General features: G+C 71.6%; 58 protein-coding genes (2 of these 58 only partly in view). 41 read left to right on the top strand and 17 right to left on the bottom strand.

The window, feature by feature from the left end:
* The 4 genes from AOM01_RS07495 to AOM01_RS07480 form a co-directional block, all read left to right on the top strand.
* Window positions 1-910, top strand: partial view of an ABC transporter substrate-binding protein gene (locus AOM01_RS07495; protein ID WP_439645108.1) — the 3' portion only. 428 nt of this gene lie to the left of the window's left edge; 910 of the gene's 1,338 nt are visible here — the last part of the coding sequence; its start codon lies beyond the left edge, outside the window; its stop codon occupies window positions 908-910.
* 80 nt (window positions 911-990) lie between these two features.
* A complete protein-coding gene (locus AOM01_RS07490; RefSeq protein ID WP_062291307.1) occupies window positions 991-1,998 on the top strand; it encodes a carbohydrate ABC transporter permease in 1,008 nt (335 codons plus the stop codon).
* A gap of 56 nt (window positions 1,999-2,054) precedes the next feature.
* Window positions 2,055-2,873, top strand: coding sequence for a carbohydrate ABC transporter permease (locus AOM01_RS07485; RefSeq protein WP_082110108.1), 819 nt, complete (start codon window positions 2,055-2,057; stop codon window positions 2,871-2,873).
* Between the two features lie 56 nt (window positions 2,874-2,929).
* Entirely contained in the window at window positions 2,930-3,970 is a 1,041-nt protein-coding gene (locus AOM01_RS07480) for a LacI family DNA-binding transcriptional regulator (RefSeq protein ID WP_062291302.1), read from the top strand.
* A 5-nt stretch (window positions 3,971-3,975) separates the two neighbouring features.
* Here the strand turns inward: AOM01_RS07480 and AOM01_RS14690 are convergent, their stop codons facing one another.
* Window positions 3,976-4,524, bottom strand: a complete 549-nt coding sequence (locus AOM01_RS14690) for a TetR/AcrR family transcriptional regulator (protein ID WP_062291298.1) — start codon at window positions 4,522-4,524, stop codon at window positions 3,976-3,978.
* A 205-nt stretch (window positions 4,525-4,729) separates the two neighbouring features.
* Between AOM01_RS14690 and AOM01_RS07470 the strand changes: the two genes are divergently transcribed.
* Together AOM01_RS07470 and AOM01_RS07465 are read left to right on the top strand one after the other, a co-directional pair.
* Window positions 4,730-5,800: an SDR family NAD(P)-dependent oxidoreductase gene (locus AOM01_RS07470; protein WP_062291295.1), complete on the top strand. Its 1,071-nt coding sequence runs from the start codon at window positions 4,730-4,732 to the stop codon at window positions 5,798-5,800.
* An 85-nt stretch (window positions 5,801-5,885) separates the two neighbouring features.
* Entirely contained in the window at window positions 5,886-6,479 is a 594-nt protein-coding gene (locus AOM01_RS07465; protein ID WP_062291292.1) for a gamma carbonic anhydrase family protein, read from the top strand.
* A gap of 6 nt (window positions 6,480-6,485) precedes the next feature.
* On the opposite strand, the gene AOM01_RS07460 is transcribed toward AOM01_RS07465, so the two are convergent.
* Window positions 6,486-7,190, bottom strand: coding sequence for a YoaK family protein (locus AOM01_RS07460; RefSeq protein ID WP_228374248.1), 705 nt, complete (start codon window positions 7,188-7,190; stop codon window positions 6,486-6,488).
* 115 nt (window positions 7,191-7,305) lie between these two features.
* Here AOM01_RS07460 and AOM01_RS07455 point away from each other — a divergent pair, with 115 nt between their 5' ends.
* The 8 genes from AOM01_RS07455 (at window position 7,306) to AOM01_RS07425 (ending at window position 14,598) form a co-directional block, all read left to right on the top strand.
* Window positions 7,306-8,394, top strand: a complete 1,089-nt coding sequence (locus AOM01_RS07455) for an acetamidase/formamidase family protein (protein ID WP_062291289.1) — start codon at window positions 7,306-7,308, stop codon at window positions 8,392-8,394.
* Window positions 8,391-9,971, top strand: a complete 1,581-nt coding sequence (locus tag AOM01_RS07450; RefSeq protein WP_228374247.1) for an AtzH-like domain-containing protein — start codon at window positions 8,391-8,393, stop codon at window positions 9,969-9,971. The genes AOM01_RS07455 and AOM01_RS07450 overlap by 4 nt, the downstream gene beginning before the upstream one ends.
* Before the next feature lie 27 nt (window positions 9,972-9,998).
* Window positions 9,999-11,234, top strand: coding sequence for a pyridoxal-phosphate-dependent aminotransferase family protein (locus AOM01_RS07445; protein WP_062291284.1), 1,236 nt, complete (start codon window positions 9,999-10,001; stop codon window positions 11,232-11,234).
* A complete protein-coding gene (locus AOM01_RS07440) occupies window positions 11,231-12,523 on the top strand; it encodes an allantoate amidohydrolase (RefSeq protein ID WP_062291281.1) in 1,293 nt (430 codons plus the stop codon). The genes AOM01_RS07445 and AOM01_RS07440 overlap by 4 nt, the downstream gene beginning before the upstream one ends.
* Window positions 12,523-13,191, top strand: coding sequence for a TetR/AcrR family transcriptional regulator (locus AOM01_RS07435; RefSeq protein WP_062291278.1), 669 nt, complete (start codon window positions 12,523-12,525; stop codon window positions 13,189-13,191). Before AOM01_RS07440 ends, AOM01_RS07435 begins: the two co-directional genes overlap by 1 nt.
* A gap of 43 nt (window positions 13,192-13,234) precedes the next feature.
* Window positions 13,235-13,366 (top strand): hypothetical protein, encoded by a 132-nt coding sequence (locus AOM01_RS14775; protein WP_267127725.1) that lies wholly within the window; start codon window positions 13,235-13,237, stop codon window positions 13,364-13,366.
* Window positions 13,367-13,419: 53 nt separating this feature from the next.
* Window positions 13,420-13,617 (top strand): hypothetical protein, encoded by a 198-nt coding sequence (locus AOM01_RS07430; RefSeq protein ID WP_062291275.1) that lies wholly within the window; start codon window positions 13,420-13,422, stop codon window positions 13,615-13,617.
* A 138-nt stretch (window positions 13,618-13,755) separates the two neighbouring features.
* Window positions 13,756-14,598, top strand: a complete 843-nt coding sequence (locus AOM01_RS07425; RefSeq protein ID WP_062291272.1) for a PhzF family phenazine biosynthesis protein — start codon at window positions 13,756-13,758, stop codon at window positions 14,596-14,598.
* Window position 14,599: 1 nt separating this feature from the next.
* On the opposite strand, the gene AOM01_RS07420 is transcribed toward AOM01_RS07425, so the two are convergent.
* Window positions 14,600-15,160, bottom strand: a complete 561-nt coding sequence (locus AOM01_RS07420) for a nucleotidyltransferase family protein (RefSeq protein ID WP_062291269.1) — start codon at window positions 15,158-15,160, stop codon at window positions 14,600-14,602.
* A gap of 23 nt (window positions 15,161-15,183) precedes the next feature.
* On the opposite strand from AOM01_RS07420, the gene uraD reads away from it, so the two are divergent.
* The 5 genes from uraD (at window position 15,184) to AOM01_RS07395 (ending at window position 17,460) form a co-directional block, all read left to right on the top strand.
* Window positions 15,184-15,657: a 2-oxo-4-hydroxy-4-carboxy-5-ureidoimidazoline decarboxylase gene (uraD, locus tag AOM01_RS07415; protein WP_062291266.1), complete on the top strand. Its 474-nt coding sequence runs from the start codon at window positions 15,184-15,186 to the stop codon at window positions 15,655-15,657.
* A complete protein-coding gene (gene uraH, locus AOM01_RS07410; RefSeq protein ID WP_062291263.1) occupies window positions 15,654-15,971 on the top strand; it encodes a hydroxyisourate hydrolase in 318 nt (105 codons plus the stop codon). The genes uraD and uraH overlap by 4 nt, the downstream gene beginning before the upstream one ends.
* A 41-nt stretch (window positions 15,972-16,012) precedes the next feature.
* Complete coding sequence (locus AOM01_RS07405) at window positions 16,013-16,672, top strand: DsbA family oxidoreductase (RefSeq protein ID WP_228374246.1); 660 nt, start codon at window positions 16,013-16,015, stop codon at window positions 16,670-16,672.
* A 102-nt stretch (window positions 16,673-16,774) separates the two neighbouring features.
* Complete coding sequence (locus tag AOM01_RS07400; RefSeq protein WP_062291260.1) at window positions 16,775-17,248, top strand: DUF2975 domain-containing protein; 474 nt, start codon at window positions 16,775-16,777, stop codon at window positions 17,246-17,248.
* On the top strand, window positions 17,248-17,460 hold the full coding sequence (locus AOM01_RS07395; RefSeq protein WP_062291257.1) for a helix-turn-helix domain-containing protein: 213 nt from the start codon (window positions 17,248-17,250) through the stop codon (window positions 17,458-17,460). The genes AOM01_RS07400 and AOM01_RS07395 overlap by 1 nt, the downstream gene beginning before the upstream one ends.
* 70 nt (window positions 17,461-17,530) lie before the next feature.
* Here AOM01_RS07395 and pgi read toward each other — a convergent pair whose 3' ends face one another.
* The gene (gene pgi / locus AOM01_RS07390) at window positions 17,531-19,210 is read right to left on the bottom strand and encodes a glucose-6-phosphate isomerase (RefSeq protein WP_062291254.1); all 1,680 of its coding nucleotides are present in this window, start codon (window positions 19,208-19,210) and stop codon (window positions 17,531-17,533) included.
* 125 nt (window positions 19,211-19,335) lie between these two features.
* Here pgi and AOM01_RS07385 point away from each other — a divergent pair, with 125 nt between their 5' ends.
* The gene (locus tag AOM01_RS07385; protein WP_062291252.1) at window positions 19,336-20,211 is read left to right on the top strand and encodes a CPBP family intramembrane glutamic endopeptidase; all 876 of its coding nucleotides are present in this window, start codon (window positions 19,336-19,338) and stop codon (window positions 20,209-20,211) included.
* A 54-nt stretch (window positions 20,212-20,265) separates the two neighbouring features.
* Here the strand turns inward: AOM01_RS07385 and AOM01_RS07380 are convergent, their stop codons facing one another.
* The 3 genes from AOM01_RS07380 to AOM01_RS07370 all read right to left on the bottom strand — a co-directional run bounded on the left by AOM01_RS07380 (window position 20,266) and on the right by AOM01_RS07370 (window position 22,374).
* Window positions 20,266-20,514 (bottom strand): hypothetical protein, encoded by a 249-nt coding sequence (locus tag AOM01_RS07380; RefSeq protein WP_062291249.1) that lies wholly within the window; start codon window positions 20,512-20,514, stop codon window positions 20,266-20,268.
* Window positions 20,511-20,789, bottom strand: coding sequence for a hypothetical protein (locus AOM01_RS07375; protein ID WP_062291246.1), 279 nt, complete (start codon window positions 20,787-20,789; stop codon window positions 20,511-20,513). The genes AOM01_RS07380 and AOM01_RS07375 overlap by 4 nt, the downstream gene beginning before the upstream one ends.
* Before the next feature lie 151 nt (window positions 20,790-20,940).
* A complete protein-coding gene (locus AOM01_RS07370) occupies window positions 20,941-22,374 on the bottom strand; it encodes an amidohydrolase family protein (RefSeq protein ID WP_062291243.1) in 1,434 nt (477 codons plus the stop codon).
* A gap of 301 nt (window positions 22,375-22,675) precedes the next feature.
* On the opposite strand from AOM01_RS07370, the gene nrdH reads away from it, so the two are divergent.
* The 6 genes from nrdH to AOM01_RS07340 all read left to right on the top strand — a co-directional run bounded on the left by nrdH (window position 22,676) and on the right by AOM01_RS07340 (window position 27,546).
* On the top strand, window positions 22,676-22,912 hold the full coding sequence (gene nrdH / locus AOM01_RS07365) for a glutaredoxin-like protein NrdH (RefSeq protein WP_062291240.1): 237 nt from the start codon (window positions 22,676-22,678) through the stop codon (window positions 22,910-22,912).
* Between the two features lie 12 nt (window positions 22,913-22,924).
* Window positions 22,925-23,326, top strand: a complete 402-nt coding sequence (gene nrdI / locus AOM01_RS07360; protein WP_062291237.1) for a class Ib ribonucleoside-diphosphate reductase assembly flavoprotein NrdI — start codon at window positions 22,925-22,927, stop codon at window positions 23,324-23,326.
* A gap of 20 nt (window positions 23,327-23,346) precedes the next feature.
* Window positions 23,347-25,452, top strand: a complete 2,106-nt coding sequence (nrdE, locus tag AOM01_RS07355; RefSeq protein WP_062291835.1) for a class 1b ribonucleoside-diphosphate reductase subunit alpha — start codon at window positions 23,347-23,349, stop codon at window positions 25,450-25,452.
* Window positions 25,453-25,496: 44 nt separating this feature from the next.
* Window positions 25,497-26,471, top strand: a complete 975-nt coding sequence (nrdF, locus tag AOM01_RS07350) for a class 1b ribonucleoside-diphosphate reductase subunit beta (protein ID WP_062291234.1) — start codon at window positions 25,497-25,499, stop codon at window positions 26,469-26,471.
* Window positions 26,472-26,654: 183 nt separating this feature from the next.
* On the top strand, window positions 26,655-27,200 hold the full coding sequence (locus tag AOM01_RS07345; RefSeq protein ID WP_156155886.1) for a hypothetical protein: 546 nt from the start codon (window positions 26,655-26,657) through the stop codon (window positions 27,198-27,200).
* A gap of 4 nt (window positions 27,201-27,204) precedes the next feature.
* Window positions 27,205-27,546: a hypothetical protein gene (locus AOM01_RS07340; RefSeq protein WP_062291229.1), complete on the top strand. Its 342-nt coding sequence runs from the start codon at window positions 27,205-27,207 to the stop codon at window positions 27,544-27,546.
* On the opposite strand, the gene AOM01_RS07335 is transcribed toward AOM01_RS07340, so the two are convergent.
* On the bottom strand, window positions 27,510-28,391 hold the full coding sequence (locus AOM01_RS07335) for a glycosyltransferase family 2 protein (protein WP_062291226.1): 882 nt from the start codon (window positions 28,389-28,391) through the stop codon (window positions 27,510-27,512). The genes AOM01_RS07340 and AOM01_RS07335 overlap by 37 nt on opposite strands.
* Before the next feature lie 46 nt (window positions 28,392-28,437).
* Here AOM01_RS07335 and AOM01_RS07330 point away from each other — a divergent pair, with 46 nt between their 5' ends.
* The gene (locus AOM01_RS07330; protein WP_062291223.1) at window positions 28,438-28,623 is read left to right on the top strand and encodes a KOW motif-containing protein; all 186 of its coding nucleotides are present in this window, start codon (window positions 28,438-28,440) and stop codon (window positions 28,621-28,623) included.
* A 4-nt stretch (window positions 28,624-28,627) separates the two neighbouring features.
* Here the strand turns inward: AOM01_RS07330 and pucL are convergent, their stop codons facing one another.
* Window positions 28,628-29,530: a factor-independent urate hydroxylase gene (gene pucL, locus AOM01_RS07325; protein WP_062291219.1), complete on the bottom strand. Its 903-nt coding sequence runs from the start codon at window positions 29,528-29,530 to the stop codon at window positions 28,628-28,630.
* A 68-nt stretch (window positions 29,531-29,598) separates the two neighbouring features.
* Complete coding sequence (gene allB, locus AOM01_RS07320) at window positions 29,599-30,912, bottom strand: allantoinase AllB (RefSeq protein WP_062291216.1); 1,314 nt, start codon at window positions 30,910-30,912, stop codon at window positions 29,599-29,601.
* A gap of 35 nt (window positions 30,913-30,947) precedes the next feature.
* Here allB and AOM01_RS07315 point away from each other — a divergent pair, with 35 nt between their 5' ends.
* Window positions 30,948-31,859: an XdhC family protein gene (locus AOM01_RS07315; RefSeq protein WP_062291214.1), complete on the top strand. Its 912-nt coding sequence runs from the start codon at window positions 30,948-30,950 to the stop codon at window positions 31,857-31,859.
* On the opposite strand, the gene AOM01_RS07310 is transcribed toward AOM01_RS07315, so the two are convergent.
* Both AOM01_RS07310 and AOM01_RS07305 read right to left on the bottom strand, forming a co-directional pair.
* A complete protein-coding gene (locus tag AOM01_RS07310; RefSeq protein WP_062291212.1) occupies window positions 31,843-34,512 on the bottom strand; it encodes a molybdopterin-dependent oxidoreductase in 2,670 nt (889 codons plus the stop codon). The two genes, AOM01_RS07315 and AOM01_RS07310, sit on opposite strands and share 17 nt — an antisense overlap.
* A complete protein-coding gene (locus tag AOM01_RS07305; RefSeq protein ID WP_062291208.1) occupies window positions 34,509-35,309 on the bottom strand; it encodes an FAD binding domain-containing protein in 801 nt (266 codons plus the stop codon). The genes AOM01_RS07310 and AOM01_RS07305 overlap by 4 nt, the downstream gene beginning before the upstream one ends.
* Window positions 35,310-35,549: 240 nt before the next feature.
* On the opposite strand from AOM01_RS07305, the gene AOM01_RS07300 reads away from it, so the two are divergent.
* Genes AOM01_RS07300 through AOM01_RS07280 form a run of 5 tightly spaced genes read left to right on the top strand, consistent with a single transcriptional unit; the run spans window position 35,550 to window position 39,719 of the window.
* The gene (locus AOM01_RS07300; protein ID WP_228374245.1) at window positions 35,550-36,635 is read left to right on the top strand and encodes an ABC transporter substrate-binding protein; all 1,086 of its coding nucleotides are present in this window, start codon (window positions 35,550-35,552) and stop codon (window positions 36,633-36,635) included.
* A gap of 15 nt (window positions 36,636-36,650) precedes the next feature.
* Window positions 36,651-37,475: an ABC transporter ATP-binding protein gene (locus AOM01_RS07295; RefSeq protein ID WP_062291205.1), complete on the top strand. Its 825-nt coding sequence runs from the start codon at window positions 36,651-36,653 to the stop codon at window positions 37,473-37,475.
* A complete protein-coding gene (locus AOM01_RS07290; RefSeq protein WP_062291201.1) occupies window positions 37,475-38,272 on the top strand; it encodes an ABC transporter permease in 798 nt (265 codons plus the stop codon). The genes AOM01_RS07295 and AOM01_RS07290 overlap by 1 nt, the downstream gene beginning before the upstream one ends.
* Window positions 38,269-39,144 (top strand): ABC transporter permease, encoded by an 876-nt coding sequence (locus AOM01_RS07285; protein WP_082110076.1) that lies wholly within the window; start codon window positions 38,269-38,271, stop codon window positions 39,142-39,144. Before AOM01_RS07290 ends, AOM01_RS07285 begins: the two co-directional genes overlap by 4 nt.
* Window positions 39,145-39,146: 2 nt before the next feature.
* Entirely contained in the window at window positions 39,147-39,719 is a 573-nt protein-coding gene (locus tag AOM01_RS07280; protein WP_169746533.1) for a helix-turn-helix domain-containing protein, read from the top strand.
* Window positions 39,720-39,738: 19 nt separating this feature from the next.
* On the opposite strand, the gene AOM01_RS07275 is transcribed toward AOM01_RS07280, so the two are convergent.
* On the bottom strand, window positions 39,739-41,097 hold the full coding sequence (locus AOM01_RS07275) for an 8-oxoguanine deaminase (protein WP_062291198.1): 1,359 nt from the start codon (window positions 41,095-41,097) through the stop codon (window positions 39,739-39,741).
* A gap of 33 nt (window positions 41,098-41,130) precedes the next feature.
* On the bottom strand, window positions 41,131-42,015 hold the full coding sequence (locus AOM01_RS07270; protein WP_062291195.1) for a M15 family metallopeptidase: 885 nt from the start codon (window positions 42,013-42,015) through the stop codon (window positions 41,131-41,133).
* A gap of 90 nt (window positions 42,016-42,105) precedes the next feature.
* Between AOM01_RS07270 and ligA the strand changes: the two genes are divergently transcribed.
* From ligA to AOM01_RS07235, 7 genes are all read left to right on the top strand, one after another.
* Window positions 42,106-44,199, top strand: coding sequence for an NAD-dependent DNA ligase LigA (gene ligA, locus AOM01_RS07265; RefSeq protein ID WP_062291192.1), 2,094 nt, complete (start codon window positions 42,106-42,108; stop codon window positions 44,197-44,199).
* Window positions 44,200-44,260: 61 nt separating this feature from the next.
* On the top strand, window positions 44,261-44,491 hold the full coding sequence (locus AOM01_RS07260) for a DUF6479 family protein (protein ID WP_156155885.1): 231 nt from the start codon (window positions 44,261-44,263) through the stop codon (window positions 44,489-44,491).
* The gene (locus tag AOM01_RS07255; RefSeq protein WP_228374244.1) at window positions 44,488-45,054 is read left to right on the top strand and encodes a GNAT family N-acetyltransferase; all 567 of its coding nucleotides are present in this window, start codon (window positions 44,488-44,490) and stop codon (window positions 45,052-45,054) included. The genes AOM01_RS07260 and AOM01_RS07255 overlap by 4 nt, the downstream gene beginning before the upstream one ends.
* 30 nt (window positions 45,055-45,084) lie before the next feature.
* Window positions 45,085-45,384: an Asp-tRNA(Asn)/Glu-tRNA(Gln) amidotransferase subunit GatC gene (gene gatC, locus AOM01_RS07250; protein ID WP_062291186.1), complete on the top strand. Its 300-nt coding sequence runs from the start codon at window positions 45,085-45,087 to the stop codon at window positions 45,382-45,384.
* The gene (gene gatA / locus AOM01_RS07245; RefSeq protein ID WP_228374243.1) at window positions 45,384-46,913 is read left to right on the top strand and encodes an Asp-tRNA(Asn)/Glu-tRNA(Gln) amidotransferase subunit GatA; all 1,530 of its coding nucleotides are present in this window, start codon (window positions 45,384-45,386) and stop codon (window positions 46,911-46,913) included. The genes gatC and gatA overlap by 1 nt, the downstream gene beginning before the upstream one ends.
* A 5-nt stretch (window positions 46,914-46,918) precedes the next feature.
* Window positions 46,919-48,427: an Asp-tRNA(Asn)/Glu-tRNA(Gln) amidotransferase subunit GatB gene (gene gatB, locus AOM01_RS07240; RefSeq protein ID WP_062291824.1), complete on the top strand. Its 1,509-nt coding sequence runs from the start codon at window positions 46,919-46,921 to the stop codon at window positions 48,425-48,427.
* Window positions 48,428-48,452: 25 nt separating this feature from the next.
* A complete protein-coding gene (locus tag AOM01_RS07235) occupies window positions 48,453-49,109 on the top strand; it encodes a polysaccharide deacetylase family protein (protein WP_062291183.1) in 657 nt (218 codons plus the stop codon).
* Between the two features lie 118 nt (window positions 49,110-49,227).
* On the opposite strand, the gene AOM01_RS07230 is transcribed toward AOM01_RS07235, so the two are convergent.
* On the bottom strand, window positions 49,228-50,994 hold the full coding sequence (locus tag AOM01_RS07230; RefSeq protein WP_169746532.1) for an HNH endonuclease: 1,767 nt from the start codon (window positions 50,992-50,994) through the stop codon (window positions 49,228-49,230).
* Here AOM01_RS07230 and AOM01_RS07225 point away from each other — a divergent pair.
* Complete coding sequence (locus tag AOM01_RS07225) at window positions 50,887-52,947, top strand: heavy metal translocating P-type ATPase (protein WP_062291177.1); 2,061 nt, start codon at window positions 50,887-50,889, stop codon at window positions 52,945-52,947. The genes AOM01_RS07230 and AOM01_RS07225 overlap by 108 nt on opposite strands.
* Before the next feature lie 17 nt (window positions 52,948-52,964).
* On the opposite strand, the gene AOM01_RS07220 is transcribed toward AOM01_RS07225, so the two are convergent.
* On the bottom strand, window positions 52,965-54,308 hold the full coding sequence (locus AOM01_RS07220) for a M20/M25/M40 family metallo-hydrolase (RefSeq protein ID WP_062291174.1): 1,344 nt from the start codon (window positions 54,306-54,308) through the stop codon (window positions 52,965-52,967).
* 26 nt (window positions 54,309-54,334) lie between these two features.
* Window position 54,335, bottom strand: partial view of an anaerobic C4-dicarboxylate transporter family protein gene (locus AOM01_RS07215; RefSeq protein WP_062291170.1) — a 1-nt sliver only. 1,346 nt of this gene lie beyond the right edge of the window; only 1 of the gene's 1,347 nt is visible here; its start codon lies off the right edge, out of view; its stop codon straddles the right edge of the window (only 1 of its three bases is visible, at window position 54,335).

Raw genomic sequence — 54,335 nt, 5'->3', positions numbered from 1 at the left:
CGGCAACTGGCTCGACTGGAAGGTCCAGGCCGCCACCGACGCCGACGGCCGCCTCATCGCGTACGGCACCGACATCGGCCCCGAGGCGATCTGCTACAACGTCGACGCCTTTGAGGCCGCCGGCCTCCCGACCGACCCGGCCGAGGTCGCCTCCGCGATCGACGGCGACTGGAGCAAGTTCTTCGACCTCGGCCAGCAGTACACCGACGCCACCGGTAAGGGCTTCTACGAGGAGAACGCCGCCGTGCTGCAGGGCATGATCGGCCAGCTCGAGGCTCCCTACGAGGACCCGGCCACCGACGAGATCGTCGCGCTGGACAACCCCGACGTGAAGGCGGTCTACGACCAGCTCACCGCCGCGTCGGAGTCGGGCCTCTCGGCCGGCCTCCAGCAGTGGGGCGACGACTGGGCGGCCGGCATGGCCAACGGCGACTACGCCGTGACGCTGTGCCCCGCGTGGTTCCTCGGCGTCATCGAGGGCAACGCCCCCGACGGCAACTGGGACATCGCCAACGCGTTCCCGAACGGCGGCGGCAACTGGGGCGGCTCGTACCTGACCGTCCCGGCCTCCGGTGCCAACGTCGAGGCGGCGACCGAGTTCGCCGCGTGGCTCACGGCCCCCGAGCAGCAGGCCAAGGCGTTCGAGAACGTCGGCGCCTTCCCGAGCTCGCCCGACGCCGCGGCCTCCGACGCCGTGCAGAGCTACACCCGTGCGTTCTTCAACGACGCGCCGGCCGGTGAGATCTACGCCGAGCGTGCCGCCGCGGTCGCGGTGTCGCCCTACAAGGGTTCGCACTACTTCCAGGTGAACGACGCCATGGTCAACGCGCTGCGCCGCGTCGACGAGGGCACCATGAACGCCGCGGACTCGTGGGCCCAGTTCGAGGCCGACGTGCAGGCGATCGGCTAACACGCTGAACGGTGCGGGCCGCTCCCTCGGGGGCGGCCCGCACCCGTCACCCGCATCGTCATCACCAGAGGATCCACCGCATGACCACCACGCAGCCTCAGACCGAGGCCCCGATCGCCCCCCAGCCGCCGCGCGGGCGCGCCCCTCTCACATGGCGTCAGCGCCTCGGGCGCTGGGACGTCAAGCTCTCGCCGTACCTCTACATCGCCCCCTTCTGGATCGTGTTCGCCATCGTCGGACTGTTCCCGATCGTGTACACGGCGTTCATCTCCTTCCAGGACTGGGACCTGGTGCGCAACACCGGCACCATGACCGGCTTCGACAACTTCGCCTTCGTGCTGCAGGACCGCGAGTTCTGGCTGTCGCTGCGCAACACGTTCTCGATCTTCGTGCTGTCCTCGGTGCCGCAGATCATCATCGCCACCTTCATCGCCGCGATGCTGGACAAGAACATCCGTGCCAAGACGTTCTGGCGGATGGGCGTGCTGCTGCCCTACGTGGTCGCGCCCGTCGCGGTCGCGCTTATCTTCTCCAACATGTTCGGCGACAAGTACGGCCTCATCAACGGCGTGCTGGGCGACCTGGGCATCGCGCCGATCGCGTGGCACGTGGACGTCGTCCCGAGCCACTTCGCGATCGCGACCATGGTCAACTTCCGCTGGACGGGCTACAACGCCCTCATCCTCCTCGCGGCCATGCAGGCCATCCCGCGCGACCTCTACGAGGCCGCCGCGATCGACGGCGCCGGCACGCTGCGACGGTTCTTCTCCGTCACGCTCCCGCAGATCCGCCCCACCATGATCTTCGTCATCATCACGTCGACCATCGGCGGCCTGCAGATCTTCGACGAGCCGCGCATGTACGACACGAACGGCCAGGGTGGCTCGAACCATCAGTGGGAGACCATCACGCTGTACCTCTACAACATGGGCTGGGTCGACTTCGACTTCGGCCGTGCCGCCGCGGTCGCGTGGATCCTGTTCATCATCATCGTCGCCTTCGGCCTGCTCAACTTCGTGGTGACGCAGCGCTTCATCGCGGGCGACACCGCCGCGAAGGCGAAGAAGGTCAAGAAGGTGAAGAAGTGACCACCATCACCAACCCCCTCACCCGCAAGAAGACGGGGGCCGCCGCCGTCTCCACCATGCGACCCGGCTGGTTCGTCTACGCATCGCTCGCGGTGTTCCTCATCGCGTCGATCTTCCCGTTCTACTGGTCGTTCCTCATCGCCTCCGGCGACCGCTTCACCATCAACGACCCCCACATGTCGTGGTTCCCCGGCGGCAACTTCCTCGCCAACGCGGCCACGGTGATCAACAACCCGGCGGTCAACTTCTGGAAGGCGCTGAGCAACTCGATCATCGTCTCCACCACCATGGCCGTCTCGACCGTGGTGCTGTCGACGCTCGCCGGCTACGCGTTCGCGAAGCTCCGCTTCAAGGGCTCCGGCCCGCTGCTCGTCGCGGTGGTCGCGACCATGGCGGTCCCCGTGCAGCTCGGGATCGTGCCGCTGTACATCCTCATGCAGCGCTTCGGCTGGACCGGCTCGATCGGTGCGGTCATCATCCCCGGCCTCGTCACGGCGTTCGGCGTGTTCTGGATGACGCAGTACATCTCGCAGTCGCTGCCGACCGAGCTCATCGAGGCGGCGCGCGTCGACGGCTGCTCGATGATCCGCACGTTCTGGCACGTGGGCCTCCCGGCCGCGCGCCCGGCCGCCGCGATGCTGTTCCTGTTCACCTTCGTGACCAGCTGGAACAACTTCATGTGGCCGTACATCGTGCTCGACTCGCAGAACCCGACGCTCCCGGTGTCGCTGTCGATCCTCCAGGCGAACTACTTCGTCGACTACTCGCTCGTGCTTGCGGGTGTGCTGCTGGCAACGGTGCCGCTGCTGCTCCTGTTCATGTTCGCCGGACGGCAGCTGGTCTCCGGCATCATGGCGGGGGCGGTGAAGGGCTAAGCGGCGATGCCGCGCGCCGTTGGCGGGCATGGGCCCCTCTCCGCAAGGATGGTCCCATGCCCGTCGATGAGGATCCCAGCGTGACCGCCCCGGGGCGGCACCCGGCACCCACGCTCGAGCTCGTCGCCGCGCGTGCAGGTGTCTCGCGCGCGACCGTGTCGCGCGTGGTGAACGGCTCGACGTCGGTGTCGACGCCCATCGCGGAGGCGGTGCGCCGCGCCGTCGAGGAGCTCGGCTACGTCCCCAACCGCGCCGCGCGATCGCTCGCCAGCCACCAGTCGCAGGCGATCGCCCTGGTCGCGCCCGAGGACGTCACGCGTTTCTTCGGCGACCTGTTCTTCGCGGACATCGTGGCGGGCATCGACGCCCGGCTCGAGGACAGCGACTACGTGCTCAACCTCATGGTCGCGAACAACGACCCGTCGGGGAAGACCATGCGCTACCTCGGCGGCGGCGCCGTGGACGGCGCGCTCGTGGTGTCGCACCACACGTCGGACCGGTTCCTCAAGCGCATCACCGAGACGCTGCCCGTGGTCTTCGGTGGCCGCTCGGCGGTCCCCGGACTCGACGCGTACGTGGTGGACGTCGACAACGTGACAGGCGCCGAGACCGCGACGCGTCACCTGATCGAGCGCGGCTGCCGCCGCATCGCCACGATCGCGGGCCCGCTCAACATGCGCGGCTCGCTCGACCGTCTCGAGGGCTGGCGCCGCGCGCTCGACGCGGCCGGCGTCGAGGCCGGGCCGGTGGTCGACGGCGACTTCACCATGCTCGGCGGGGCGGCCGCGATGAGAGAGATCCTCGACTCGCGCCACCAGGTGGACGGCGTGTTCGTCGCCTCCGACCTCATGGCCTCCGGCGCGGTGCCGGTGCTGCGCGACCGTGGCATCGCGATCCCGGATGACGTCGCGATCGTCGGCTTCGACGACAGCGCCGCAGCCCTCGCGACGGGGGTGCCGCTCACCACCGTGCGCCAGCCGATGAGGGAGATGGGCTGGCAGATGGCCGACATGCTGATCAGGCTGCTCGCGGGGGAGACCACCGTGCCGCGCGAGCTGATCCTGCCGACCGAGCTGGTGGTGCGCGCGTCCGCGTAGGGCCGTCAGGCCGGGCCGAGCCCGCGCGTGAGCAGCGCCCATGCCGCCTCGACGCGCGCATGGCGCGTGTCCGCGGGCACGCGCGCGACCAGCGCGGCGATCATGCCGATCGCGAGGACCACGTCCTCGACCGTGGTCGCGGGCGCCAGGGTGCCGTCCTCGTGCGCCGTGGCGACCTTCGGCGCGAGGGTCGCCGCGACGCGGTCCTCGAGGGTGCGCAGCGCCGGGTCCTCCTCGCGCGCGAAGTAGGTGATGACGGCGGCGTTGCCCTCGAGCTGGCGCGTGACCAGGTGGATCAGGTCGCGCAGCGTGGTGCCCGGCCGCGCGGAGAGCGCCTCGATCTCCGCCAGGTTCTCGTCGAACACCGCGAACGCGAGGGACTCCCGCGAGGGGAAGTGGCGGTACAGGCTCGCCTGACCGACGCCCGCGCGCCGCGCCACCGCCGAGATGGGGCCCTCGACGCCCTGCTCGGCGAACACCTCGCGCGCCGCCGCCACGAGCGCCGCGCGGTTCTCGGCCGCGGCACCCGGTCCGCGATTCGACTTGGTCGCCATGGACAGAATGTATAGGCTGAGGCAACCGGACACTGTTGTCCGGTGCGAGCCGAGGAGCGACACATGGATGCGGCGCAAGCGAGCGTTCACGGGCCGCTGACGCCCGCATCGTCCCTCCGTCCCGGCCGCCCGCTACCCCGGACCACCGCCGCCCCGGCCCCGCCGCCCGCGCGCGCGTGAACCGCCCCTGAGGAAAGGAACCCCCATGTCCACCCCTGTCCCCACAGGTGACTCCAAGGTCGCCGACTGGCTCGCTCACCCCGTCGCAGGCGACGTGATGCGCGAGATGCTCGCCCAGGGCGGCCAGAACGAGCGCTCGCTCGCTCCCGTCAAGCGGTTCTCCATGAACAAGCTCATCAAGATCAGCGGTGGCCGCTTCCCGCAGGAGATGCTCGACGGCATGATCGCCGAGACCGAGCGTCGCATGGCCGGCGGCGCGGCACCCGCGCCGGCGGCGTCGCCGGTGGACGATGCGCCGGCCGGGTCCCCGTCGCCCGCACCGGTGGAGGCCCCCGAGTGGGTCGAGAAGATCACCGAGGGCCGCTTCACCGGCAAGACCGTGGTGGTGACCGGCGCGGGCTCCGGCATCGGGCGTGCGACCGCGTCGCGCGTCGCGCGCGAGGGGGGCCGCGTGATCGCCCTCGACATCTCGGAGGGGCGTCTCGCGGAGTTCGCGGCCGAGCACGACGGCCTCGACATCACCGTGGTGACGGCGGACGTCACGAAGGCCGAGGACATCGACCGGGTGCTCGACGCCGCCGGCGATCGCATCGACGCCCTGGCGAACATCGCCGGGATCATGGACAACATGTCCGGCATCGCGGCGGTGACGGACGAGATCTGGTCCCGGGTGTTCGCGGTCAACGTCGAGGGCGTGATGCGCCTGTCGCGCGCCGTCATCACCCGGATGCTCGAGGCCGGACAGGGCTCGATCGTCAACGTGGCATCCGAGGCGGGCCTGCGCGGATCGGCCGCGGGCGTCGCATACACCGCGTCGAAGCACGCGGTGGTCGGCCTGACCAAGTCGACGGCGTTCATCTACGGGCCCAGCGGGATCCGCGTCAACGCGGTCGCGCCCGGGCCGGTGATCACCAACATCGAGGCGCGTTTCGACGACGAGCTCGCGCAGGAGCGCATCATGGCGGCGATGACCGTGCTGCCCACGCCGGTCACACCCGACCAGTTGGCGGCGTCGATCTGCTTCCTGCTGTCCGACGACGGCGTCAACCTCAACGGCGTGATCATGCCGTCGGACGGCGGCTGGTCCGCCGTCTGATCGCGCCGCGACGCGTCACGAGGGTCCCGGGGTGTCCGCCCCGGGACCCTCGTGCGTTCCGGAGGCCCTTCCTACGATGGGGTGCATGATCGTCACGCATCGAGGGAAGTCGCCCCGCATCGACCCGACCGCGACGGTCGCGCCCACCGCGGTGGTATGCGGCGACGTGGTGCTCGGACCGGGGGTGCGGGTGCTGCACGGCGCGGTGCTCACCGCGGAGGACGGCCGGATCGTGGTGGGCGAGGACACGGTCGTGATGGAGAACGCGCTGGTGAAGGCCCGCGCGGGCCACGACGTGAGGATCGGCGATGCCGTGGTGCTCGGGCCGCACGTCCACGTCAACGGTGCGGTGGTGGGCGACGAGTGCTTCATCGCCACCGGCGCCGCGCTGTTCCCCGGAGCCGTGCTCGCGCACGGGTGCGAGGTACGGATCCGCGGCGTGGTGCAGGTCAACACCCACCTGCCGGAGGGCGCGATGGTGCCGATCGGCTGGATCGCCGCAGGCAACCCGGCGAGCACGCTCCCGCCGGACCGTCACGAGGAGGTGTGGGCGATCCAGCAGCAGCTCGACTTCCCCGGCACCGTGTACGGGGTCGACCGCAGCACCACCATGCGCGAGCTGCTGCGTCGCCAGAGCGAGTTCTACGGCGCGCACGCCGACGACGAGATCATCGGCTGACGCGGGTCAGTCCTGGTCGTAGGGGAGGCGTGCGAGACGGCTCGGGTGGGACACGTGCCCCAGCCATGCGACGGTCAGCGTGATGATCGCGGACAGCGCCATGCCCGCGCCGATGTGGAGCTTGAGCAGCAGCGCCCCGACCAGCGCGCCAAGCCCGATCAGCACGATCGCGCCGGCACGCCGCTTCCACGGCTGGCCACCGCCCTTGCCCAGCACCGAGTCCGACGCGAGTCCCGTGATGGTCGACGTCACCACCACGGTGGTGACGTCCTTGACGGCGATGTGCCGCGCGGCGGCCGCCTGGCAGCCCATCGCCGCGCCGAGCGCGAGCGTGATCGCGTACTGCAGCGCCTCGCCCGGCTCGCCGACCACGGAGGCGGGGACGGCCGCGAGCGTGATCACCAGGCCGACCGCGCCGAACAGCACCGAGTGGCGCGGGGTCCACCCGTCCGCCGCGCCGCGCAGCACGCGCCCGCCCACGGCCGCGCCGCCCATGAAGCCGGCGAGCGCGATGAGCGGACCCACGACCGGCAGCCCGGTGTCGCCCGCGAGACCCATGCCGAGGATCACCACGTTGCCCGTCATGTTGCCGGTGAAGACGCGGTCGAGGCCCAGGTAGCCGACGGCGTCGATGATGCCCGTCGAGAACGTCAGCGCGAGCATGAAGCCCAGGTGGGAGCTGGCGGGGTTGCGACGCATGCGGTCGAGCACGGGACCTCCGGAACGGGTGGGGCCCCGGTCAGGCTCCGAGGCCACGCCCCGGGGCGGCTGTAGTCTCGGCCCAAGACTAGGGCACGCCGTGGGGGACCCACGGGGAGGAGGCCGCGTGGGCGACTACCAGGGCACACTGCAGCCCGGCGCGCGGGTGGACGATGCGGTGTACCTGCCCGCGCAGCCGTCGGCGGTGCGTTGGGGACGCCTTCCCAAGCGCGGCGATGCGCCCGTCCTGACGGTCGACCCGGGGACGGAGCTCACCGTCGACACGGTCAGCCACGAGGGCCTGCTGCCCGACCAGGGTGCCGACCCCGTCGCGTTCTTCGGGTCTCACGGGGTGGCACGCGAGGACGTGCTCGAGGACGCGATCGCGATCGCGGCGACCCGCACGCGCGGCGCCGAGGACGGTCCCCATGTGGTCACCGGCCCCATCGAGGTGCGTGGCGCGCGTCCCGGCGACCTCCTCAGCGTCACCCTGCTCGACGCCACCCCGCGAGTCGACTACGGCGTCATCTCGAACCGTCACGGCAGGGGCGCTCTCCCGGGCGAGCTGCCCGCCGGCCCGGGTGACGTCTCGGTGTTCACGCCCGTCTCCCCTGACGCGAGCGGCGAGTGGCGCGGCCGCCTGCCCCTGACGGAGGGCGGCGAGCGCGCAGTGTCCTTCCCGCTCGCGCCGTTCCTGGGGATCATCGGCGTCGCGACGGACACAGACACCGCGGCCCACTCGGTGCCGCCGGGCCCGCACGGCGGCAACATCGACATCCGCCACCTCACGCCCGGCGCGACCCTCCACCTGCCCGTCCAGGTGCCGGGCGCGCTCGCCTACGTGGGCGACCCGCACTTCGCGCAGGGCAATGGCGAGGTCGCGCTCACCGCGCTCGAGGCGTCGCTGCGCGTGCGCGTCCGGCTCGACCTGCGCGACGCGGCGGAGGCGGCCCGCGAGTTCGGCGAGCTCGCCTCGCCGCTGGCCGAGGACGCGACCCACCTCATGCCCACGGGGCTCGACGCGGACCTCGACGAGGCCATGCGCGCGTGCGTCCGGCAGGCGCTCGCCCTGCTGGGTGCCCGCTACGGCATGGAACGCCACCTCGCGTACGCCTACCTGTCCGCCGCCACCGACTTCGAGATCTCGCAGGTGGTGGACCTGGTCACGGGCGTGCACGCCCGCATCCGCAAGTCCGATTTCGAGGGGGTCCGGTGAGGGTTCGCGTGGAGGGCGGCGCGCCCGCGCCCGAGGGCCTGGTCGAGGCCGTGCTCGCGTACGAGGCGGTCCTCGCCGCCGACGACGTCGCGGCGCTTGCCGACGCGTTCGAGCGAACCCCCGACGCGCTGCGCGGCGACCGCGCCGGGCTGCTCGTGGGTCACGGCGCCATCGCAGGCTTCCGCGCGCGCCGCGGCGGGGCGGGCTCGCGAACGGTCGCCGAGCTCCGCATCCACCTCGCGGGGGACGATGCGGCGCACGTCGCCACCGTCAACGTGCCGGCGGGCGGCGGGCGCGGCCTGGTGACACAGCTGTGGCGTCGGGGCGACGACGGCGCGTGGCGCATCGCGGCCGCTCATGTCACCGCCCCCGCCCCCGCGCTCGACGCGCGGGTGTGGCGCGTGGCCGGTGCCCCGCTGGTGGCGGGATCCGGCGACGGCCCGCTCGCGGGCGAGACGGTGGCGGTGAAGGACCTGTTCGCGGTCGCGGGGCAGCGCATCGGGGTGGGCGTGCGTGCGTTCCTCGCGGACGCCGCGGTCGAGCAGGAGACCGCGCCCGCCGTGCAGGCGCTCCTCGACGCCGGCGCGGACGTGGTGGGCATCACGCAGACCGACCAGTTCGCGTACTCGATCGCCGGCCTCAACCCCGACTACGGCACGCCCCCCAACCCCGCCGTGCCCGGCGCGATCCCCGGCGGCTCGAGCTCGGGCCCGGCCGCCGCGGTCGCGCTCGGGCAGGCGAGCATCGGGCTCGGCACCGACACCGCCGGCTCGATCCGAGTCCCCGCGTCCTACCAGGGGCTCTGGGGTCTGCGCCCCACGCACGGTGCGGTCAGCCTCGCTCACGTGTGGCCGCTCGCGCCCCGCTACGACACCGCCGGGTGGATCACCAGGGACGGCGGGACGATGCGCCGGGTCGCCTCGGTCGGGCTGGCGGACGCGGGGCAGGGGGTCACCCCGGGGGCCTACGTGGCCGCGCCGGCCGTGATGATGTCCTGCACCCGCGGCGTGCGCGACGCGTTCGACGGCGCGCTCGCCGCGCTTGCCGCGGCGGGGGTGCGCGCGACGCCGGTCGAGGTGCCCGTGCTCGACGACCTGCTCGCCACCTTCCGCGTCACGCAGCAGGCCGAGGCCTGGCGCAGCGACGGCGCGTGGGTCGAGTCCCACCCGGGGGTCCTCGCGCCCGACGTCCAGGAGCGGTTCGACCTCGCCCGCGACGTCACCACGGACCAGGAGGCGGCCGCGCTCGCGGATCTCGACCGCCTCGTCACCGAGCTGGACCACGCGCTCGGCGACGCGATCCTGCTGGTCCCGGCCGCCGCATCGTCCGCACCCCGCCTCGACGCGAGCGAGAGCGAGCTCGAGGAGCGCCGCCGCGCGACGCTGTCCATCACCGCGATCGCCGGGCTCACCGGGAGGCCCGCCCTGTCCGCGCCGCTGCTCGACACGCCCGACGGGCCCGTCGGCATGTGCCTCGTGGGGCCGCGGGGATCGGACCTCGCGCTGGTCGACGCGGGGCTTGCTCTGGAGGCAGCGCTGCGCAATCGCGGCGAAACATCGCTCGGGCACACTGTGTAAGCCACATCAACATTCCGTGGAGGCCCCATGTCCCTGCCAGGCCCGATCGACCCGCCCGCGCGCCTGCTCATGGGGCCCGGCCCCATCACGGCGCACCCGCGCGTGCTGCAGGCGATGTCGGCGCAGCTGGTGGGGCAGTACGACCCGTTCATGACGCACGCCATGGGCGAGGTGCAGGAGCTGTACCGCGGGGTGTTCGAGACCGCGAACGCGCAGACGCTGCTCATCGACTCCACCGCACGGGGCGCGATCGAGGCGGCGCTCGTGTCGCTGCTCGAGCCGGGCGACCGGGTGCTGGTGCCCGTGATGGGGCGGTTCGGCCATCTGCTGGTGGAGATCGCCGGACGGTGCGGCGCGGAGGTGCACACGGTCGAGGCGCCGTGGGGCGAGGTGGTCCCGCTCGAGGCGATCGCCGCCGCGATGGAGACCGCCCGCCCCAAGGTGCTCGCGATGGTGCACGGCGACACGTCCACCACCATGCGGCAGCCCTTCGACGGGCTGCGCGAGCTGTGCGACCGCTTCGACTGCCTGCTCTACGCGGACGTCACCGCGACGCTCGGCGGCAACCCGTTCCCCACCGACGCCTGGGGCGTGGACGCCGCGACGGCGGGGCTGCAGAAGTGCCTGGGCGGGCCGTCGGGCTCGGCTCCCGCGACCTTCTCACCGCGCGCGGTCGAGGTGATCGAGTCGCGGCGCAGCATCGAGGCCGGCATCCGTGAGGCCGGCGATCCCACGGCGGCCCACCCGATCCGCTCGAACTACTTCGACCTTGCGATGATCTTCGACTACTGGTCGCCGCGCCGCCTCAACCACCACACCGAGGCGACCACCATGCTCTACGGCGCACGGGAGTGTGCGCGCGTGATCCTTGAGGAGGGCCTGGGCTCCTACCAGGAGCGTCACGCCCGCCACGGCGCCGCGATGGCGGCAGGGCTCGCCGGGCTGGGCCTCGCGCGCTACGGCGACCAGGAGCACCGCATGGCCAACGTGGTCGCGGTGGAGATTCCCGAGGGGGTCGACGGCGAGGCGGTCCGGCGGCAGCTGCTCGCCGACTTCGGCATCGAGATCGGGACGTCGTTCGGGCCGCTCGCCGGGCGGGTGTGGCGCGTGGGCATCATGGGCTGGAACGCGCGCACCGACGCGGTGCTCGCGACCCTCGCCGCGCTCGAGGCGGTGCTGCGCCGCCACGGCGTCCGGGTGCCGCCGGGCGGGGGAGTGGACGCGGCCTACGCCGCCTACGCCGCCGACGGGACGACCGCATGAGCCGCCGGTCGCGCCAGCAGGGTCCGTCCGAGGCCGCGCTCGCGGACGCGCGCGAGGCGCTGCGGCGCTGCGACGTGCTCGCGGGGATCTCCTCGATGGAGGACGGCATCGAGCGCGTCTACCTGTCCGGCGAGCACGCCCGCGCCAACGCCGAGGTCGCCCGATGGATCGAGGCGGCCGGGATGCGTGCGTGGGAGGACGCGGCCGGGAACGCCCGCGGCTCCTACCCGGGGGAGATGCCCGACGCTCCGGTGCTGCTGCTCGGATCGCACCTCGACACCGTGCCGGACGCGGGCCGCTACGACGGGATCCTCGGCGTCATGATCGCGATCGCGGTGGTCTCGCGGCTGAGCGACCACGGCGTGCGGCTGCCCTTCGGGATCGAGGTGCTCGGCTTCGCGGACGAGGAGGGCGTGCGGTTCGGTCGCACGCTGCTCGGATCCTGCGCGGTCGCGGGAACCTGGGAGGAGGGGTGGCTCGACCTGGTCGACCCCGACGGGGTGACGCTGCGCGACGCGCTGGACGCATTCGGCCTCGACCCCGACGCGGTCGCGGACGCGGCGCTCGACCCGGCGGGCGTGGTCGGGTACCTCGAGGCGCACATCGAGCAGGGGCCGCTGCTGCTCGACGCCGGCCGCCCCCTCGGCGTGGTGTCGGGCATCATGGGCGCCAAGCGCTTCGACCTCGCGATGGACGGGCAGGCCGGCCACGCGGGCGGCGTGCCGATGCTGCACCGCCGTGACGCGCTGCTGGGCGCCGCGGAGACGGCGCTGGCGGTCGAGCAGGTCGCCCTCACCGAGGGCGTCGTGGGCACGGTGGGCGAGATGCGCGTGACCCCGGGCGCCGCGAACGTCATCCCCGGCCGCGCGGAGTTCTCGCTCGACGTGCGCGCCGCGTCCGACGCGCAGCGCGACCGCGCCTACGAGCTGATGCGCGCGCAGGCCATGGAGGCCGCGGGGCGGCGGCGGCTCCAGTTCACGGAGAACCTGCGCCATGTCGCGCGCGCCACCTCCTCGGAGCGACGGCTCAGCGAGGCGATCGAGGAGGCGATCGTGTCCGCGACGGGCGACCGCGAGCCCATGGAGGTGCAGTCCAAGGCGGGCCACGACGCGATGGCGATCGCGTCCCTCACGCCGTACGCGATGCTGTTCATCCGCAACGGCAACGGCGGCGTCAGCCACCACCCCGACGAGGTGGTCGAGCTTGAGGACGTGGCGCTCGCGATCGACGCGTTCGAGGCCGCCGTGCTCTCTATCGCGCACCGCAGGGGAGCGGCTACGGTGGCGTGATGACCGACCCGGCTCCCGCGCGTCGTCCTCGCGCGGAGCGGGGCGACTACCGCGTCAACCACCTCCGCCTGCTGGAGGCCGCGTTCGCGGTCTTCGACGACGCCGGCATCGACGCGCCGCTGAGCGCGGTCGCGCAGGTCGCCGAGGTGGGTGAGGCGACGCTGTACCGCCACTTCGCGAACCGTGACGATCTGGTGGTCGAGCTCTACGACGTCGCCGCTGGCAGGGTCGAGGACGCGGTGCGGGAGACGCTCGAATCCGAGCATCGCGACGTCGCGGCGCGACTCGACGCCTTCTTCGCCACCATGGTCGGGGCGATCGCCGCGCACCGGTCGTACCCGCAGCTCGCGATCCGCGGTTCGCGGCTGCGTCCGGGGCGGGGCGTCGACCCGCGCACGCTGGTGCTGCTGCGAGAGCTCGTCGCGGAGGCCCAGGAGTCCGGCCTGCTCGAGCGCGACGTGCTCGCGTCGGACCTTACGACGCTCGCGTTGACCACGGGCACGCTGGCGGCGGACGCGACGCCCGCCACCGACTTCGTGTGGAGGCGTCACCTGGCGCTCGGACGCCGCGGCCTGGTCCCCGGCGACGGGATCGGTCGCAACCGCGAGCTCGAGAGCATCGAAGTGCCGGCGCACCGCTTCGGAACGCGGGATTCCTCGCTTCCCTGAGATTGACCTGAGAGTTAGACTCTCTATTACTCCAGCGAGAGTCATGCTCTCGGATCACGGCCTCCATTGGGCGGAGGCCGCCGCCGACGCCGACCGTCGTGCCGACGCCACCACGCGCGCGAGCGCGGTCCCCGATCACGCCCGTCAGGGCGAGTCCCCCCAGGAGCGGCCATGAACCGCATCTCCGCGCGCTACCGCGCGCGCATCTTCCGAGCCGGGTAGACGGCCATGGTCGCCCTCGGCTGGCGCCCACCCGCGTCGCACCGCCACCCCGCGTGGCGTCGCGGCGTCCTGGTGGCGCTCGTGATCCTCGTCGCCCTCGCCGCGTTCGTCGCGTGGCGCGTGGGCGAGGCGCGCCTGCTCGACGATGCGCTCGTCCCTATCCCCGTCGCCGACCTGCCCCTCCACGGCGGCGCAGGCGGGTAGCCCGCGGAACGGGGAGCATCGCCGCGCTCTCGCACACGACGGCGGTCGTCAGGGGGCCGCACCGGCCCCGACTGGCACCGTCGCACGGGCGCCACCGGGGGCCCGCGCGGCCCCATGCGCCCGCGCTAGCGTCGAGGCATGACATCCCGCCCGTTCCGCCAGGTCGATGTGTTCGGCTCCGCCCCGTACACCGGGAACCCCGTCGCGGTGGTCCTCGACGCGGAGGGCCTCACGGACGCCGAGATGACCCGCATCTCGGAGTGGACCAACCTCTCCGAGTGCACCTTCGTGCTGCCGCCCACCACCCCCGACGCCGACTACCGCGTGCGGATCTTCTCGCTGTCCACCGAGCTGCCGTTCGCCGGACACCCCACGCTCGGCACCGCCCGCGCGTGGCTCGACGCCGGCGGCACGCCGCGCGACCCCGGCCGGATCGTGCAGGAGTGCGGCGCGGGGCTGGTGCCCCTGCGTCGCGAGGACGACACGCTCGCGTTCGCCGCGCCCCCGCTCGTCCGGTCCGGTCCGGTGGACGATGCGACGGTCGCCCAGGCCTGCGCGGTCCTGGGCATCTCGCCAGGGGAGGTGATCGACGCGGCCTGGGTGGACAACGGCCCGGGCTGGGTGGGGCTGCTGCTGGACTCGCCCGAGGCGGTCGCCGCCCTGAGCCCCGCCGCGGCACCCCCGGGACGGTGGGACATCGGCGTCGCCGCTCTCCACCCCGCCGGCTCCGACCTCGCGCTCGAGGTGCGCGCGTTCTTCTGTCACGACGGCGGAGCGTTGCGGGAAGACCCGGTCACGGGCTCGCTCAACGCCTCGCTCGCGCAGTGGCTCACCTCGACCGGTCGCCTTGAGGCGCCGTACCGGGCGCGCCAGGGCACCGCGCTTGGCCGCGACGGGCGCATCCTCGTGACCGCGTCCGACGGGGAGCTGTGGATCGGCGGCGCCACCCACGTGGCCATCGCCGGCACCGTCGAGGCCTGACTCAGCGCTCGTCCACGTCCTCCGCCGCGCCCAGCCCGGTGCAGTCGATCTCCTCCGCGTGGTGCGCGTCGAGGTAGTGGCCCGCGCCGCGCCCGCCGCCGACGGTCGCGAGGAGGCGGCCGAGGTGCGCGCCGCCGATCAGCACGGGGTGTCCCGGCAGGCCGCCGTCGACGGCCCGCGCCAGCACCGACGGGTCGCCGGTCCAGCGCGCGGCCACGCGCTGGACCGCCTCGGGCTGCAGTCCTGGCAGGTCGACCAACGTGATGAGGAGCGCGTCGGCATGCACCGCCTGCGCCGCGAGGACCGCCGCGCGCACGCTGGCCCCGATCCCCTCCGCCCACGCGTCCGCGATGACCGGATGCGCGCCCTGCGGCAGCAGGTGCCGCGCGTCCTCGGCCCCGGCGCCCAGGATCGCGACCACCGGGTCGCAGCCCGCCCCCGCGAGAAGCCCGCAGGCGCGGGGGAGCCATGCCCCTGCATCGTCCCGTGCCAGGGCCTTCGGTCCGCCGAAGCGCGTGCCGGCCCCCGCCGCGAGCACCACGCCGACCAGCCTGTCTGCCATGCTGTTCATCCTAGGGAGGAACCATGATCGAGCCCCGGCGAGAGGACCTTCTCGCATGCCTCAACGTGGCCCGCTGGGCCGAATCCGTCGCGTCCCGCGCGTACCCGTCGCTGCTCGAGCTCGAGCGCGCCGCGGTGTCCGCGGGCACGCCGCTCACGCCCGGCGAGATCGAGGAGGCGCTTGAAGCGCACCCCCGGATCGGCGAGCACCGGCAGGGGGACGATGCGGAGGCCCGGTTCTCGCGCGACGAGCAGTCCGCCTCGGCGTCGGGGGACGCGGCGCTGGCCGCGCGCCTGGCGGCGCTCAACGCGGCGTACGAGGAGCGCTTCGGGCGCGTGTTCCTCATCCGCGCGGCGGGGCGCTCGCGCGAGGAGATCGTGGGGGAGATCGAGCGTAGGCTCGAGAACGACGAGGTTGCCGAGCTCGCCGAGGTGGCGGACCAGCTGCGCGGGATCGCGCTGCTGAGGCTGCGCGCGACCTACGGGGAGGCGGCATGAGCCACGTCACCACGCACGTGCTGGACTCCGTGCACGGGAGGCCCGCGGCCGGCGTGCACGTGCGGCTGCTGCACGGCACGGAGGAGCTCGGGACCGGTGTGACGGACGCCGACGGGCGCGTCGCGGTCGGGCCAGATCGGCTGCAGCCGGGCACGTACCAGCTGGTGTTCGCCACGGGGGAGTGGTTCGCGGACCGCGGGATCGCGACGTTCTACCCCGAGGTGCGGATCGCTTTCGGCATCGACGGGGACCCGCACTACCACGTGCCGCTCCTGCTCAGCCCGTTCGGGTACTCGACCTACCGGGGTAGTTGACGTGTCAGGAATCAGCGCGAGGTCCTGTACGTTGTGGCGGCATGACTATCGAGATCGACATCTGGTCCGACATCGCCTGCCCGTGGTGCTACCTGGGCAAGAAGCGCCTCGAGGAGGCCGTGGCCGCCTCGGGTGAGGACGTGGCCATCCGCTACCGCAGCTTCCAGTTGGACCCGAGCGCCCAGAAGGGCGCGAACCGCCCGCACTCGGAGGCGCTCGCGGAGAAGTTCAACACCACGCCCGACCGGATCGCCGAGATGAACGTGCGGCTCGAGACGCTGGGCGCGGAGGCGGGCATCGAGTACCGCTTCGACCAGTACATGACGGCGAACACCCGCGACGCCCACCGCCTGCTGCACCTCGCGCACGCGCTCGACCTCGGGCCGGTCCTCAAGGACCGCCTGATGAAGGCGCAGTTCACCGAGGGTGCGCTCATGGACGACGCGGAGACGCTGGTGCGTCTCGCGGTCGAGTCCGGGCTGCCCGAGGCGGATGTGCGCCGCGTGCTGTCCTCCGACGAGTTCGAGGACGCCGTGGCGGCCGACGTCGCGCAGGCCGCGGCCTACGGCGCCAACGGGGTGCCGTTCTTCGTGTTCGACAACAGGTTCGCGATCTCGGGCGCTCAGCCCACCGAGACCTTCGCGATGGCGCTCGCCAAGGCGCGCGAGGCTCGGGACGCCGACGCCGCACCCGTCGCCTGACCCCTCGGCCTCGGGCTCAACCCACGGCCCCGGACCCCGTCTCGAGACGGGATCCGGCGCTTCTTTGTTGACATTCGCCAGAAATCTCTCGATTATCGAGACATGACCAGCGCCGTGATCACGTGGCTCCGCTTCCTGCTCGTGCTCGTGTTCGCGGGTGCCTTCCTCGGCCAGCTCCTGGTGCCCGTGGTCGCGCGAGAGCAGGGCGACGTCTTCCCCGAGGTCGAGCACCTGGTGGTGCCGTACTCGATCGCCGGGATCGCCGCGATCGCGTGCCTGCAGGCCGGGATCGTCTGCGTCTGGGCGCTGCTGACCCTGATCGGCGACGCGCGGATCTTCACCCCGCGTGCGCTGCGCTGGGTCGACGCGATGGCGGCGTGCGGGGGAGCGGCTGCGGGGATCTGCGCGCTCACCGCGGGGCACCTGCTCATGACCGAGGGGGGCGGCCCGGGCATCGTGCTCGCCGGGTTCGCCGCCATGGTGATCGGCGGCACGTTCGTCCTGCTCACCGTCGCGATGCGCGGCCTCCTCGCCGCCGCCATCGCGGACCGGGCGGAGCTCGCGGAGGTGATCTGATGCCGATCGTCGTCGATCTCGACGTGATGCTCGCCCGGCGCAAGATGCCCGTGGGCACGTTCGCGAGCCGGGTGGGCCTGTCGCCCGCCAACGTCGCGGTGCTCAAGAACGGCCGCGCCAAGGCGATCCGCTTCACCACGCTTGAGCGGATCTGCGAGGTGCTCGACTGCCAGCCCGGCGACATCCTGCGGTGGGAGCCCGAAGACGCCTGAGACGCGAACGGGGTCGGGCCCGTGAGGGCCCGACCCCGCTCAGCGCGAAAGCGCGAGGATGGTGCGTGTACTACGCGCGATTCGCCCGGTAGTAGGCGATGAGCGCCTGGGTGGACGCGTCCTGCGCGGCGAGCGCCGCATCGTCCCCCTCGATCGCGGGAGCGATCTCCAGGGCGAGCTTCTTGCCCAGCTCGACGCCCCACTGGTCGAAGCTGTTGATGCCCCACACGATGCCCTGGGTGAAGGTGATGTGCTCGTAGAGCGCGATGAGCTGACCCACCACCGCCGGCGTGAGCGACGGGGCGAAGATCGACGTCGTCGGCTTGTTGCCGGCGAACGTGCGCGCGGCCACGAGGGCGCCGGTGGTGCCCTCGGCCTCGACCTCCTCGGCGGTCTTGCCGAACGCGAGCGCCTTGGTCTGCGCGAGGAAGTTCGCGAGGAACAGCGCGTGGACGTCCTGGCCGCCGTCCTCGAGCGGGTACGCCGGGTTGACCACCGCGATGAAGTCCGCGGGGATCAGGCGCGTGCCCTGGTGGATCAGCTGGTAGAACGCGTGCTGGCCGTTGGTGCCGGGCTCGCCCCAGAAGATCTCGCCGGTGTCGGTGGTGACGGGCGTGCCGTCCCAGCGCACCGACTTGCCGTTGGACTCCATGGTGAGCTGCTGGAGGTACGCGGGGAAGCGGTGCAGCTGCTGCGCGTAGGGCAGCACGGCGTGCGACTGCGAGCCGAGGAAGTTGCAGTACCAGACGTTGAGCAGGCCCATGAGGACGGGCACGTTCTTCTCGAGCGGCGTCTCGGCGACGTGGCGGTCGACGGCATGGAAGCCGGCGAGCAGCTCGCGGAAGGCGTCGGGGCCCAGCGCGATCGCGAGCGACAGGCCGATCGCCGAGTCGACCGAGTAGCGGCCCCCCACCCAGTCCCAGAACCCGAACGCGTTGGCGGGGTCGATGCCGAACGCCGCGACCTTGTCGAGCGCCGTGGACACGGCGACGAAGTGGTGGGCGACGGCGTTGGTGCGCTGCGCGTCGTCGGCCGTGATGACGCCGGCCTTCTCGAGCTCGGTCCACAGCCAGTCGCGGGCGAGGCGCGCGTTGGTGAGCGTCTCGAGGGTGGTGAAGGTCTTCGACGCCACGATGAACAGGGTGGTCTCGGGGTCGAGGCCCTTGACCTTCTGGCCCATGTCCGTCGGGTCGATGTTGGAGACGAACCGCGCCTCGATGCCGGCCGTCGCGTACGGCTCGAGCGCCTCGTAGACCATGACGGGGCCCAGGTCCGAGCCGCCGATGCCGATGTTGACGATGTGCGTCACCGCCTTGCCGGTGATGCCCTTCCAGCCGCCGGAGCGGACGCGCTCGGCGAACTCGTCGATGCGCGCGAGGACCTCCTGGACGTCGCCGTCCACGTCCTGGCCGTCGACCACGAGCGCCGGCTGCGTGCCGGACGGGCGGCGCAGCGCGGTGTGGAGCACGGCGCGGTCCTCGGTGGTGTTGATGTGGTCACCGGCGAGCATCGCGGCGTAGCGGTCCGCGACGCCGGTCTCCTCGGCGAGCTTCACCAGCGACGCGAGGATCTCGTCGGTCACGAGGTTCTTGGACAGGTCGACGTGCAGGTCGGCCAGCGGGAGGGAGTAGCGCTCCACGCGGCCCGCGTCGGCGGCGAACCAGCCGCGGAGGTCGGGGGTGAAGGAGTCCTGAAGGGCGGCCAGCTCGGCCCAGGCGGAGGTGGCGGTGGGATCGATGGGTGCAGTCACGGTTGCCAGGCTAGTCCCGTGGGAGACGATGCGCCCAGGACCTGGGTGCGCCTGCTCGCCCTCGGGGCGGGGTTCCGATAGTTTCCAGGTGCAACGTCGCACCATCCTTCGGATCGGAGTCCCCCATGACCGAGATGCATGCCTCGACCCGCCACGGCTTCTGGGATCGCGGAGGATTCTGGAAGGCGGTGCTGATCGGCGTCGGCTACGTCGCCATCAACACGGCGATCGGCTACCTGGTCGCGACGGTCCTCGGCGACCTCATCGATGCCGACAACCTGCTCTCGGATCCCCTGTCGATCTTCCTCGGCGCCTGCCTGTCGATCCTGGTCAACGGCATCATCCTGGCGGTCCTTGCCGCGCGGCTCGGGTGGTGGCGGCAGATGCTGCGCCAGCCCACGAACCTCAGCCGCAGCTGGTGGATGTGGGTGCCGGTGCTCGGCGTGCTCGTGTGGAACATCATGCGGTTCGTGGCGGCGGACTACGCCGGCTTCGCGGTGGGATCCGTGGTGATGATCCTGGTGCTGGGGCTCCTGGTCGGCTTCGCGGAGGAGCTCGCGACGCGCGGATTCGCGGTCAACCTGCTGCGCCGGGCCGGCTACCGCGAGATCTGGGTCGCCGTGCTGTCCTCGCTGGTGTTCGCCTCGATGCACCTGGGCAACGCGTTCTCGATGGACATCCCGACGGTGCTGGTCACCGTGGTGTACACGTTCTTCTTCGGGATCGCGATGTACTTCACGCTGCGCGTCACGCGGAGCCTGGTCTGGCCGATGCTCCTGCACGCCACCACCGACCCGTCGGGCATGCTGCTCTCGGGCGGCATCGACGTGCAGACGGATGCCGCCGCGAGCGGGGGCCTCGCGTCGATCGCGGCCCTCGCGAACTACGTGGTGATGATCCTCGGCATCCTGCTGGTCTGGTTCATCCGTGGGCGGGTCGACCGGTTCAAGGAGTACGGCCTGGGCGAGCCCGCCTCGGAGCCGTCGGGGACGCCGGCCTGACGGGTTCCACCGTGCCGACGCAGGGCGGTCGCCGCGCGTCCGGCCCGTCGTGTGTCAGGAAGCGTGTCCCGGGTCGTGCGGGTCGCGCCGCGGCCGGGGCCGGCGCCACAGCAGCGCTGCCGCCACGGTGCCGGACGCCACGATCGCGACCGTGATGAGGATCAGCACGATGTACCGGGGCTCGGCCGCGGCGGGGTCGTAGGGGAGGCTGTCGGACCACGCGAGCGACACCTTGACGAAGACGAGCGCGAGGATCCACCCGGCGAGGCCGGTGGCGAGCGCCCACGCGCGGCGCCTGGTCACGCGTGCCCGAGCTCGGAGTCGATCCGGTCGCGCCAGTCGTCGCCCGCGAGTCCCGCGCGGTCGAGCAGGTCGGGCCAGTCCTCGCGCGCGTGGTCGAGCGCGTCCTCGAGGAGCGTGAGGCTGCCCCGCGCCGCGAGCAGGATGGCCGCCTGGATGCGCTCCGGGTCGGCAGCGTGGGGGGTGCGGAGCCGCTCGAGCGCGCTCACCACGCGCGGCGCCGCGCGTCCGAAGTCCTCGGCCGCGCGCTCCGCGATGCGATCTCCCACCACTGCCATGGCGGCGATCCTCCCATGCGGCGCCGCACCGGGCGTCACGCGAGCGGGGACGTCGGTGATCTCCCCATGACGCACGCGGATCTCGCGAGACCGTCATCGACTTCCCCGTGGCGCGCAGGGGCGCTGATGGACAACGCGGAAGGGCGCGGGCTTACAGTTCCGGCGCGACCGCCCGGCGGCCCTGCACGTAGACCCCTGCGATCGCGGGCTGGCGCAGCCCCACCATGAGGGTGAACAGCTCCTCGAGCGTCGCCTGCGTCTCGTCGTCCGAGCGGATGCCCCTCGACAGCATCCCCTCGAGCGGCTCCCAGCGCGACGTCTCGATCAGCAGGAAGTCGGCGTCCTTGCCCGGTTCGAGGTTGCCGAACGCGTGCTCCATGTCGAGCGCCCGCGCGCCCGCGAGCGTGGCGGCGAACAGCAGCTCCGCCGGGTGCAGCGCGGTCCCCGCGTCGCCCTCCTCGGAGATGTGCACCTTGTAGGCGTCCCCGGCCACGCGCGAGATGAGCCACTCGTCGCCCGCCCCGATGTCGGACCCCAGCGCCACGTTGACGCCCGTCGCGACGGTCGCCCGCCACGGCATCGTGCCCGAGCCCAGGAACAGCTGCGAGGTGGGGCAGTGCGCGATCGACGTGCCGGTCTCCGCCATGCGCGCCAGCTCGCGCGGCTGGCAGTGCACCGCGTGCGCGAGCGACGAGCGGCGGCCCAGCAGCGACCTCCCGCCCGAGCGGGAGCCCGGCAGGAACCGTCCGTCGTACGTGTCGAGGTACGCCTCGACCCCGTACGAGCCGAGCACGGCGGCGATCTCGCCGTCGCCCTTGCGATTGTTCTCGTTGAGGTGGCTGTGGAAGTAGACGCCGTGGAGCTGCGCCTCCTCGTACAGCTCGCCCATCGCCGCGAGCGTGCGCCCCGTCACCGACAGCGAGAAGCGCGGCACCACCGCGACCTGGACGTGCGCGGTACGCGGGTCGCCGGTGTCGACGGCGTGCCAGCGGTCGATCTCGTCCTGGATCAGCTCGATGGCGCGGTCCTCGGTGGTGAGGAGGGCCGCGGCGGCGTCGGGGCCCACGGTCTGGACGCCGCGCCCCGAGACGATGCGCAGTCCGGCGGCGAGGGTCTCGCGGTACAGGGCGTCCTGGGCCACGGGGAACGCGGAGCCGAACACCATCGCGGCGGTGGTCCCCGCCGCGATGCGGCGGCGCGTGAAGTAGCGCGCGGCGCGGTCGGCGAAGTCGGCGTCGCGGAACTGCGTCTCGGTGGGGAAGATGCAGTGGTCGAGCCACTCGAGCAGCTGCCCGCCGCCGTGGGCCGCCGTCGCGTACGACTGCGGGAAGTGGACGTGCGAGTCGACGAACCCGGGCAGCAGGTAGTCGGCGCGCGTCACGGGCGCGCCTGCGAAGGCCGCGGGCAGGTCCGCCCACGGCCCCGTCCACGCGATCATCCCCTCGCCGTCGACCACCAGCGCCCCGTCGGGGATCGACACCAGGTGCGAGGCGACGTCCGTCTGCGCGGGCGCGCCAGCGATGTGGAACAGATGAGCGCGATACACGCGGACGCCGGTGTCCCGTGCGGTGTCTGCCGATGGCATGCCTGAAATCCTCCCCCGTGCGCGGTCGCGGCGCGCATCGTCACCGTAGTCGGCCCCCGTTTCGGGGGCGTTTCGGGTATCCCCAGGCCGCCCTCGGTGACCCCAGGCGTGTCGCGCGGCGTGTCGCGCGGCGTGTCGCGCATCGTCCCTCCGACTTACCCACAGGGAAGTCCCTCCACTGTGTGTAAATTGTGTGTAAATCTGTGGATGAAACACACCATCTAGTGGTGGCATCCGGACGCACCCCCCATATATAGTGGCGCTTGCTGTCCAACGTTTCGTCTCTCGAAAGGACGTCCCCATGACGATCTCGGTCTACTCGAAGCCCGCCTGCGTGCAGTGCACGGCCACCAAGAAGGCGCTCGAGCGCGCCGACCTCGAGTTCCAGATCTTCGACGTCACCGAGGACCAGGACGCGTACGACACCGTCATGAAGCTCGGCTACCTGCAGGCCCCCGTGGTCATCGCCGGCGACGAGCACTGGTCCGGCTTCCAGCCCGACCGCATCGCCGCCCTCGCCGAGCGGGCCGCCTCCTAACCGAGCCGCCGCATGGCCTCCCTGGTGTACTTCAGCTCGGCCTCGGGCAACACGCATCGCTTCGTCGAGAAGCTGGGCGTGACCGCGGACCGGATCCCGCTGTACCCCACGGAGGCGCCGCTCAAGGTCGACGAGCCCTACGTGCTCGTGCTCCCCACGTACGGCGGGGGCACCGAGGGCGGGGCCGTCCCCAAGCAGGTCATCAAGTTCCTGAACGACGAGCACAACCGCTCGTTCATCCGGGGCGTGATCAGCGCGGGTAACACCAACTTCGGTTCGGCCTACTGCATCGCCGGCGACATCGTCGCCCAGAAGTGCAAGGTGCCGCACCTGTACAAGTTCGAACTCTTCGGAACCCAGGACGACGTGGACGCCGTCCGCCATGGATTGGATGTGCTGTGGAAGCAACAGTGATCGACGCCCCCCGCACGGGCATGGACTACCACTCGCTCAACGCGATGCTCAACCTCTACGACGCCGAGGGGAAGATCCAGTTCGACAAGGACCGTGAGGCGGCGCGCGAGTACTTCCTCCAGCACGTCAACCAGAACACGGTCTTCTTCCACTCGCTCAAGGAGCGCCTCGACTACCTGGTCGAGAAGAAGTACTACGAGCCGGAGGTCCTCGCGCAGTACTCGCAGGAGTTCCTGCAGGAGATCACGGACTTCGCGTACTCGAAGAAGTTCCGCTTCCCGACCTTCCTGGGCGCGTTCAAGTACTACACGAGCTACACGCTGAAGACGTTCGACGGCCAGCGCTACCTCGAGCGCTACGAGGACCGCGTGGTCATGGTCGCGCTGACCCTCGCGGCGGGCGACCAGGAGCTCGCGATGAGCCTCGTGGACGAGATCGTGTCGGGCCGCTTCCAGCCCGCGACCCCCACGTTCCTCAATGCCGGCAAGGCGCAGCGCGGCGAGTTCGTCTCCTGCTTCCTGCTGCGCATCGAGGACAACATGGAGTCGATCGGCCGCTCGATCAACTCCGCGCTGCAGCTGTCGAAGCGCGGCGGCGGCGTCGCGCTGTCGCTGTCGAACATCCGCGAGGCCGGCGCGCCCATCAAGCACATCGAGAACCAGTCCTCGGGCATCATCCCCGTGATGAAGCTCCTCGAGGACTCCTTCACCTACGCGAACCAGCTGGGCGCGCGTCAGGGCGCGGGCGCGGTGTACCTCAACGCGCACCACCCCGACATCATGAAGTTCCTCGACACCAAGCGCGAGAACGCGGACGAGAAGATCCGCATCAAGACCCTCTCGCTGGGCATCGTGGTGCCGGACATCACGTTCGAGCTCGCGCGCAACAACGAGGACATGTACCTCTTCAGCCCCTACGACGTCGAGCGCGTCTACGGCGTCCCCTTCGGCGACATCTCGATTTCCGAGAAGTACGCCGAGATGGTGGACGACTCGCGGATCCGCAAGACCAAGATCTCGGCCCGCTCGTTCTTCCAGACGGTCGCGGAGCTGCAGTTCGAGTCGGGCTACCCGTACATCGTGTTCGAGGACACGGTGAACAAGGCGAACCCCGTCAAGGGCCGCATCAACATGTCGAACCTCTGCTCGGAGATCCTCCAGGTCAACACCCCGTCGACCTTCAACGAGGACCTCACCTACGCGGAGACCGGCAAGGACATCTCCTGCAACCTGGGCTCGATGAACATCGCGACCGCGATGGACGGCGGCGACCTCGGCAAGACGGTGGAGATCGCGGTCCGCGGCCTCACCGCCGTGTCGACCCAGTCGGCCATCGACGCGGTGCCGTCGATCCGTTACGGCAACGACCGCGCCCACGCGATCGGCCTGGGCCAGATGAACCTCCACGGCTACCTGGGCCGCGAGCGGATCCACTACGGCTCCGAGGAGGGTGTGGACTTCACCAACATCTACTTCTACACGGTGCTGTTCCACGCCATCGCGGCGTCGAACGCGATCGCCACGGAGCAGGGCGCGACGTTCGAGGGCTTCGAGGACTCGAAGTACGCGTCCGGCGAGTTCTTCGACAAGTACACCGAGCAGGAGTGGGTCCCCGCGACCGCCCGCGTCGCCGAGGTCTTCGAGAAGGCCGGCATCGCGATCCCGACGCAGGACGACTGGCGCGAGCTCAAGGCGAAGGTGCAGAAGGACGGCATCTTCAACCAGAACCTCCAGGCGGTGCCGCCGACCGGCTCGATCTCGTACATCAACAACTCGACGTCCTCGATCCACCCGATCGCGTCGCGCATCGAGATCCGCAAGGAGGGCAAGCTGGGCCGCGTCTACTACCCGGCGCCCTTCATGGACAACGACAACCTCGAGTACTTCGCGGACGCCTACGAGATCGGCCCCGAGAAGATCATCGACACGTACGCCGCGGCCACGCAGCACGTGGACCAGGGCCTGTCGCTCACGCTGTTCTTCCCCGACACCGCCACCACGCGCGACATCAACAAGGCGCAGATCTACGCGTGGCGCAAGGGCATCAAGACCATCTACTACATCCGCATCCGCCAGATGGCGCTCGAGGGCACCGAGGTCGAGGGCTGCGTCAGCTGCATGCTGTAGCGTCCCGCGCATCGTCCTTCAAGCCACGTTCAAAAGGAACAGACATGACCGAGAAGCTGACCCTCGTCAGCCACGTCGACGCCATCAACTGGAACCGCATCCAGGATGACAAGGACGTCGAGGTGTGGAACCGCCTCACCGCCAACTTCTGGCTGCCGGAGAAGGTGCCGCTGTCCGGCGACATCCAGTCCTGGGCGACGCTCACGCCCGAGGAGCAGACGCTGACGATGCGCGTGTTCACGGGCCTCACGCTCCTGGACACCATCCAGGGCACCGTGGGCGCCGTGTCGCTCATCCCCGATGCGCTGACGCCGCACGAGGAGGCCGTCTACACCAACATCGCGTTCATGGAGTCGGTGCACGCCAAGAGCTACTCGTCGATCTTCTCGACGCTGTGCTCGACGCCGGAGATCGACGCCGCGTTCCGCTGGTCCACCGAGAACCAGAACCTGCAGCGCAAGGCGCAGATCGTCCTCGACTACTACCACGGCGAGGACCCGCTCAAGCGGAAGGTCGCCTCGACGCTGCTCGAGAGCTTCCTGTTCTACTCGGGCTTCTACCTGCCCATGTACTGGTCCTCGCGAGCCAAGCTCACGAACACGGCCGACATGATCCGCCTCATCATCCGCGACGAGGCCGTGCACGGCTACTACATCGGCTACAAGTTCCAGAAGGGGCTCGAGCTCGAGTCGGAGGCGCGCCGCGAGGAGCTGAAGGACTACACCTTCAGCCTCCTGTACGACCTCTACGAGAACGAGGTGCAGTACACGCACGACCTCTACGACGGCCTCGGCATGGCGGAGGACGTCAAGAAGTTCCTGCACTACAACGCCAACAAGGCCCTCATGAACCTGGGCTACGAGGCGCTGTTCCCGTCCACCGTGTGCGACGTGTCCCCGGCGATCCTCTCGGCGCTGTCGCCCAACGCGGACGAGAACCACGACTTCTTCTCGGGGTCGGGCTCGTCGTACGTGATCGGCAAGCACGAGGAGACCACGGACGACGACTGGGACTTCTGAGTCCCGTCCGTACGCTCGCGAGAGGCCTCGCACCCGATCCGGGTGCGAGGCCTCTTCGCTGAGGGACGATGCGCCGGCCGGGTTATCCACAGATCCGCCGGCGCCGTTGTCGCGTCCTCTGCCCGTCCGTAGACATGTCGCAAGGGTGCGCGACGGTCGCGGCTCCGCCGGCGGAGGGGGTCGATGACGATGCGCAGGCGTGGTGTGTGGGTGGCGATCGCGACGGGGGTCGCGCTGCTGAGTCCGATCGCGGTGGCTCACGAGGCGTCGGCGGTGGCTGATGGAAGCGTGGTCGCCTCGCTCGGGGCGGATCTCCCGTGGCAGACCTGGGGCGCCTGCGGCATGAGCACCGCGAAGAACAAGACCATCGCGACCTTCAAGCGTTACGGGACGGTGCAGACCCGCCTCTGGTGCGGGGAGCGTCGCTGGGGGTTCCGCCACATCGAGATGCGCCACGCCGTCGACTTCGAGAACGTCGCGGCGGGGACCAACCTCGCGGGAAACTGGCGGTACATGGCGGACTATGCGATCCGCAACGTGCTCGCGAATCCGGCGGTCAAGTTCTACCGGCTCAACAACAAGTACTGCTATTCGCGCTCGCTGCCGGTCCGCGACGCACGCACCGGGCAGTACCTCAAGTGGCGCACCTTCCAGATCGTCGTCGATGTCAGCCAGAACAAGATCATCACGGCGACCCCCGCGGGCGGGCACTGCCGCCCGCTAGGTTGAGGCCATGACCACCGTCGACGAGCTCGTCGCCTACTGGAACCGCTACTACGGGGGCATGCCGGCGGTGCGCACGCCGGAGGGCTTCCAGGTCACCAGGCTTCCCGAGCAGGTGCTCGAGGGCGTGCCTCTCGTGGCGCAGGTGGTGGTGGACGACGCGAAGCTCGGAGAGGTCGCCGCGCCGATCGCGGCAGACCGGTTCCTGGATGGCGACGTGCTCGGGATGCTGGGGATCTACATCTCGGAGGTTCTCGAAGGCGCCATCGGCGAGGGGCACGCACGGTTCGGATGGGTCGCGGACGACAAGGGCACCTACTGGTTCGACCCGATTCCCGACCCCGACGCGTGACCTTTCGCGCGCGCTGACGCGACGCGCACCGCGGCCGCCATCCCGCCGTCGCCGTAGGTGACCTCGCGGAGCGGCTCCTCCGGATGCCTGATGAGAAGATCCTCCACGCGCGCGCCGAGCCCGATCGCACGTCCCTCGAGCGCGAGCAGAGCCTCGCGCAGGTGCGCGTCGAAGAGCGGCAGGTGCTTGTCGATGAGAGCGCCGTACAGGTCGAGCCGCTGGGTCATCGATCGGACATTCGCCGAGACGGGGGAGGTGCGGTACTCGATCAGCGGCTCCGGCACGATCCCGATCGAACCGCCGCCGGCCAGCAGCGACAGGAAGAGGTCCCAGTCCTCGAAACCCGAACGCATCGCCTCGTCGTAGCCGCCAGACACCTCCCAGGCGGAGCGGCGCAGCAGCGTGGTCGCGGGGCACGCGTTGCGCGCGAGGAAGTCCACCGCACGACCGCCGCCGGGCCGCACCTCCGCCTCGAGCACGCCGTGCGTGCGCATCCAGCTCGAGGCGGCGACCATCTCGGGGTCGCCGTCGAGCAGCGCGAGCGTGCGCGCGAGGAAGGCGGGAGCGAGCCGGTCGTCGCCGTCGAGCACCACCACGAACGGCTCGGCGACCGCGCGGATCCCGGCGTTCCGCGCCGCGCTCACGCCCGCGTTCGCCTGGCGGAGCACCTCGGTGGCGCTCGCCGCGAGCCGCTCGAGCACGGTGAGCGATGCGGGATCGCTCGAGCCGTCGTCCACGACCACCACGCGCGCGGGCCGCACGGTCTGCGCCCACGCGGACGCGACGGCCTCGGCGACCAGCTCTCCCTGGTCGAAGGCGGTGATGACGACGCTGACCTCGGACACGCCGCCAGGCTAGTGGAGCGGCTGGCGCCGGGGTGAGACTGGGGTCATGGCCGACGCGGAGATCAGGGACGGCGACCGCTGTGAGGTGGTCGCGGGGACGCACGCCGGCAAGTCGGGCGTGGTGGCCGACCTCAAGACGAGCAAGACCGGCGCCGTGACCATCACCGTGGTCCAGGACACGGGCGAGCGCTTCAAGACGCTCGCCAGGAACGTCCGCCTCGTCGAGGGCTGACCGCCTACACGAGCCCCGAGTACTGGTGCCAGGCGGGACCGGCGGCCGGCGCATCGTCCCTGGTCACCGACGCCTGGATGAGGCCGTACGGGCGGTCGTCCGCGTGGAAGACCTCGTTGTCGTTCGCGATGCCGAAGCGCGCGAGGTCGTACGCGAAGTGGTGCTTGTTCGGGGCCGAGAGGCGCACCTCGACCAGCTCGGGCACGGCCTCGAGGGCGGCCTTGCCCATCTCGTAGAGCGTCTGCTGCAGCGCGAGCGAGTGGAAGCCCGCGAAGGTCTCGACCAACGCTGCCTTGATCTCCGCGTAGGTCTCGTCGAAGTCGAACGTCTCGGCGTCCACCTCGCCGAACCGCCACTTCGCGACCAGCGACGTCGCCATGATGCGGTCGGAGGTCGGCTCGAGCACCGTGTACTCGTCCTTGAGGAAGCCGTGGAACTCGGAGCCCGAGGACTTCAGCACCACCAGGTCCTTGAGGCCCCCCGTGATCCACGTCGCGCCGTCCTCGACGGTCACCGCGACGGTGCGGACCTCCTGGCCGGAGCGGACCCAGGCGAAGTCGTGCTCGGCGCCGCCCACGGACACGCGCTCCCACGCGAACTCCTCGAGCTCGACGCGGGCCTGGTCCACGGGCTCGACGTCCGCCACGAAGTGGGTGGCGAGCGCGAGCGCGTACCGCTCGAGCGACTCGAGCCCCACCGTCTTGGCGAACGCGTACGAGGTCTGCTTCTGGGTGTCCGTCGGCAGCACCGCGCCCTGGTCGCCGGTGAGGTGCGCGTCCTCGAAGCGCCCGCGCAGGCACGTGGAGACGTTGACGTCGCGGATCTCGTGGCGCGGGGTGTCGCGCACGATCCGCACGATCCGGTTCTCGGCCTTGCCGTACTGGTGGTCGCCCAGGATGATCGCCACGTCTACCTCCGGTGATGGGTGCTCTGGGTCACGCTAGTCCGCGTGCGTGTCCTTGACATTACGAGGGGTTACGGGCGTGTGACCAGGACGCCGTCCGCGTCCTCCGAGCCGGCGATCCATACGCGCCGCACGCGACCCGTGAGCGCGCGACCGTCGTAGGCGCTCACGGGGTTGCGGTGCGCGAGCTCCGCGGCATGCACCTCCCACGGCTCGTCCGGTGCGAACGCCACCAGGTCCGCATCTCGCCCGGCCTCGATCGCGCCCTTCGCGCCCAGCCCGGCCCACGCCGCCGGGATCGCGGACGTCCACGCCGACACGTCCGCGAGCGAGTAGCCGCGCAGGCGTGCGCCCGTCCACACGGCGGCGAGCGACGTCTGGAGCCCCGCGATGCCGCCCCACGCCACCCCGAAGTCGCCGTCGCCGGCGAACTTGAGGTCGGCGGTCGCGGGGGAGTGGTCCGAGGCGACGAAGTCGATGACGCCCTCGGCGAGCGCGCGCCACAGCGCGTCGCGGTTGGCCTCCGAGCGGATGGGCGGGCAGCACTTGTACTGCGTGGCGCCGTCATCGATGTGGGCGGCGTCGAACGTGAGGTAGTGCGGGCAGGTCTCGACCGTGAGGGGCAGGCTCTCGGCCCTGGCATCCGCGATGAGCGGCAGCGCGGCGGCCGCGGACAGGTGCAGGATGTGGGCGCGCACGCCGGTTGCGCGCACCCCAGCGATCACGGCCTCGATCGCGTTGGTCTCGGCGGACTCGGGGCGCGAGTCCACGAAGGACCCGTACCCGCGCCCGATCCCTGACTCGTGAAGCGAGAGCACGTCCGGGTCCTCGGCGTGCACGATGAGGAGCCCGCCGAAACCCGAGATCTCCTCCATCGCCACGCGCAGCTGATCGCGGTCCAGATGCGGGAACTCGTCCACGCCGGACGGCGCGAGGAAGCACTTGAAGCCGAACACTCCCGCGTCCCACAGCTGCCGCAGCGATCCCAGCGAGGACGGGATGGCCCCGCCCCAGAAGCCCACGTTGACGTGGGACTTCGCGGCGGCCACGGCCCGCTTCACGCCCAGCGCCTCCACCGACACGGTCGGTGGGATGGAGTTGAGCGGCATGTCGATGAAGGTGGTGACGCCGCCGGCGCGCGCGGCCCGGGTCGCGGAGTCGAAGCCCTCCCACTCGGTCCGGCCCGGCTCGTTCACGTGGACGTGGGTGTCGACCCCGCCGGGCAATAGGACCTCGTCCGCGGCCAGGGTGACCTCGACGGCCGCGGTGACCGGCGCATCGTGCGGGCCGACCGCGACGATCCGCCCGCCCGCGATCACCACCGACGCCGGCGCCTCCCCGTCGGGCAGGACGGCGCGCGCGGCGCGGATGACGAGGTCGTTCATGGATTCCCTCCCCGACGGCTGACAGACTGGCGGACGTGTTCGAGATCGCGCGCGAGGCGCTGGGGGTGCTGCACGAGGGCGGCGCGCTCGGCGTCGTGGTCGTGACGGCCGTCCACGGCTCCACGCCCCGCGCGCCGGGCTCCGCGATGGCCGTCACGACGGACGGGCGCGCGATCGGCGCCATCTCCGGCGGTTGCATCGAGTCGGAGGCCTACGAGCTCGCGCTCGCGCGCCTCGGCGACGCCGCTCCCGTGCACGCGACGCTCGGCGGCGAGGGCGACCTCCTCAAGCCGGGCCTCGCGTGCGGCGGCGCCGTCGACGTGCTCGCGTTCCACGTGGGACCGGGCGACCGCGGCATCGTCCGCGCGCTCGAGGCGTCCCTCGCGGACGGCGAGGTCACGCTGGAGCTGCCCGGCGGCCACCGCCTCACCCGACCCAGGGCGCCGCGCCTCGTGATCGTGGGCGCCGTCGACTTCGCGCCGGCGCTCGCCGCGGCGGGACGCGCGCTCGGCTACCGGGTGATCGTGGTCGACCCGCGCCCCGTGTTCGCGACCCGCGAGCGGCTGCCCGCCGCGCACGAGGTCCACGTCGCCTGGCCGGACCGGTTCCTGCGCGACCTCGAGATCGAGGAGTCCACGGTGATCTGCGTCCTCACGCACGACGACCGCGTCGACGTCCCGGCGCTCGCGGTCGCGCTCGCCTCGCCCGCAGGCTACGTGGGCGCGATGGGCTCGCGCGTCACGCACGAGCGCAGGCTCGAGCGCCTGCGCGAGTCCGGCGTGGGGGACGATGCGCTGGCCGGGTTGCGCTCGCCGATCGGCCTGGACCTGGGTGGGTCCTCCCCGGCGGAGACCGCGATCGCGATCCTGGCCGAGGTGATCGCGGACCGGACCGGTGCGAGCGGTAGGCCCTTGCGAGAGACGCGCGGCGCTATCCATCGGCGGTGACCCCGGCCGCCAGCCGCCACACGCGGTCGCGGGTCATCGGCAGCTCCATGGGGCGTGCCCCGATCGCGCGGCGGATCGCGTTGGCGAGCGCCGGCGCGACGGGGTTGTACGGCGACTCGGACATGGACTTGGCGCCCAGCGGACCCAGCGAGTCGGAGGTGTCCGCGAAGTAGACCTCGGTGTCGGGGACATCCGCGATCTGCGGGACCCGGTAGACGCGGAAGGCGGGGTTGGTGGGCGCGCCCTCCGGTCCCATCAGCACCTCCTCGTACAGCGCCGACCCGATGCCCTGCGCCACGCCGCCCTCGATCTGGCCGCGGCACTGCGCGGGGTTGAGCACGGTGCCGGCGTCCGCGGCCTGGATGGACTGCAGGATGCGCACGCGGCCCGTCTCGACGTCGACGGCGACCCGCGCGGCGTGGACGTTGAACGCGAGCGAGCGGATCTTGCCGTCGGTCTCGCCGTGCGCCGTGAGGCCCTCGGGAGGGACGGCGGCCCCGTCCTCGAGCAGCGACCGCAGCGCGACGGCCGCGGCATGCACCGCCTTGCCCGCGACGGTGATGCCGGTCGAGCCCCACGCGCCCGTGTCGTGCGAGGTCGCGTCCGTGTCGGAGGTGCGCAACCGCACCGCGCCCGGCGCGATCCCCAGCACCTCCGCGGCGAGCTGCGTGAGCACGGTGTGGGTGCCGTTGCCGAACTCGACCGTGCCGGCCGCCACCTCGACGGTGCCGTCGGGGAAGGCGGTGACCGCGGCCGTCGCGGGGTGGCCGCGCGGCGGGATGGTCGCGATCATGCTGAGCGCCATGCCCTCGCCCACGGCCCAGCCCGCGGGGGCCTCGACGCCGTTGCCGCGCACCAGCGCCGCCTGGGCGAGGTCGAGGCATTGGTCGAGCCCATAGGACCCGAAGATGAGGTCCTCATGGTGGCGCCGCTCGGTCACCCCCAGCTTGTCGCCGTCGCGCACCGCGTTGAGGCGACGCAGCTCGAACGGGTCGATCCCGAGCTGCAGCGCGAGCTCGTCGAGCGCGGACTCGACCGCGAAGATCACCTGACCCAGGCCGTAGCCGCGGAACGCCCCGGCGGGCGTGGTGTTCGTGTACACCACCTCGGCATGCAGGCGCTTGGCGGGGGAGCGGTACGCCTCGAGCGACTCGGCGCAGCCGTGGAACATCACGCCGATCGCGTGGTTGCCGTACGCGCCGGTGTTGGACAGCACCTCGATGTCCATGGCGGTGAGCCGGCCGTCGGAGTCGGCCCCGAGCGTCGCGGTGACCCGGAAGGGGTGGCGCGTCGCGGTGCGCACGAACTCCTCCTCGCGGGTCATCTCGTACGCGACCGGGCGCCTCGTGCGCAGCACCGCCAGCGCCACGATGTCCTCGGTGAAGATCTCCTGCTTGCCGCCGAAGCCACCGCCCACGCGCGCGGAGAAGACCCGCACGGTGGCGGGGTCGAGGTCGAGCACCAGCGCGAGCTCGTCTCGCGTGAGGAACGGCACCTGGGTGCTGGTGCGCAGGGTGAGCCGGCCGTCCTCCGCGATCCAGCCGATCGAGCCGTGGGTCTCGAGCTGCGCGTGGCTGACCCGCGCGTTCGACCAGGTGCCGGTTGCGACCGCGGTGGCCCGCGCGAGGCCCCTCCCGACGTTGCCGTAGGCGCCGCGCCAGGACGCGACAAGGTTGCGGGACGCGTCCTCGACCCCGTCCTCCGGCGTGAGGCCGGGGTGGATCAGCGGCGCGCCGGGAGAGCGCGCCTCCTCGGGGTCGAGCACGGCGGGAAGCACCTCGTATTCGACCTGAAGTGCGGCGCATCCGGCCTCCGCGAGCGCAGGCGTGTCCGCGACCACCGCCGCGACGCGCTGGCCGCGGAACCGCACGGTGGAGTCGAGGATGCGGGTGTCGCGGGGGTCGTCGAGCCGGTTGGCGTGGCGCGCGGTCGAGTAGCGGGTGACGGGCGCGTCCTCGTGGGTGAGGACCGCGTGGACCCCCGGCATGGCGAGCGCCGCCGAGGCGTCGATGGAGACGATGCGCGCGTGGGCGTGAGGCGATCCCAGCACCTTGAGATGGGTGAGGCCGGGCACGTCGACGTCGAACGTGTACGGCTCCCGGCCCTGCACCACCCGGTCCGCCGCGGGAGGCCGGACGTCGGTGCCCGCGGCGACCGGTGCATCGTCCCCCTGCGGGACTTCCGGCGTCCTGCCGGTGCCGGGACACCCCACGCACTCCCCGCCGCAGCCGCGCACCGCGTGCTCGACTGCCTCGCGGATGGGGCGGTAGCCGGTGCAGCGGCACAGGTTGCCCTTGAGGCGCTTGTCGAGCTCCGGCAGGTCATCCTCGGTGAGCGTGGACGCGGTGACGGTCATGCCGGGCGTGCAGAAGCCGCACTGGAAGGCGAAGTGGCGGGCGAAGGAGTCCTGGATGGGATGCGGAGATTCGCCGGGCGCGAGGCCGCCCGCGGTGGTCACCTCGCGGCCCTCGGCGCGGAGCGCGGGGTAGAGGCACGAGTGCACCGGCCGCCCATCCACCAGCACGGTGCACGCGCCGCAGTCGCCCGCGTCGCAGCCCTTCTTCACCGTGTGGACGCCGCGTTCGCGCAGGTAGGTGCGCAGGCATTGGCCGGGGCGAGGGTCGCCCTCGAGGGGTGCGCCGTCGACCTTCATGCGAGCTCCTCGGCGACCTCGGCGGCCAGGACACCCGCGACGTGGCGTCGCCAGTCCGCCGCGCCCAGGGCGTCCGCGTAGAAGCCGGTCGCGGCGCGCGCATCCTCGCGCGCAGCGTCCGGTCCGGGGGGAGCCGGGTACCTCAGCACGGTGGGGGTGAGCGTCGCGGCCGTGATGACGATGACGGTGCGGCCGTCCGCGTGCGCGCGGCCGGTGACCACGGCGCCGGAGCGGCCCAGCTCCGCGAGCGCGATCTTGCGCAGCGAGGCGCGGGCGCGCAGGGCGTCCGCGGGGATGCGGATCTCGCGGATGAGGTCGCCGTGCGCGAGCGACGTGGTGCCGTTGCCCGTGGGCAGGTCGGCGACGGGGATGATGCGGTCCTCGCCGGCGGCGGTCCAGATCAGCGCGTCGGCGTCGAGGGTCGCGGAGGCGGCCAGCATCGCGCCGGCCGAGTAGGCCCGCGCGATGTTGCCGATCACGGTCGCCTCGTTCCAGATCTTGAAGCCGGCGAGCAGCGCGTCCGCGGCGGCGGCGAACAGCGGCTGCGCGGCCCAGCCGATGTGCGGGGGCAGCGCGAGCAGGTCCGCGATGGTGCAGGCCGGTCCGATGGTGAGCCCCTCGCGGCTCACCTCGAGGCTCGGACCTGGTAGCCCGGCCACGTCGACCAGGCCCGTGACATCGCGGTTCGGCTCGGAGAACAGCCACGTCCCGCCGGCGAGGAAGCGCTCGCCCGGGTCCAGGCGGACGTCCTCGCGGGTGGCGGCGCGGCGGTAGGCCGCGACCGTCGTGAGATCCATGCCGCGCTCCTTCCGCACCGTGACCATCGGGACTTTCGGGCGAGTCTGCCACGCACGAATGTCACGGTTGTGTCACGGAACTGCGAATTTACGAGGGCGAAACACAACGGGGCATGTTCATGAAATGAACATTCCATAGCGTCGTCCCGACGTGCCGGGCGTGTGTCCGGATGCCGCGGGAGGCGACCCCACCACCATGCTCCCCGGCGCATCGCGCGTCCATCCGAAGAGGGAGAACACATGCGTTTCATGAACGGCAAGGCGGGGCGCCTCACGGCTGCCGCCGCCGGTGCGGCGGTCGCCGCGCTCGCGCTCGCGGCCTGCTCGTCGGGCGACGCCGACCCGGCGGCCTCGGAGTCCGGCGAGGCCATGGAGGAGGCGGTCTCCTACGGCGACCTCACCGTCCAGCTGTCCTGGATCAAGAACGAGGAGTTCTCCGGCGAGTTCTTCGCGGACTCGATGGGCTACTACACCGAGGCGGGCTTCGACTCGGTCGAGCTGGTGCCCGGTCCGTCGACCGGTGCCGCCGAGCTGCTCTCGGGCACCGCGGACGTCGCGCTCTCGGACGCCGTGTCGATCGGTTCCGCGGTCGCCGCGGAGGAGGCGCCGCTGAAGATCATCGGCACCACGTACCAGAAGAACCCGTTCACGGTCCTGTCGCTGGCTGACGGCGGCAACATCGCCACGGTCGACGACATGATCGGCAAGAAGATCGGCGTCCAGGACTCCAACACCGCGCTCTTCGAGGCGCTGCTCGCCGCCAACGGCCTCACCACCGACGACGTCGAGATCGTGCCCGTGCAGTACGACCCCGCGCCGCTCACCAACGGCGAGGTCGACGGCTTCATCGCGTACCTCACCAACGAGTCCATCACCGTCGAGGCCGCCGGCTACGACACCGTGAACCTGCCCTTCGCCGACAACGGCCTGCCGTTCGTCGCCGAGACGGTCACCGTCACGGACCAGTCGATCGCGGAGAACCGCGACGCGCTCAAGGCGTTCCTGTACGCCGAGATCATGGGCTGGACCGACGCGGTCAACGACCCGGAGGAGGGCGCCCGCCTCGCGTACGAGGAGTACGGAGCCGACCTCGAGCTCAACCCCGAGAACTCGATCGCCGGCGCGATCGCGCAGGCCGAGGACCTGGTGGTCTCGGACGAGACCGCGGCGAACGGCCTGTTCACCATCTCGGACGAGCTCCAGGCCGCGACGCTCGACTCGCTCGCCGGCGCCGGCATCGAGCTCGAGGCCGCCGACCTCTTCGACCTCAGCCTGCTGGCCGAGGTCTACGAGGAGCACCCCGAGCTCGTCGCCTACGCGGGCTGATCTGCGGGAGCACCAGTGACCGACGTCACCGAGACCGGTGCCCGGGGCGAGACCGCCCCGGGCACCGGCCTGCAGATCTCCGGGCTCACCAAGGTCTTCACCTCCGGGAAGAAGACCGTGACCGCGCTCCAGGACGCGAACCTCCACACGGACCGCGGCTCGTTCCTGGCCCTGCTCGGTCCCTCCGGCTGCGGCAAGTCGACCATCCTGCGGATCCTCGCGGGCCTCGAGCAGCCCACCAGCGGCACCACTCGCGTCGACGGACGCTCTCCCAAGGACCTGCGCGCCTACAACGAGCTGGGCATCGCGTTCCAGGACTCGGCGCTGCTTCCGTGGCGGTCGGTCTACAACAACATCAAGCTGCCGTTCGAGGTCTCGGGCAAGCCCGTCGACCACGACTACATCGAGGAGCTCATCGAGCTGGTGGGCCTCAAGGGCTTCGAGAAGGCCAAGCCGTCCCAGCTGTCGGGCGGCATGCGTCAGCGCGTCTCGATCGCGCGGGCGCTCGTCCTCAAGCCGTCCGTGCTGCTGCTCGACGAGCCGTTCGGTGCGCTCGACGACATGACGCGCCAGCGGCTCAATCTCGAGCTCATGCGCATCCTCGCCGCCAAGCCGGCCACCACGCTGCTCGTGACGCACGGCATATCCGAGGCGATCTTCCTCGCCGACCAGGTGGCCGTCATGAGCCCGCGCCCGGGTCGCGTCAAGGAGGTCATGCAGATCGACCTGCCCCGCCCGCGCACGCCCGACATCCAGCGCAGCCCCGAGTTCCACGCGTACGTGGACCAGGCCTCTGAGCTGCTGTTCGGCGCCGGCGGCGCGGCCACCGAGGACGACTGATGGAGCGCAGGCTCCCGCCGTGGGCCACCGCGATCGTCAGCGCCGTCGCGCTCGTGGCGCTGTGGTGGATCTCGTCGATCACCATCTTCGCGAACGTCGGCTCGGGCAACACCAAGGCCATCCCCACGCCGTGGCAGGTGATGGTGGAGTGGGGCGAGGTCGGTCTCGACTTCTACATCACCCACTTCTCGGTCACGCTCAGCGAGGCGCTGCAGGGCTACCTGTGGGGCAACGGTGTCGCGCTGGTGCTGGCCGCGCTCGTGATGGTGGTGCCCAAGCTCGAGGCCTCCGTCATGCAGCTCGCGGTGATCTCCTACTGCATACCGATCGTCGCGATCGGCCCGCTGCTGGTGCTGATCTTCGAGGTGCCGTCCAAGGGTGAGCCGTCCGGCACCGCGATCTTCATCGCGGCACTCAGCGTGTTCTTCACCACGGTGGTCGGGTCGCTGCTGGGCCTGCATGCCGCGGACAAGGCCAGCCTCGACGTCGTGCACGTCTACGGAGGGTCGCGGTTCACGCAGCTGCGCAAGGTGCGCGTGGTCGCGGCCCTGCCCGCGGTGCTCACCGCGCTGCAGATCGCGGTGCCGGCGGCGTTCCTGGGCGCGGTGCTCGGCGAGTACTTCGGCAAGGTCGAGACGGGGGTCGGCCCGGCGATGATCGTCGCGCAGCAGTCGCTCAACTCGCCGCGCGTGTGGGGCATCGCGCTCGCCTCGGGCGCGATCGCGCTCGCGCTGTACCTGGCGGTCGGGCTGCTCACGCGGCTGTCGACGCCCTGGGCGAAGGGGGCCGCCGCATGACCGCCGTCACAGAACGTCCCTCCACGCCCGGGCACGACGAGGAGCTCGCCGCTCAGGTGAAGCGTCAGGCCCGCCGGGCGACCCTGAAGTCCCTGGGCACCTCGCTTCTCACGTTCGCGCTCACCCTGATCGCGGTCGTGGTGATGTGGCAGGTCGTGCTGTGGGTCTCCGACCTGTCGCCGTACGTGGCCAAGGGTCCGGCGGACGTGTGGAACTTCTTCTTCGTGGAGGACGATGCCGCGGAGAACCGGGCCGAGATCGCCTCCAACCTGGCGGTCACGCTGCGCGACGCGACCATCGGCTTCGCGGCCGGTCTGCTGCTCGCGCTGCTCGGCGCGATCGGTTTCCGCCTGTCGAAGGGCTTCGAGCACGCGGTCATGCCGCTCGCGCTGCTGCTGCGCTCCGTGCCGCTCATCGCGTTCGCGCCGGTGATCATCATGATCTTCGGGCGCGAGTTCATGACCGTCGCGGTCATGGGCGGCATCGTGGTGCTGTTCCCGGCGCTCGTGAACATCGCGTACGGCCTCAAGCAGGCGTCCGAGCAGACCCTCGAGGTGGTCCAGGTCTACGGCGGCAGCCCCATGAAGCAGCTCACCACCGTGGCGCTGCCCGCGTCGCTGCCGGCGTTCTTCGCCGCGGTGCGCGTGTCCGTGCCGGGCGCCATCACCGGTGCGCTGCTCGCCGAGTGGCTCGCGACCGGTCAGGGCATCGGCGGCGCCATCAACGGCTACTCGACGTCCGCCAAGTTCGACGAGCTGTGGGCCTCCGTGGTGGTGGTGACCGGCGTCTCGCTGGTCCTGTACAACCTGGTCCAGATCCTCGAGAACACCGTGCTCACCCGGATGGGCATGCACCCGTCGAAGCGGGTCTGAGCGTGGCGGAGGCCGAGGTCGCGGACGCGGCCGCCGCACGGCTGGGGGCGCGGCTGCGGGAGCTGCGGAAGGCGCGTGGGCTCACCCTGGTGGGGCTCGCGGAGGCCACCGAGCTCTCGCACCCGTTCCTGTCCCAGGTCGAACGCGGCCTCGCCAACCTGTCGCTGCCGTCGCTGCGGCGCATCGCGGTCGCGCTGGAGACCAGCCCGGTCGAGCTGGTGGCCGCGGCGGAGGCGGGGGACGATGCTCCGGTCCGGCCGGTCGAGGTGGTGCGGGCGGGCACACGGCGGCCCACCCCGGAGGGTTTCGCGCGCGGTCCGGCGGTGTCCCTGGTGAGGGGTGCACGGCCGTTCACGCCGATCCTGGTGTCCTCGGACTCGCCCGAGCCGGGCGAGGTGTTCGTCCACGCCGAGGACGAGTTCGTCTACGTCCTCGAGGGCGACGCCGTGGTCGAGACCGACGGGAAGGCCCGCGCGCTGTCCGTCGGCGACTCGGTCTACTACGCCGGCGGAGTGCGTCACCGGTGGTGGGGCGCGGACTACCGGCTCCTGGTGGTGAAGCAGCAGGTGCGCTGACTCGCGCCGTCGGGTCGCCTCAGCCCCGCAGCCGCGCGGCCGCCTCCACCACGCGCCCCGCGATCTGGCGCTCGTCGGCCCGCACCAGGTGGCCGTCGACCACCACGTCCTCACCCTGGACCAGCATGCGCCGCACGCGCGGCAGCGAGCCGAGCCCCAGGGCCGCCACGGGGTCCGCGATCCCGGCGTGCTCGACCTCGCCCAGCTCCCACAGCACGATGTCCGCGAGCTTGCCCGCCTCCAGGGACCCGATCTCGCGCTCGCGCCCCAGCACCCGCGCGCCGCCCGTGGTCGCCATCCGCAGGGCGTCGCGCACGGGCATCGCGCCGGCGCCGTCGCGCAGCCGCGCGAGCAGCGCCGCCTGCCGGATCTCCGAGCCCAGCCGGCCGTGCTCGTTCGATGCGGCGCCGTCCACGCCCAGCCCCACCGGCGCCCCCGCGTCCAGCAGCGCCCGGACGGGCGCGATCCCCGCGGCCAGGCGCGCGTTCGAGGACGGGCAGTGCGCGACACCGGTGCCGGTGGCCCCGAAGCGCGCCGCGTCCTCGTCGGACAGGTGGACGCAGTGGGCCATCCACACGTCGGGCCCCAGCCACCCGAGGGACTCGAGGTAGTCGGTGGGCGACATCCCGAACCGCTCGCGGCAGAAGGCCTCCTCCTCGACGGTCTCGGCGCCATGCGTGTGAAGGCGCACGTGGAGGTCGCGGGCCAGGGTCGCGGACTCGCGGAGCAGGTCGCTCGTGACGGAGAACGGCGAGCAGGGCGCGATCGCCACGCGCACCATCGAGTCGAAGGACCCGTCATGATGCCTGGTGACGGCCTCCGCGGAGGCCGCCAGCGCATCGTCCGTGGTCTCGACCGCGAAGTCGGGCGGCAGGCCGCCCTGCGACTCGCCCAGGTCCATCGACCCGCGGGTGGCGTGGAGGCGTAGGCCGAGCGCGCGGGACTCGTGCGCGATCGCGCCCACGATGTCGCCGGACCCGCGCGGGAAGATGTAGTGGTGGTCGCCCACGGTGGTGCAGCCCGAGCGCGCGAGCACGGCCATCGCGCCGGCGCCCGCGGCGCCCGCGGTGCCCTCGTCGATGCGCGACCAGGTCGGGTACAGCGCGACCAGCCAGTCGAAGAGGATCGAGTCCTGCGCCCACCCGCGGGTGAGCCACTGGTAGAGATGGTGGTGGGTGTTGATCAGGCCCGGCGTCACCAGCGCGCCGGTCGCGTCGATCCGGTCGGGGAAGGCGTCGCGCACGTCCGAGGGCGCCGAGCCCTCGCCCACGGACACGATCCGCCCGCCCCTCACCGCGACCCAGCCGCGGGGGAGCTCGGTGCCGGCGGGGTCCATCGTCACGACGTACCCGCCCTCGATCAGCGTGCTGCCTGCCATGTCGTCTCCCGGGGTGAGCCGCGCATCGTCCCGTCAGAGGCCGGTCGCGGAGAAGTGCATCCAGTCGTCGAGATCGGTCCAGGTGCCGCCCCACTCCCAGCCCTGGTCGGCGAAGTCCTCGATGATCTGACGCTGCGTCTCGATCATGCCCGGTCGCAGCCAGGTGCGGTCGCGGTACGCGCCCGCGAGCTCGGGGAACACGTAGCCGTCGCGGACCCACGGGTTGTGGAACGGGTTGATGTCGACGGCGAGGCCGGACGCGTGCTCCGACCAGACGTCGAAGCCGCCGGTGACCTTGCGGCACTCGAAGCTGATGGTGACGTTCTGGTCGCCGGTGTGGTCGCCGCGGACCTCGTCCCACGTGGTCACGCGCATCTCCTCGATGGGGAAGCGGCGCTCGTACATCTGCTCGAACACGGCGGCGAGCTCCTCGGCGTGCGCGGCGTTGGTGATCATCTCGCCCGTGTGGGGCTGCAGGTCGAAGCCCCAGAACGGCATGACGATGTAGGCCAGCTCCTTCGGCTTGACGGGGCACTCCTCGCGCCAGCTCGATCGCGCGAGGACCTCGGCGGGGACCTTCGAGACCTCGACGAACCAGTCGTCGGTGGCGGGGTCCGGGTAGGCGGTGGCGCCGGGCTCGAGCTGCCGGTCCTTGAGCTCGTCGGGCGTCTTCACCGGCTTGCCCAGGTCGTTGTCCTGCTTCTCGAGGACGGTGGTGCCCAGCCAGTCGGGGCGCGCGAATGGGCGCGCGATGACGTCGATCGTGGGGTCCGAGGCCGGCGCCGGCGTGACGGTCGCGGTGATCGCGGGCTGCGGCGCGGGCGTCTCGGTGACGGTGACGCGCGTCTCGGGCTCGCCGGGCGCGGTGCAGCCCGCGAGCAGGAGCGCCGTGACGGCGAGCGGGGCGGCGAGGCGCATGCGCACACGCTAGCGAGCGACGGGGGACGATGCCAGGGTCGGGTCGCGTGCGGGGCGTCGGGTGTCGGCGGGGCGTGGTGGGATAGGGGCGTGACAGACCCCACGGACCCGCGCGCACGCCACCAGGAGCTCGTCCAGGAGATCGAGGCGCACCGCCACGCGTACTACGAGCTCGACCAGCCCACCGTGTCCGACGGCGAGTACGACGCGCTCGAGCGCGAGCTGCGCGACCTCGAGGCGCGGTGGCCGGAGCTCGCGAGCCCGGAGAGCCCCACGCAGACCGTGGGCGGCGCGGTCGCCACGGGCTTCGCGTCGGTGAAGCACCGCGAGCGGATGATGAGCCTCGACAACGCGTTCTCGATCGAGGACGTCGAGGCGTGGCTCGCGCGCGTGGAGAAGGACGCGGGGCCGCAGGCGGTGGTCTGTGAGCCCAAGATCGACGGCCTGTCGATCTCGCTCACGTACGAGGACGGCGCGCTGGTGCGCGGCGTGACGCGGGGAGACGGGACCACCGGCGAGGACGTCACCGCGAACGTGCTGACCATCGCGGGGCTGCCCGTGACCCTGGCCGGTCCCCACGTGCCCGCGGTGGTCGAGGTGCGCGGCGAGGTCTTCCTCCCCGTCGCGGCGTTCGAGGAGCTCAACGCGCGGCTGCTGGAGGACGGCAAGGCGCCGTACGCGAACCCGCGCAACACGGCCGCGGGGTCGCTGCGGCAGAAGGACGCGTCCGTGACCGCGACGCGGCCGCTCGCGCTCACCACGTACGCGCTGGGCGCGCTCGAGTGGGGGGCCGCGGAGCCGCACCCGGCGATCGGCTCGCAGCACGGCATCTACGAGGTCCTCGCGTCCTGGGGGCTGCCGGTGACGGAGCACGCGCGCGTGGTGACCGGGGTGGCGGACGTCGCCGCGTACCTGCGCGAGCTCGAGGACAAGCGGCATGCCATGGTCCACGAGATCGACGGCGCGGTGCTCAAGGTCGATGACCGTGGGGTGCAGGGCGCCTTGGGCTCCACGTCGCGTGCGCCGCGCTGGGCGATCGCGTACAAGTTCCCGCCCGAGGAGGTTCACACCACGCTCGAGGACATCCGCGTGGACGTGGGCCGCACGGGTCGCGTCACGCCCTACGGCGTCATGACGCCCGTGCTCGTGGCCGGCTCGACGGTGACGTTCGCGACCCTCCACAACGCGCACGAGGTGGCGCGCAAGGGCGTGCTCATCGGCGACACCGTGGTGCTGCGCAAGGCGGGCGACGTCATCCCCGAGATCGTGGGCCCCGTGGTCGCGGCCCGGACGGGATCCGAGCGGGCGTGGGAGATGCCCGCGAACTGCCCGTCGTGCGGCACGCCGCTGGTCGAGCAGAAGGAGGGGGACAAGGACCTCCGCTGCCCCAACGCGGAGGGCTGCCCCGCGCAGATCGTGGACCGCATCGCGTTCATCGGCTCGCGCGGAGCCTTCGACGTCGAGGTGCTGGGGGAGAAGGCCGCGGCGGCCCTGGTGGAGTCGGGGGTGCTGCCCAACGAGGCGGGCCTGTTCGCGCTCACCGAGGAGGACCTGCGACGCGTGCCGCTGTTCGTGCTCGACAAGGACTCGAAGACACGCGGCGTCGTGCGGCACGCGGGCGACCTCAGCACGAATGGCGCGAAGCTGCTCGAGAACCTGGCCGCCGCGCGCACACAGCCGCTCTGGCGCGTGGTGGTGTCGCTGTCGATCCGGCACGTGGGCCCCACCGCGTCGCGCGCGCTCGCGACCGCGTTCGGGTCGATGGACGCGATCCGTGGCGCCTCCGAGGAGGAGCTCGCGGCGGTCGAGGGCGTCGGTCCGGTGATCGCGGACGCGGTGCTCCGGTGGTTCACGGTGCCGTGGCACGTCGAGATCGTGGAGCGGTGGGCCGCGGCGGGCGTCCGCATGGAGGATGAGCGCGACGAGTCCGTCGAGCGCACCCTCGAGGGCCTCACCGTGGTCGCGACGGGATCGCTCGAGGGCTTCACCCGCGACTCCGTGAAGGAGGCGATCATCTCGCGCGGAGGCAAGGCGGCATCGTCGGTCTCCAAGAAGACCGATTACGTCGTGATCGGCGCGAACGCCGGATCCAAGGCCGCGAAGGCCGAGGAGCTGGGGGTGCCGACGCTGGACGAGGCCGCGTTCGTGCGCCTGCTCGAGGGCGGGCCGGCCGCTCTCGCCTGAAACCCTGACGCCCTCGCAGGCCCGTGGGTAGGCTGGCCGGGAGGGGGAGGGAGGAGCCACGATGAGCAGCGCAGGAGTGATCGGAATCGTTGCGGGCGTGGTGGTCCTCGTGGTGCTCGTGGTCGCGATCGCGATCGCGGTGAGGAAGCGCCAGACCACCCCGCCGCCACCGCCCACGGACGCGGGGAGGGGCCCCACGGGCCAGCATCCCGACCCCGTCGAGGGCACGCCATCGGACACGTCGACGCCCCAGTGGGACCGTCGCATCGATCCCCGGGAGGGTCCACAGTGAGATTCGCGGTGCGCAGGGTCGGGCCGGACGAGAAGTCCCGCCTTCAGGAGATCGGAGAGCTGACCGCTCTGGCCTACCTCGCGGATGGTCTGGTCGACCATGCGCACCCCTACCTTCCGCAGCTCCGCGACGCCGCGGCGCGCGCGCAGGACGCCGAGCTGCTCGCCATGATGGACGGCGAGAAGGGCGAGGGGGCGATCGTGGGCACCATCACGCTCGTGCCGCCGGGCAGCCCCTTCATCGAGCTCGCCCAGGAGGCCGAGTTCGAGCTCCGCATGCTCGCCGTGAGCCCGATCGAGCGCGGGCGCGGCATCGGCCGCACCCTCACCCAGGCCGCGATGGACCGGGCGGTCGAGCAGGGGGCCACGCGCATCGTCCTGTCGACCATGGAGACCATGCATAGCGCCCACCGGCTCTACGAGCGGATGGGCTTCACCCGGCGCGAGGAGCTGGACTGGGTGGTGGTCGACAATCCCGACGGCAGCGTCACGCGGGTGCCGCTCGAGGGCGACGAGACCCCCGAGGGCGCGGTGCGCCTCATCGGGTACAGCTGGGAGCCGTGAGCCGCACCTCGCGCCACTAGACTCGACGCCATGTCTTCCCTTGATCGCTCCGATGTGGCGCGCCTCGCGGGGCTCGCGCGCATCGACATGTCCGACGCGGACCTCGACCGGCTCTCCGGTCAGCTCGCCGTGATCGTCGACGCCGTCGCCAAGGTGGCCGAGGTCGCCGGCGAGGACGTCCCCGCGACGAGCCACCCGATCCCGATGGCGAACATCCACCGCGAGGACGTGGTCCGCCCGTCTCTCGCGCAGGATGCCGCGCTGTCGGGTGCGCCCGATGCCGAGGACGGCCGCTTCCGCGTGCCGCAGATCCTGGGGGAGGAGGCGTGATGTCCGAGACCTCCTCCTTGACCGACTGGACCCGCGCGACCGCCGCCCGGATGGCCGACGCCCTCGCCGCGGGCGAGGTCACCTCGGTCGAGCTGGTGCAGGCGCACCTCGACCGCATCGCCGCCGTGGACGGCCCGGTCCACGCGTTCCTCCACATCGACGCCGAGGGCGCCCTCGAGACCGCCCGCGCGGTCGACGCGGACCGCGCCGCCGGCGTGTCCCTTCCGCGCCTGGCCGGCGTGCCGATCGGCATCAAGGACGTCCTCGTGACGAAGGGCCTGCCCACGACGGCCGGCTCGCGCATCCTTGAGGGCTGGATCCCGCCGTACGACGCGACCGTGACCCGCCGCGTGCGCGAGGCGCGCATGCCCATCCTGGGCAAGACCAACATGGACGAGTTCGCCATGGGCTCCTCCACGGAGCACTCGGGGTACGGCCCCACGCACAACCCGTGGGACCTGTCCCGGATCCCCGGCGGATCGGGTGGCGGCTCGGCCGCGGCGCTCGCGGCCTTCGAGGCGCCCCTCACCATCGGCTCGGATACCGGCGGCTCGATCCGCCAGCCCGCGTCGGTCACCGCGACGGTGGGAGTGAAGCCCACCTACGGCGGCGTCTCCCGCTTCGGCGCGATCGCGCTGGCCTCGTCGCTCGACCAGCTGGGCCCGTGCGGGCGCACCGTGCTCGACACAGCGCTTCTGCACGAGGTCATGGGCGGCCACGACGAGATGGACGCGACGTCGCTCGACGAGCCGGTCCCGGCCGTGGTGTCCGCCGCGCTCGAGGGTGCGGCCATGGACCTCACCGGCGTGAAGGTGGGCGTGGTCCGCGAGCTCAGCGGCGCCGACGGCGGCTACCAGGCCGGCGTGACGCAGCGCTTCGAGGAGTCGCTCGCCCGCCTGCGTGACATGGGTGCCGAGGTCGTCGAGGTCTCCTGCCCGTCCTTCGAGTACGCGCTCGCCGCCTACTACGTCATCCTCCCCTCGGAGGCATCCTCGAACCTCGCGAAGTTCGACTCGGTGCGCTTCGGGCTCCGTGTCGAGAGGTCGACGGTCGAGAAGACCATGCTCGCGACCCGCGCCGAGGGCTTCGGAGACGAGGTCAAGCGCCGCATCATCCTCGGCACCTACGCGCTGTCGGCGGGCTACTACGACGCCTACTACGGCTCCGCGCAGAAGGTCCGCACGCTGGTGCAGCGCGACTTCGACGCCGCGTTCGCGCAGTGCGACGTGCTGGTGTCGCCCACCACGCCGACCACGCCGTTCAAGATCGGCGAGCGCATCGACGACCCGCTGGCGATGTACCTCAACGACATCGCAACGATCCCCGCCAACCTCGCGGGCATCCCCGGCATGTCGCTGCCGTCGGGCCTCGCGCCCGAGGACGGGCTGCCGGTCGGCTTCCAGATCCTGGCGCCGGCCCATGAGGACGCCCGTCTGTACCGCATCGGCGCCGCCCTCGAGGCGTCGCTCGCTGCCGAGTGGGGCGGCCCGTTGTCCGCGCAGGCCCCCGAGCTGGAGGTCGCCCAGTGACCACGATGACGTACGAGCAGGCGATGGAGGAGTTCGACCCGGTCTTCGGCATCGAGGTCCACGTCGAGCTCAACACCAAGACGAAGATGTTCTGCGGCTGCGCCAACGAGTTCGGCGCGGAGCCGAACACGCAGGTGTGCCCGGTCTGCCTGGGGCTTCCCGGCGCGATGCCGGTGACCAACCAGAAGGCCGTGGAGTCGGCGATCCGCCTGGGCCTCGCCCTGGGGTGCTCGATCCGCGAGTCGTCGCGCTTCGCCCGGAAGAACTACTTCTACCCGGACCTCTCGAAGGACTACCAGATCTCGCAGTACGACGAGCCGACGTGCTACGAGGGCTCGCTCGACGTGGTCCTCGACGACGGCACCGTGGTGACGGTCGCCATCGAGCGCGCGCACATGGAGGAGGACGCCGGAAAGAACACCCACGTAGGTGGCTCGGGCGGCATCCAGGGCGCCGACTACTCGCTGGTCGACTACAACCGCGGCGGTGTGCCGTTGGTCGAGATCGTGACCAAGCCCATCACGGGCATGGGCGACCGGACCGCCGAGGTGGCGCGCGCCTACGTCGCGACCATCCGCGACATCGTGCGGGGCCTGGGCATCTCCGACGGCCGCATGGAGCAGGGCTCGGTGCGTGCCGACGTCAACCTGTCGCTGCGTCCCAAGGGGGTCGCGGGGGAGTCGCAGGACGACGTCCCGTTCGGCAAGCGCTCCGAGACCAAGAACGTCAACTCGCTGCGTGCCATCGAGCGCGCGGTGCGGTTCGAGGCCTCGCGTCAGGCGTCGCTGCTGCTCGCGGGTAAGCCCGTGGTGCAGGAGACCCGCCACTGGCACGAGGACACGTCTTCGACCACGCCGGGCCGCTCCAAGGAGGAGGCGGAGGACTACCGCTACTTCCCCGAGCCGGACCTGCTGCCGGTCGAGCCGGCCCGCGAGTGGGTCGAGGAGCTGCGGGGCACCATCCCCGAGCACCCCGCCAAGATGCGGGCCCGCCTGCGCGAGGAGTGGGGCTTCTCCGACCTGGAGATGCGCGACGCCGTGGCCGCGGACGCGTTGGACCTCATCGCGTCGACAGTGGCCGCCGGCACGTCGGCCCAGGCCGCGCGCAAGTGGTGGATGGGCGAGCTGTCGCGCGTCGCGAACGACCGTGAGGTCGCGCTCGCCGCGCTGCCCGTCACGCCGGCCGGGATCGCGGAGCTCCAGGGGCTCATCGACTCCGGCAAGATCAACGACAAGCTCGCGCGCCAGGCGCTCGAGGGCGTCCTCGCGGGCGAGGGCTCGCCCTCCGAGGTGGTCGCCTCCCGTGGTCTCGAGGTCGTGTCCGACGACTCGGCGCTCGAGAAGGCCGTGGACGATGCTTTGGCCGCCCAGCCCGACGTGCTCGCCAAGATCCAGGACGGCAAGGTCCAGGCCGCGGGCGCGATCGTGGGCGCGGTGATGAAGGCCACGCGCGGCCAGGCCGATGCCGGGCGGGTGCGGGAGATCATCCTGCAGCGCGCGGGCGTCGAGGGCTGATCCCGGAACCCGAGGAGCCTCGAGAATGCTCAGCGAGACCCCCGTTCGCCGCGTCGCGAGCGGGGGTCTCGCGCGTTCCGGCCCCGCCTGCGCCCTCACGTTCGACGACGGCCCGAACGGCCTCGACACGGTGCGGCTGCTCGACTTCCTCAAGTCGCGCGGGATCCGTGCCGTGTTCGCGGTGATAGGCGAGGAGATCCTGCGGCCGTCGGGTATCTCCGCCGACGGCACGCCGATCCCCGCGGGTGCGGACGTTCTGCGCAGGATCGTCGCGGACGGGCATGTCCTGTGCAACCACTCGACGTCGTATGAGGACATGGGGCAGTGGAACGCGCTCGACGTGCGCGACGACATGCTGCGCAACCTCGAGATCATCGAGGCCGCCGTGGGCGACATCCCGGTGCCGTACTGGCGGGCGCCCAACGGCTCGTGGGGCGTGACCGCGCCGGTGGCGGTGCGTCTCGGGATGCAGCCGCTCGACGTGGCGAACACCGTCGAGGACTGGGTCGAGCAGGACCCCGCGGTGCTCGCGTCGCGGCTGCGGCTGGCCATGGTGCCGGGGGAGCTGGTGCTGCTGCACGACGGTGGGGGCAACCGCTCCGGCACAGTCGACGCCGTCATCGAGGTCGTGAGCGAGCGGCTCGACGAGGGCTGGAGCTTCGTGCTGCCCGAGATGCCGTAGCGGCTACTGGTCTCGGCGGCACCTAGGCCACACCCGGCCCCGGGGTCTCAACGACTCAACGCGCCTGGACGTGCGTGTGCGGCGCCGCCCGGGTGGGTGGCGCCGCGGGGCGGGGCAGCTATGTGGGCGGGCGGGCGGAATCGTCGCTGTCGGTGGTGGCCTTCTTGTTCCAGGGTCGGGGGGTGCCGAAGCGTGCTCGTCCGCCTTGCCAGGGTGTCCGCGTGGGGTCGACGGTGGCGGGTGGGATGAACCAGATCTCGGTGTCGGTGGCCCTGATCTGCCAGCCCTGATCATGGATCACGTGGTGACAGTGGGAGCAAAGAAGTGCCCCGTTGGACAGGTTCGTGGGGCCGCCTCTGGACCAGAAGATGATGTGGTGAGCTTCTGCCCATGCCGGGGGTGCTCCGCACTTCGCGCAGCCGCCGTCACGCTCGCCCAGGGCGATGCGTTGAGCCTTGGAGAACGGGTAGATGCGGTGTCCGAGCTTGAGCAGCTCGCCCTGGGTGCCTACGAGGGCGGGCACGATGATCGCGGTGGCGGCCATGCGCAACGCGATGCTCATCCCGATGGGTGTGGCACAGCCGTCGACCTCAGCTAGGCCTGTGCCGGATTCGAGGTCGGCTGCGGTGGCGCGGACGACGACGGTGGTGGTGCCGAACAAGGCGGTGGTGGTCTCGCAGCCCAGGGCGTGGCGGGCGAGGTCGGCTAGCGCGTCGGCTCGCATCTGCTCGGTGGTGCGGACGTCCTCGCCGGGGGTGTTGCGGCTGGCGTGGATCGCGTCACCGACGCGCTTGCTCAACGCTGCTTGTAGGGGTGCGGCGGTCTCGGGATCGAGCACGCCGTGGAGCTCGACCATGCCCTCACGGTTGTTCCAGATCTTCAGATACCGTTCCCGACGCTTCTGGGCCAGGGTGCGCTCATGCTGCTCCACGTCCAGCGCGGCCTTGAAACCGCGCACGATCGAGGCGAACTTGCCCGAATCCAACCCCTGGGCGCGCTTGACGAGGTCGGCTGCGGCCTCCTCCTTCGCCTCATCCGTCACGTCCTCCGACAGCGAGTCGAGCATGATGAGGATCTGCGACCCGCAATCCGCGGAGATCTGTCCCGCGTCGAGCGCCTCGGTCACGATCGCGCGGTAGCGCACCTGAGGGGTGGGCTGAGGGCCCTGCGGCTCGGGAGGATCGTTGCCCTCGGGATCATCAGGATCCGGACCGTCATCGGGTTCATCGGGATCCGGCTCATCGGGATCCGGCTCAGGATCAGGCTTGGGCGTGCCACCCTTCTCGCGCTCCTCGAGCGCACGTCCGACCTCGATCAGACGGACAGCCTCAGCCTTGTGAGTCCCCATCCGCGACGCGACCAGATCGGCCGCGCAGCGGAAGCCATGACGCTTCGCGAGCCCACCCCCGGGCACATCGGACTGGACCTCGATATCGCGCGCGGTACGTGCGAGGACCAGGTCCATCTCGGCGGCGACCTGCGCCGCCGCCGCGAACCGTTCGACCGCATCCGGCGAGCCGCCCACGGAAGCCAGCGCACGCATCGTCCCCACCGCGACCCGGGCATCCACACACGCCGACGCGAACCCGGCGCCAGAGCCGCCAGGCGAGTCATCGAACAGGTGTGCTGCATCCATGTGACCATCACACCACCGGGGTCTGACAATCAGGACAAAGCGGAAACCGACTGTGGAGAACTTCCGCGCGAGCACTCTTGACCTTCCATCCGACTGGAAGGAATAGCGTGCGGAGTAGCTGCCACTCCCGAGGAGGTCCCCATGGCACACGACCACGCGACCATGTCGCACGAGGCGCCGGCACACCGCCATGCCGAGCACACCGGACACGACGCGCACGCCCACCACGGCACCGATCACAGCGGCCACGCGGACCTGTTCCGGCGCCTCTTCTGGTGGAACCTTCTGCTCGCGATCCCGGTGATCGCGACCAGCGAGATGGTCGAGGGATGGCTGGGCTACGACCTTCCCGGCAGCGCCTGGATCCCGCCCCTGCTGGGCACCGTGATCTACGCCTGGGGTGGCTGGCCGTTCCTCAGCATGGCCTGGCGCGACGAGATCACCGCCCGCAAGCCCGGCATGATGACCCTCATCTCGCTCGCGATCACCGTGGCATTCGGAGCCTCCGCAGCGAGCACCCTCGGCATCGGCGACCTGAGCTTCTGGTGGGAGCTCGCCGCGCTGATCGTCGTGATGCTGCTGGGTCACTGGCAGGAGATGAAGGCGGTGGGTCAGGCGCGCGGCGCCCTCGCGGCGCTCGCCGAGCTCCTTCCGGACGATGCGGAGCGCACCACCGCGGACGGCGGCACCGAGCACGTGGGGCTAGCCGAGCTGACGACGGGTGACGTGGTGGTGGTGCGACCGGGCGGTCGGGTCCCGGCCGACGGCACCATCAAGAAGGGCCGCGCCAGCGTCGACGAGTCGATGATCACCGGCGAGTCCGCTCCCGTGGCCAAGGACGAGGGTGATCGCGTGGTCGCCGGCACCGTCGCCACCGACGGCTCCCTCCGCATCGAGGTGACTGCCACCGGCGACGAGACCGCGCTCGCCGGGATCCAGCGGATGGTGCAGGAGGCCCAGGACAGCCGCTCGGGCACCCGCCGGCTCGCCGACCGTGCTGCCGCCTGGCTCTTCTGGATCGCCCTCGCGGCGGCGGCGATCACCTTCGTCGCCCACGTCTTCGCGGGGGAGCCCGCGCAGGGCCTGTCCGCGGCGGTCTCGGTTCTCGTGATCGCGTGCCCCCACGCGCTCGGCCTCGCGATCCCGCTGGTGATCGCGATCGCCACCTCGAGCTCCGCCAAGCAGGGCATCCTCATCAAGGACACCGCCGCGCTCGAGGCGATGCGCACCGTCGACGCCGTCCTGTTCGACAAGACCGGCACCCTCACCGAGGGCTCCCACGAGCTCACCGGCGTCGCGACCGTCGACGGCTGGGACGAGGACCGGATGCTCGCGCTCGCCGCGGCCGTCGAGTCCGATGCGGAGCACCCGATCGGGCGCGCCGTGGTCGCGGCGGCGAAGGGCCGCGACCTCACCATCGCCAGCCCCGAGGACGTCGAGACCCTCCCCGGGCGCGGCGTGCGCGCCACCGTCGACGGCCAGGCCGTCGCCGTGGGTGGGCCGAGCCTGCTCGACCACCTGGGCGTCACCGCCCCCGGCAGCCTGGACGATGCGGCGGCCGGGTGGCGCGACAAGGGCGGCGCCGTCCTCTACGTGGTGGCGGGCGGGGAGGTGGTGGGCGCCTTCACCACGGCGGATCCGATCCGGCCCGAGTCCCGCCAGGCCGTGGACGCCCTCCACGCCCGGGGCATCGCCGTCGCGCTCATCACCGGCGACTCCGCGGCCGTCGCCAACGCTGTCGCGGCGGAGCTCGGCATCGACGACGTCTTCGCCGAGGTCCTTCCCGATGACAAGGACAAGGCCGTGGGCGACCTCCAGAGCCGCGGGAAGCGCGTGGCGATGGTGGGCGACGGGGTGAACGATGCGCCCGCCCTGGCGCGCGCCGACGTGGGCCTCGCGATCGGCGCGGGGACGGACGTGGCGATGGAGGCCGCCGGGGTGGTCCTGGCGAGCTCCGACCCGCGCGGAGTGGTCGGCGTGATCGAGCTGTCCCGCGCGAGCTACCGCAAGATGCGCCAGAACCTCGTCTGGGCGACCGGCTACAACGCGGTCGCGATCCCGGTCGCGGCGGGCGCGCTGCAGTGGGCCGGCATCACGATGCCGCCCGCCGTCGCCGCGATCGCGATGAGCCTCTCGACGATCGTCGTCGCGCTGAACGCGCAGCTGCTGCGGCGCGTGAGCCTCAAGCCCGAGGAGGCCTGAGGCTCACGCGCCCGTGCTCAGCCGTGGGCGAGCCGCTCGAGCAGCAGCGCCTGCGCCACCACCATGCGCTCGATCTCGGCGGGGTCCACCGACTCGTCCGACGCGTGGATGCGCGACTTCTCCATGTCCTCGGGGCCCCACAGCACGAACTCCGCGGCCGGGCACGCCTCGTGGAGCGTCTGGAGCAGCGGGATCGACCCGCCGGAGCCCACCTCCGACGCCTCGGCGCCGAACGCCTCCTCCATCGCGGCACGCGCGGCCTCGACGCCGGGGCCGCCGCCAGGGACCAGGAACGCGGGCGCCGCCTTGATCCGGCGCACGGACACCTGTGCGCCCCACGGCGCGTGGCTCTCGAGGTGCGCGACCAGGGCGTCCAGCTCCGCCTCGGGGTTCGAGCCGGGCACGATCCGCATGGAGATCTTCGCGGACGCCTGCGGGAGGATCACGTTCGAGGACCCCGCGATCGACGTGGTGTCGACGCCGATCGCGTTGATCGAAGGCTTCGCCCACAGCCGGTCGGAGATGGTGCCGGTGCCGATGAGCGACACCCCGTCGAGCAGCGGCACCCCCTCGAGGAAGCTCTCCTCGCTCTGCACCGCACCCGACCACGCGCCGCCCGAGACGCCCGCGACGGCCACGTCCCCGGCATCGTCCACCAGGCTGGACAGGAGGCGCGCGAGCGCCATCATCGCGTCCGGCGCGGCGCCGCCGAAGACCCCGGAGTGGAGCGGGTGCTCGAGCGTGCGCACCGTCACCACACAGGACACGTCGCCGCGCAGCGCGGTGGTGAGCACGGGCTCGGCGGACACCAGGTTGCCCATGTCGCAGATGACGAAGAGGTCGCACTGGAACAGATCGGGGTTGGCCTCGACGAACTCCTCGAGGTTGCTCTCGGTCTCCTCCATGCCCTCGAGGATGAGCCGGATGGTGACCGGCGGCTTCCCGTCGAACGCGCGCAGCGTGCCCAGGTGTGTGGCCAGGCCCGACTTGTCGTCGGCGGCGCCGCGGCCGTAGATGCGTCCGTCGTCCTTGACCGTCGCCATGAACGGGTCCGACGTCCAGCCCTGCGACTCGGGGGCCGGCTGCACGTCGTAGTGCGCGTACAGCACCACGACCGGGGACCCGGGAGGGCCGGGCAGCTCCGCGTAGATCGGCGGGTAGCCGTGCGGCACGTCGCCGTAGTGCGCATCCGTGAAGCCGGCCTCGCGGAACAGCTCGAGGGTGCGCTCGGCCATGCGATGCATGGGCTCCTCGGGATAGCCGGGGAACGCGATCGACGGGATCGAGATGAGCTCCTTGAGGTCCTCGATCACGCCGGGCATGAGCGCCCTGACCTTCTCCTGGATCTCCGCTGCGGGCATGAGGGATGGCCTTTCCGTGAGGGGGGC

It is taken from the genome of Demequina phytophila, from assembly GCF_000971135.1.
Classification (GTDB): Bacteria; Actinomycetota; Actinomycetes; order Actinomycetales; family Demequinaceae; genus Demequina; species Demequina phytophila.
Note: the sequence above shows the minus strand (reverse complement) of the source record. Positions and strands in the feature narration are given on the sequence as shown.

Excerpts from the sequence above, each read along its gene's own strand:
- AOM01_RS07490 (WP_062291307.1), top strand. The coding sequence starts at position 991 with ATGACCACCACGCAGCCTCAGACCGAGGCCCCGATCGCCCCCCAGCCG.
- AOM01_RS07420 (WP_062291269.1), bottom strand. The coding sequence starts at position 15,160 with ATGGCAGACAGGCTGGTCGGCGTGGTGCTCGCGGCGGGGGCCGGCACG.
- AOM01_RS07305 (WP_062291208.1), bottom strand. The coding sequence starts at position 35,309 with ATGGATCTCACGACGGTCGCGGCCTACCGCCGCGCCGCCACCCGCGAG.
- allB (WP_062291216.1), bottom strand. The coding sequence starts at position 30,912 with ATGAACGACCTCGTCATCCGCGCCGCGCGCGCCGTCCTGCCCGACGGG.
- AOM01_RS07430 (WP_062291275.1), top strand. The coding sequence starts at position 13,420 with ATGGTCGCCCTCGGCTGGCGCCCACCCGCGTCGCACCGCCACCCCGCG.
- AOM01_RS07340 (WP_062291229.1), top strand. The coding sequence starts at position 27,205 with ATGACCACCGTCGACGAGCTCGTCGCCTACTGGAACCGCTACTACGGG.
- nrdF (WP_062291234.1), top strand. The coding sequence starts at position 25,497 with ATGACCGAGAAGCTGACCCTCGTCAGCCACGTCGACGCCATCAACTGG.
- AOM01_RS07395 (WP_062291257.1), top strand. The coding sequence starts at position 17,248 with ATGCCGATCGTCGTCGATCTCGACGTGATGCTCGCCCGGCGCAAGATG.
- AOM01_RS07225 (WP_062291177.1), top strand. The coding sequence starts at position 50,887 with ATGGCACACGACCACGCGACCATGTCGCACGAGGCGCCGGCACACCGC.
- AOM01_RS07445 (WP_062291284.1), top strand. The coding sequence starts at position 9,999 with ATGTCCCTGCCAGGCCCGATCGACCCGCCCGCGCGCCTGCTCATGGGG.
- AOM01_RS07405 (WP_228374246.1), top strand. The coding sequence starts at position 16,013 with ATGACTATCGAGATCGACATCTGGTCCGACATCGCCTGCCCGTGGTGC.
- AOM01_RS07235 (WP_062291183.1), top strand. The coding sequence starts at position 48,453 with ATGCTCAGCGAGACCCCCGTTCGCCGCGTCGCGAGCGGGGGTCTCGCG.
- AOM01_RS07440 (WP_062291281.1), top strand. The coding sequence starts at position 11,231 with ATGAGCCGCCGGTCGCGCCAGCAGGGTCCGTCCGAGGCCGCGCTCGCG.
- AOM01_RS14690 (WP_062291298.1), bottom strand. The coding sequence starts at position 4,524 with ATGGCGACCAAGTCGAATCGCGGACCGGGTGCCGCGGCCGAGAACCGC.
- AOM01_RS07260 (WP_156155885.1), top strand. The coding sequence starts at position 44,261 with ATGAGCAGCGCAGGAGTGATCGGAATCGTTGCGGGCGTGGTGGTCCTC.
- AOM01_RS07435 (WP_062291278.1), top strand. The coding sequence starts at position 12,523 with ATGACCGACCCGGCTCCCGCGCGTCGTCCTCGCGCGGAGCGGGGCGAC.
- AOM01_RS07400 (WP_062291260.1), top strand. The coding sequence starts at position 16,775 with ATGACCAGCGCCGTGATCACGTGGCTCCGCTTCCTGCTCGTGCTCGTG.
- AOM01_RS07300 (WP_228374245.1), top strand. The coding sequence starts at position 35,550 with ATGCGTTTCATGAACGGCAAGGCGGGGCGCCTCACGGCTGCCGCCGCC.
- uraH (WP_062291263.1), top strand. The coding sequence starts at position 15,654 with ATGAGCCACGTCACCACGCACGTGCTGGACTCCGTGCACGGGAGGCCC.
- gatA (WP_228374243.1), top strand. The coding sequence starts at position 45,384 with ATGTCCGAGACCTCCTCCTTGACCGACTGGACCCGCGCGACCGCCGCC.
- gatC (WP_062291186.1), top strand. The coding sequence starts at position 45,085 with ATGTCTTCCCTTGATCGCTCCGATGTGGCGCGCCTCGCGGGGCTCGCG.
- nrdE (WP_062291835.1), top strand. The coding sequence starts at position 23,347 with ATGGACTACCACTCGCTCAACGCGATGCTCAACCTCTACGACGCCGAG.
- AOM01_RS07480 (WP_062291302.1), top strand. The coding sequence starts at position 2,930 with ATGCCCGTCGATGAGGATCCCAGCGTGACCGCCCCGGGGCGGCACCCG.
- uraD (WP_062291266.1), top strand. The coding sequence starts at position 15,184 with ATGATCGAGCCCCGGCGAGAGGACCTTCTCGCATGCCTCAACGTGGCC.
- AOM01_RS07425 (WP_062291272.1), top strand. The coding sequence starts at position 13,756 with ATGACATCCCGCCCGTTCCGCCAGGTCGATGTGTTCGGCTCCGCCCCG.
- AOM01_RS07285 (WP_082110076.1), top strand. The coding sequence starts at position 38,269 with ATGACCGCCGTCACAGAACGTCCCTCCACGCCCGGGCACGACGAGGAG.
- AOM01_RS07470 (WP_062291295.1), top strand. The coding sequence starts at position 4,730 with ATGTCCACCCCTGTCCCCACAGGTGACTCCAAGGTCGCCGACTGGCTC.
- AOM01_RS07385 (WP_062291252.1), top strand. The coding sequence starts at position 19,336 with ATGACCGAGATGCATGCCTCGACCCGCCACGGCTTCTGGGATCGCGGA.
- AOM01_RS07270 (WP_062291195.1), bottom strand. The coding sequence starts at position 42,015 with ATGCGCCTCGCCGCCCCGCTCGCCGTCACGGCGCTCCTGCTCGCGGGC.
- AOM01_RS07375 (WP_062291246.1), bottom strand. The coding sequence starts at position 20,789 with ATGGCAGTGGTGGGAGATCGCATCGCGGAGCGCGCGGCCGAGGACTTC.
- AOM01_RS07310 (WP_062291212.1), bottom strand. The coding sequence starts at position 34,512 with ATGAAGGTCGACGGCGCACCCCTCGAGGGCGACCCTCGCCCCGGCCAA.
- nrdH (WP_062291240.1), top strand. The coding sequence starts at position 22,676 with ATGACGATCTCGGTCTACTCGAAGCCCGCCTGCGTGCAGTGCACGGCC.
- AOM01_RS07370 (WP_062291243.1), bottom strand. The coding sequence starts at position 22,374 with ATGCCATCGGCAGACACCGCACGGGACACCGGCGTCCGCGTGTATCGC.
- AOM01_RS07485 (WP_082110108.1), top strand. The coding sequence starts at position 2,055 with ATGCGACCCGGCTGGTTCGTCTACGCATCGCTCGCGGTGTTCCTCATC.
- gatB (WP_062291824.1), top strand. The coding sequence starts at position 46,919 with ATGACGTACGAGCAGGCGATGGAGGAGTTCGACCCGGTCTTCGGCATC.
- AOM01_RS07275 (WP_062291198.1), bottom strand. The coding sequence starts at position 41,097 with ATGGCAGGCAGCACGCTGATCGAGGGCGGGTACGTCGTGACGATGGAC.
- AOM01_RS07345 (WP_156155886.1), top strand. The coding sequence starts at position 26,655 with ATGACGATGCGCAGGCGTGGTGTGTGGGTGGCGATCGCGACGGGGGTC.
- AOM01_RS07330 (WP_062291223.1), top strand. The coding sequence starts at position 28,438 with ATGGCCGACGCGGAGATCAGGGACGGCGACCGCTGTGAGGTGGTCGCG.
- AOM01_RS07220 (WP_062291174.1), bottom strand. The coding sequence starts at position 54,308 with ATGCCCGCAGCGGAGATCCAGGAGAAGGTCAGGGCGCTCATGCCCGGC.
- nrdI (WP_062291237.1), top strand. The coding sequence starts at position 22,925 with ATGGCCTCCCTGGTGTACTTCAGCTCGGCCTCGGGCAACACGCATCGC.
- AOM01_RS07465 (WP_062291292.1), top strand. The coding sequence starts at position 5,886 with ATGATCGTCACGCATCGAGGGAAGTCGCCCCGCATCGACCCGACCGCG.
- AOM01_RS14775 (WP_267127725.1), top strand. The coding sequence starts at position 13,235 with ATGCTCTCGGATCACGGCCTCCATTGGGCGGAGGCCGCCGCCGACGCC.
- AOM01_RS07290 (WP_062291201.1), top strand. The coding sequence starts at position 37,475 with ATGGAGCGCAGGCTCCCGCCGTGGGCCACCGCGATCGTCAGCGCCGTC.